The following is a 57187-nucleotide window of genomic DNA, read 5'->3' as shown; positions in this document are numbered from 1 at the left end:
ACATCCCCGTTTCCGAAAGCTTGTTTTGCTTCACGACGTGTCTCACTTAGCCCGTTGATCAGCTCTTCTTCCGAACGAGCGACCCGAATCCCTTTACCTCCACCACCGGCTGTTGCTTTGATGATGACTGGATAACCAATTTCTTGCGCCAGTGCGACCGCTTCTTCGTCCGTGACCGTTCCATCCGAACCCGGCACGACAGGCACTCCACACTCGATCATCGTCTTCTTCGCGACGTCCTTGATCCCCATCTGACGGATCGCATCCGACGTCGGACCAACGAACTTGATTCCGCACGCTTCACACATCTCAGCAAAATCAACGTTCTCGGCTAGGAAACCGTAACCCGGGTGGATCATCGTTACTTGACGGTTCGTTGCGATTGCGAGGATATTCGTAACGTTTAAGTAGGATGAAGCAGAACTCGCCTCACCGATGCAGTACGCCTCATCGGCTAAACGAACGTGTAAGGCTTCCTTATCTGCCGTCGAGTAGACAGCAACGGTCTGTATTCCAAGTTCCTTTGCCGCTCGAATGATGCGGACGGCGATTTCTCCACGGTTGGCAATCAATAATTTTTCCATGCTGTTCCCCCCCGTTTACGGACGGATCCGGAAGAGTGGTTGACCAAATTCAACGAGATCTCCATCGGCGACAAGAATCTCGACGACCGTTCCAGATACTTCCGAGTTTAAGTTGTTGAAGAGTTTCATCGCTTCAAGGACACAGACGATCTGACCTACTTCAATCTGATCCCCGACTTTGACGTATGCCGGTTTATCCGGATTCGGACGTGAATAGAACGTTCCGACCATCAAGGCATTGATCGTGACCGTATCATCCGCAGTCGCCTCTTCCTCGACTGGTGCCGCTGCTTGCTTCACAGGAGCAGGTGCCGCCACTGGAGCAGCGGGTGCTTGGTGCGAGACCGTCACCGTTTCTCCTTGTTTCTTCAACTTTAATTTATACGTATCCGTCTCGAGTGAGAGTTCATTTACACTCGACTGATCGAGCATTTCGAGTACTTGTTTCAGCTGATCGATTTTCATCTGTCATTCTTCCCCCATCTATGCTGTATTCACAATTATTATACCAGGTGCTAATGCCTACTCAAATACTTATATTAACTGGTCATACCATTGGATGCAAGTCAAGCTGGATGAAAAAAGACGTCTCTCGACCTGATAGAAGGTGAGAGACGTCTTGTCGTTTCAATATTATCCGTTGTAACGACCTGTGAAATCACCTGTACGTGTATCAACCGTTACTTTTTCGCCTGCTTCGATGAAGAGTGGTACTTGAATGATGTGACCTGTCTCCACTGTCGCATTTTTCTTGACGTTCGAAGCTGTATCACCCTTAACGCCAGGCTCTGCTTCAACGATCGTCATGACGACTGTGTTCGGTAATTCAAGACCTAGGATTTCGCCGTTGTAAACCGCGATTTGAACTTCCATGTTTTCAAGCAAGTATGGAAGAGCTGCTTCGACTTGCGCCGTCGTCAATTCCAATTGCTCATACGATTCTGTGTCCATGAAGACGTAAGTCTCACCCATTGGGTAAAGGTATTGCATCTTGTTACGCTCGATGTGTGCACGCTCGACACGCTCACCACCACGGAATGTCATCTCTTGGATGTTTCCGTTACGGATGTTACGCATTTTCGTCCGAACGAAAGCTGCCCCTTTACCTGGTTTAACATGTTGGAATTCAAGTACTTGCCAAATCATACCGTCTGAAGTTTTAATCGTTAATCCTGTTTTTAAATCGTTTACTGATACCATGAATGGTTCCTCCTAAAATGTCCCGTCACTCTAAATTAGAGAGTGATCAGTTCTTTTGGTGAAGACGAAAGAATTTCTCGACCTGTTTCCGTGATCAAGACGTCATCTTCAATCCGGCATCCGCCAACTTGCGGCACGTAGATACCTGGTTCGACCGTAACGATCATGCCCGGTTCAAGTTTCGTCTCAGAGCGGAACGACAAGCCAGGTCCTTCATGTACTTCTAGACCAATACCGTGTCCCGTCGAGTGACCGAAGTACTCACCGTAACCTGCTTCTTTGATGATATCACGTGTCAACGCGTCCGCTTCGATTCCAGTGATACCTGGTTTTAAGCCATCGACACCCGCTAGTTGCGCTTGTAAGACTGTATCGTAGATCTTCTGCAATTCGGCATTGATCGGACCGACTGCGACAGTCCGTGTGATATCTGAAACATAACCGTTCAAGAGCGCTCCGAAATCAAGCGTCACGAGCTCACCCGTCGCAATGACTTTCGAGCTGGCAACACCGTGCGGCAAGGCAGAACGATGGCCTGACGCCACGATCGTATCGAAAGAAGAAGACGTCGCTCCATGCTTGCGCATGAAGAATTCTAGTTCATTTGATACTTCAAGTTCTGTTCGTCCTGGTTGAATGTACGTCAAGATGTGTTGGAAGGTCGCGTCTGCGAGCTCCACCGCTTCCTTAATCATCTTAATCTCTGACGAATCCTTAATCAAGCGTAGGTTTTCAATGATTCCTGTCGTCGGAACAAGCTCGATTGCCGAAGCTTGATCGTACGCTTCAAAAGCACCGAGTGTCATCGCATCCTTTTCGACACCAACCGCGCGAACACGCGCTCCTGCCATCAATTCGCCCATCGTCTCTGGAATCGACCGTTCGATTTGGACGATCTCCATTCCTTTAACTTGGTCTGCCGCTTGCTCCGTGTAACGGAAATCCGTCACGAAGTACGCTTGCTCTTCTGTTACGAGACATGCACCACTTGAACCCGTGAAGCCGGAAATGTAACGAATGTTCTCTGCCTTCGTGACGAGTAATCCTGGAAGGTCCCGTTCCTTTAAAGCTGCTTGTAACGCCTCGATCCGTTGTTTCATGATTGATTTCCCCCTTGTTCTGATTGTTGTAAAGCTTGAAGTGCTTCCGTTGCCAGACGATATCCCGTCATGCCAAGTCCAGCAATGACGCCTTGACAGACGGATGCGATCATCGAATGATGACGGAAGGATTCACGTGCATGGACATTCGATAGATGGACCTCGATGACGGGTGCTTCGATCGCAGCGATCGCGTCACGTAACGCGATACTCGTATGCGTATAGGCAGCTGCATTGAAGACGATGCCGTCCGCTCCCCGTTCCTCGTGAAGAACATCAATCAGTCGTCCTTCATGGTTCGATTGTTCAAACCGAAACTGAATGTTCGGAAAATAAGCGCGAAGGTCGTGTTCTAAGTCGGCTAATGTCGCCGTTCCATATGTATCCGGTTCGCGTGTTCCGAGTAAATTCAAGTTTGGTCCGTTTAATATCAAGACACGCAAAAAAACACCTCCTCGAATTCCTTTTCATTGTATCATAACCCGATTTCCGACTCCTAAAGATTACCTCGTTTTGACGAGTCGAACATAGTTTTTTTAGCGTAAATCAAGTACACTGACGATACACCTAATTTTAATGAAGACGGGATGCGTTCTATTATGAAAACGACTAATCCGCCAGTCGGTGGTCAAGCCATCGTCGAAGGCGTCATGTTCCAAAATGCGACCCATGCAGTCTCCGCGATTCGTCGAAATGATGATTCGATCGAGACGTTTGCCCAGCAAAAACCGGTTCGACCACGAATCGCCAAAGGAAAACGAATTCCACTTTTGCGTGGTCTCTTTGCTTTGATGGAGTCCTCAGCGAATGGCGCAAGTCATATGAACTTCGCAAGTGATCGCTACGGTGTCAAACCGGGTGAAGAAGAACCGGAAGAGGCGACTGCCAGTCCTTTGACGAAATGGCTCGGCGTAGCTGTCGTCGGGATCCTATCATTCTTTTTCGGTAAATTACTCTTTACGTTACTACCTGCTTTCCTTGCATCGCTATTCGATGTATTTCCAGCCTTGTCTGGACATGTCATTCAAAACGTCATTGAAGCAACAATCAAATTAACGCTTTTGTTCAGTTATCTCTACGTGATTTCGTTGACCCCGCTTGTTAAACGACTTTTCCAATATCATGGTGCTGAGCATAAAGTCATCAATTGCGTCGAGTCAGGACGTCCACTTACGGTCGAGAACGTTCGCGTCAGCAGTCGGCTTCATTACCGGTGCGGCTCGAGTTTCTTGATCTTCACCGTCATCGTCGGATTTTTCGTCTATCTGATCGTGCCAACGGATCCGCTTTGGTTGCGTCTCGTCTGCCGAATCGCTTTATTACCGGTCGTCATCGGTCTTTCATTTGAAGTGTTACAGCTGACGAATAAAGCACAGCACATTAAAGGACTTCGCGTCATCGCCTTGCCTGGCCTATGGTTGCAGTACTTGACGACGAAGGAACCGGATGATTCACAGATCGAGGTTGCGATTTATGCGTTTGAAGCGTTGGAAAAACAGGAACATAACCTACATGAGAATGCACTGGGTTAATCGATAACAGGGGTGATATTATGATCAGACAACGCATTGGTTCTACATTTGCACTCGTCGTGTTACTGTTCGCTTTTGTCGGCTTCGGATATAAACTCGTCAACAATCCAAGTAGTCTGTTTTCACAATTGCTGTTCTTCGGGATTACCGCCGGGATTATCTTCTTACTCTTTAAGTTCCTGACTCGTAATCGAAGCGTCGGAAATGGTGCGAACGCTCAGTACCGAAAATCCGTCGCTCAATCAAAAAAAATGCATGGCTCTTCGAATTCTGTTCGCCGGACAGACTTTAAGAAAAAACCGGTCAAGTCTTCAAAAGCGCCGGCATCGAATAAAGTCAGACCGTTGCGGGATCGTTCAAAAGCGCCTCACCTGACAGTCATCGAAGGAAAAAAAAGGCAAAAAGAAAAAACGTGCTTTCTAAATTTCAGAAGTACATTAAAAAGGAGATTCGTCACGCGACGAATCTCCTTTTTTCGTGTTCAATCCGTTTCGACCCAACCGATATACGGTAAATTGCGGTATTCCTCAGCACAATCGATTCCGTACCCAACAACGAAGTAATCCGGAATCTCAAAACCGACATAGTCTGCGTCGAGTTCTACTTCACGACGTGCCGGTTTATCAAGCAATGTACACACCTTTAGAACTCCAGGTTGATGCAACTTCATGTGATCACACAAGAAATGGAGCGTCCGTCCTGTGTCGATGATATCTTCGATGACGACGACATATTTCCCTTGCACATCGAGATCGAGATCTTTCTTCAACTGGACACGCCCTGAAGAGACGGTCTTTGTTCCGTAAGAAGAGCACGCGACTGTATCAATTTGAACGCTTCCTTTGATTTCGCGCATCAAATCCGCAGCAAAGACCATCGACCCTTTCAACACGACGACAAGAACGATTTGACGTCCGGCAGCATCTGCTTCAATCTGTTGTGCTAATTCACGGACTTTTTCTTTTAGTTGTGACTCAGACACTAACTTTTCTTTAATCGTAATTTCCATGACCAGGTGCGAACACCCGTCACCCCCTTCGTCCATTTTCAGGCTCAGTATAACATAACACCTTTTAAATGCGCACTTTATCATTAAAATGTAATGGAATGTTCGTTTTTAAGGTAGGTTCTTAGAAAAAAAGTATAAAAAAACAAGCCTCAATCCTCTGGATGGGCTTGTTGATAGCGATGCAGTTCCTCTTTCAAACCAGGACGTTCTGCGAAGAACTGAATCATTCCGTTGATCTTATCCAACGCTTCGATACTAATATGATGCTCGATTCCTTCGACATCCTTATAGATCAGTTCTTCATCCACACCAACGAGACGAAGAAAATCTTCAAGTAAGGCGTGTCGTTCCACGAGACGCTTTCCGATTTTGCGTCCTTTAGGCGTCAGCATGAGACCCGGATACTTTTCATAAACGAGATACGTCTCCCGGTCGAGCTTTTGAACCATCTTTGTTACCGACGACGGGTGAACGCCTAACGACTCCGCTATATCCGATACGCGGGCATACCCCTTATCTTCAATCAGTTTATAAATTTGTTCCAAATAATCTTCCATACTCGGAGTTGGCACGACATCACCTTCCCATTTCATTCATTAGCGTTTCCAGTTCCACTCATCACTACGGTATTTCTCGGCAAGACGCTCAATCTCCTGCCACTGCTCGCTAGTGAACGTTAATGGAACGAACGACAAATCAAGCGCCTCTTCGAAGCCTTTCGTGAACGCTTCTCGTACCTCGTCAAATGCGACTGCGCGACCTGCTAGCTCATTCAAAGCGACAGCTTTTCCTGAAAAACGCGCTTTCATCCGTTCGCGCGTCGACTCATCATCATACAAGAAACAATCAAACAATTCACCTTCATCGACAGAGAGTGGGACCGAACCGTGCTGCAGGACAACGCCTTGATGGCGAACTTGTGCACTTCCGGCGACTTTCCGTTTTCCAACAGCGAGTTCATAATACGACGCTGCATCAAAACAAACGGCTGATTTCGGCTTCCGTAATTCTTCCTTTTCCTCTTCCGTCAACGGAACGGAAAATTCGACCGGAATGCCGAGGTGATGGTATCCTTTGCGAATTCCTTCCGTCAACATCCGATAACTTTCGATGACCGTGCGTGGTAAACCTTCTGTATCTTCCGGGATGACGACACTGTATGTCAACTCGTCTGCATGCAAGACAGCGCGCCCTCCTGTCATCCGACGCACGATCGGAATACCGAGCTCTGCAATCCGCTTTCGATCGATATCACGGGTTGCCCGTTGAAAATGACCAACACTTAATCCGTGTGGTTCCCATGAGTAAAAACGAAGCGTCGGTGCGATTTCACCACGCCCGACGAACTGAATCAATGCTTCATCAATTGCCATGTTCATTGCCGGCTCCATTGCCGGCGTCGTCAACACTTGCCACTCTCTGTTCACTTGAGCACCCCCAAAACGTTTCCGTCTTAGTGTATCAAACCCATTCTCGGTCGCGCAATCACGAGTCGATTGCCGAAATCGATTTCGTTGACTATAATGAAACAGAGGTTAAACGAACGAAGGGGTTGGAAGTCGAATATGGAAACTGGAACTATCATTACGATCGTATTATGGGTCGCGCTGATCGCCTACATCGCTTGGCGTTTCATGCCGGTCAAAGGCATCACGAAATTGTCGCAAGAAGAATTCCGTGCGAACTACCGTAAAGCACAAATCGTCGATGTTCGCGAGACACAGGAATTCAAAGGTGGACACATCGTCGGTGCCCGTAACATCCCGGTCAGCCAAATGAAGATGCGCTCGAAGGAATTACGAAAAGACATGCCGATTTACTTGTATTGTCAAGGTAGCATGCGTTCTTCACAGGCTGCAAAAGTCTTGAAAAAAGCTGGTTATACGAATCTGTATCAGTTAAAAGGCGGATTCAAGCAGTGGTCAGGAAAAATCAAACGGAGCTGATGCTTCGTTCATCGCAAAAAGAGGACCTCTCCTTCGTCGGAGATGTCCTCTTTTTTATGAAGTAGCTTATGCGTGTACTTCTTGTTTTGGTTCGTAGCGTAAGACCGGTTTTCGAGCAGCAAGTGTCTCGTCCATCCGTTTGACGACCGTCGTGTGTGGTGCATTCAAGACGACATCTGGTGTCTCTTCGACCTCTTTTGCAATCTGGAGCATCGCATCACAAAAGGCATCGAGTGTTTCTTTCGACTCTGTTTCCGTCGGTTCGATCATGATACACTCCTCGACGTTCAACGGGAAGTAGATCGTTGGTGGATGGTATCCAAAGTCAAGCAGACGTTTAGCGATATCAAGCGTCCGGACACCTAGTGCTTTTTGACGTTTACCCGACAAGACGAATTCGTGCTTGCAATAGACGTCGTATGGCGCGTCATACGCACCTTTGAGACGAGCCAACATATAGTTCGCATTCAAGACCGCTTCTTTCGAGACGCGAGCGAGACCTGCCCCACCCATCGTCCGAATATAGCTATAGGCACGAACGTTGATGCCGAAGTTACCGTAGAATGGTTTGACGCGACCGATTGCTTCCGGACGATCATAGTCGAGGACATAACGCTCTTCTTCTTTGCGGACGATTGGTTTCGGTAAATACGGAATCAAATCTTGTTTGACACCAACCGGACCCGACCCTGGTCCGCCGCCACCGTGCGGACCTGTGAACGTCTTATGCAAGTTCAAGTGAACGACATCAAAGCCCATGTCCCCTGGACGAGCAATGCCCATGATCGCATTCGAGTTCGCACCATCGTAGTACAGTTTTCCGCCCGCCTCGTGAACCGCTTTGGCGATCTCAACGATATCCGACTCAAACAGACCAAGCGTGTTCGGATTTGTCAACATGAGTGCCGCTGTATCGTCACCGACCTTTTTCTTTAAATCCGCTAAATCAACAAGACCACGTTCATCCGATAAGACCGTCACGGTATCAAATCCAGCGACTGATGCCGATGCCGGATTCGTTCCGTGTGCCGAGTCCGGTACGAGGACTTTCGTCCGTTTAAAGTCACCGCGTGCATGATGGTAGGCCTTAATCAGCATCAAGCCTGTCCATTCACCGTGTGCTCCCGCCGCCGGCTGGAGCGTCACTTCATCCATTCCTGTGATGACCGCGAGTTTTTCTTGCAGATCATACATCAAACCGAGTGCCCCTTGAACACTTTCGACTGGTTGAAGCGGGTGAATGTGTGCAAACCCAGGGAGGCGTGCCATATCTTCATTGATTTTCGGATTGTATTTCATCGTACATGACCCGAGTGGATAGAATCCAGAATCCACACCATGGTTACGGTTCGAGAGTGCCGTGTAGTGACGGACGAGATCCAGTTCCGATACTTCCGGTAGCGCCACGTCTTCCTTCCGTAACATCGAGGTCGGTAACAATTCTTCTACTGCCACCTCATCGACAGTCGGTAACGGTAAGCTATAGGCGATACGACCCGGTTTGGAAATTTCAAAGATCAATGTTTGCTCATTCATGTGTGAGTCCCCCTAACGCTGTCACGAATTGATCCAACTCTTCATTCGTCCGTAATTCCGTTGCACAAACAAGCATTTCATTTTGACGTGCCGCGTCATAAGCGCCTAACGGCAAACCGCCGATGATTCCGTGATCGAGCAATTGTTGACTCGCACGTGTCGCGTCGATTGGTAGCGTAACGACGAATTCATTGAAGCTCGGTCCATCGTCAACGATCGTAAAGCCAGCCTGTTTCAGCTTTTGTTTTAATGCATGTGCCGTTTGTAAGTTGCGTGTCGCGAGTTCCCGGATCCCCCGTTTTCCGAGTGCACTCATCGCAATCGAAGCAGCGAGTGCATTCAACGCTTGGTTCGAACAGATATTAGATGTCGCCTTGTCACGGCGAATGTGTTGTTCACGTGCTTGTAACGTCAGAACGAAACCGCGTTTTCCATTCTCATCGACGGTCTGTCCAACGAGACGTCCCGGAATCTTACGCATCAACGCTTTTGTCGTCGTGAAATAACCACACGTCGGTCCACCAAAGCTTTGTGGAATCCCGAACGGTTGGCAATCTCCGATCGTTATGTCAGCGCCAAGTTTACCTGGCGCTTCTAAGATACCGAGTGCCAGTGGATTCGCAGAGACGATGAAGAGCGCACCACGTGCATGTGTCGCATCAGCCAATGCTTGTAGTTCTTCGACACGACCGTAGAAGTTCGGATACTGCACGATGACACAGGCGACGTCTTCGATGGCATCGAGTTGATCGATCCGTGTGACACCTTGCTCAAGCGACAATGTCTCGACGTTTAGTCCTGGACCGTTCGCATACGTCCGGACGACATCGTGTGCTTCCGGGTGAACGCCGTCCGAAAGAACGATCGTCTTTTTCTTCGTATGGGCACACGCAAGCATAGCCGCTTCCGCTAACGCCGTGATGCCGTCATACATCGACGAGTTCGCGACATCCATCCCTGTCAACTCGCAAATCATCGATTGAAATTCAAAGATCGCTTGTAGTTCGCCTTGCGAAATCTCTGGCTGATACGGTGTATAGGCAGTGTAAAACTCTGAGCGCAGTAACATATGATTGACGACAGCAGGTGCATAGTGATCATAGATGCCAGCGCCAAGGAACGACGGATATTGTTTCGTATTCATGTTTTGGTCGGCAAGCTTCGATAGCGTCCGAATCAAGTCCGTTTCCGGAAGTGGCACACCGACTTCTTCCAATGTACCGTTATCACGGACGGATGCCGGGATATCAGCGAGTAAATCTTCGATCGATGCTGCACCGATCGTCTGTAACATCGCCTGCTCATCTTCTACTGTCATTGGTAAATAACGAAAATCCATAGAAATATCCCCCTTATTTCGTGCGACGATAAAACGGTGTCGCTGTTCGTTTCGCTGCTAAACGTTTTCCGCGTACTTCCACTTCAAATTGATCTTGTTCCGCTACTTCTGCAGGAACGAGTGCCCAAGCAATCGCTTTTCCGACTGTCGGCGGCAATGTACCTGTCGTCACGACTCCAACGACTTCCCCGTCATGCCAAACCGGTGCATCTTGACGCGCAATCCCTTTATCGAGTAATTCAAGACCGATCAAGCGCCGCGGTGCTCCTTGTTCTTTCTGTTGCAACAAGACTTCCGAACCGACGAACGGTTTGACTTGTGGTTTGACCGCAAATCCCATTCCCGCTTCGATTGGTGAAATCGTTGCTGATAATTCATGTCCATAAAGCGGAAGACATGCCTCAAAACGTAATGTGTCGCGTGCTCCGAGCCCGCATGGTACGACACCTTGCTCAAGCAGTGCTTGCCAGACAGCAGGTGCGTCACCAGCTGCCATGTAGAGTTCGAACCCATCTTCCCCTGTGTACCCACTGCGTGAGACGATCATTTCCACTCCTGCAACCGTCCCCCGTTGGAACTTGAAAAATCCGATTTCTGATAAGACAAGTGATGTCATGCCAGAAAGAATGGCTTCCGCACGTGGTCCTTGGACAGCAATTTGGCCATATTGTTCCGACTGATTCTCAAGCGTGACGTCCCCTGTTAGATAGTGACGTAAATGTTGTTCGTCTTTTTCAATGTTCGAAGCATTGACGACGAGAAGATAGTCCGTTTCTGCCAAACGATAGACGAGTAAATCATCCACTGTCCCACCGTCTTCTTGGCATAAGACATTATATTGCGCTTGCCCCACCGCAATCTTCGAAATATCGTTCGATAATGTAGCTTGTAAAAACGTCAGAGCATCCGGTCCGCTGACGAACAGTTCTCCCATGTGCGAGACATCGAACATGCCGACATTTTCCCTTACTGCAACGTGTTCTTCTTTAATCGAGGAAAACAAAACTGGCATTTCAAATCCCGCAAAATCCACCATCTTACCGGTTTGCGAAACCGTTTCGAATAACGGTGTTCTTTTCAATGTCGTTTGACTCATACAAATCCCCCTATTTACGAACGTTTTCACTCTCTCTTCTCTTTAATGTTCCATTTTCAAATCCATCTTACCAATTAAAATCATAATTATCTAGTATTATTCGGAAAAAGGAACATACGAAAAAGAGAGAAAGGACCCTGTCCCTTCTCTCCTATTGTTTCATATTCTTCCCATGAAAGCCATTTCAAAATTGTTTGATTCCGGCAGTTCGTTTGATTTCCTCCTGGAGTCGACGACCTTCCGTCACCAATTGACTCGCTCCTTGCTTCACACGATTTCCTTCTTCAGTGATTCGATTGATATTCCCTTTGATTTGATCGATTCGCTGCGTCGTATGATCGATGTTCGTCTGCAAGGTTTGCTGACGAATCGTAAAGCGCTCCATCAGTTGTTTTAACTGCCGAATATCTTGAGACAGCTTTTTTTTGTAAAGACTGAATCCGAACAACACGAGTCCTACGATGGCCAATAAAATAATACCTAATGTAATCCAAATCATAACTTCTCCTCCAATACAGTTTCAATCGCACGCGTTAATTCTTCGATTGATGCCGTCCCTTCAAGTCGGACAGTAGCCACTACAGCATATAAGGAATAGCGACGTTCAAACAATCGTCTCACTTGTTCCCGTTCTGTCACGAGTGGACGATTTTGATCAGAGGCGATCCGTTCCCAAATCAAATCAAAGGGTGTATCGATCCAGACGACTATTCCGGATTCCTGCATGTACAGTCGGTTCTCTTCTCGTTCGACGATCCCGCCACCTGTAACAACCACTTCGGCTTTGCTACTCTTCAACAATTCGCTTTCATGTGTACGAAACCCTGCTTCGCCATGCTCAGCGAAAAAAGCGGTAATCGTTTGTCCATGTTCCTGTTCGAACCGTTCATCCAGTTCGTCGATCTCGTATTGTATACCCAATCGATGTCCGACGGCTGTTTTACCAGTTCCCATAAACCCAATCAAATAAACCTTACTCATGTGTGACGACCGCCTCGATTCTTTGACCATTCTCTAATCTCGCTTCCATTTTAAAGCCTTTATCGGTCGCTGTACAGCTGACTTGTCCGATTGGATAGCGAAGGGTCTCGTCCTTCGTACAATCTGCTTTTGCCGCTCGGATGAGAGATTCAAGTTGGAGCGCTTCTTGCTCTAACTGATGACGCCGCATCTCTTCGTCAATCTGCTGACAAGAGATCAAGAGCACGACTCCCATTCCTAGCAGTAACAGTAACGTTTGAATCAAGATGAATCCTTCCTGACGCATCGGAAGGAACGTCTGCTGTCGTTCAACTGAATCGAGAGAATCTCGGCATCCCCTGTCACGGTATATTGTTTGACATCGCGGGCGTATGTCAGTTCACCTCCCTGTTCTTTCTTGAGACGTAGTTGATCTTGCACACGGACGAGACGCCACTTTTCAGCTGTCTCTCCCGGATTGACGTCCATTCCACGAATCTCGTCTCCGAGGCGCTCACACATCGTACTGCGCCACATCAGTCGTTCCACGGTATGAAAGAACAATTCTTCATTCATTCGGTTGACTTCCGGCGGACGAACGAGTGGGGTCAGTGTCAAGATTGCCAGCAGAAGAAGTGGGCTCAGCCATAGGACGAATGACAGTTCGAGAAGGGTCATTCCGGATTCCGCTCGCAAGACACATCGTTTCATTGCACCACGCTCCTTGTTTCAGGACATAGGACGCTGTTCGGTTTTCAACTTGATCCGTAGCCATCTGCTCAAGCTGTTCCGTCTCTTGTTCCCATTTCATTTGTTTCGTCCGTAAATCGAGATAAGGATCAATCGCTAACATCATGAAGATACCGATTGCAACGATAGAGAGCATCACTTCAAGCAAAGAGAAGCCCGCTTGGCGTTCGTTCTGCATGCTTCTCACCTCACTTTACGGATTGCCATTTGATAGTTCCCAAGTAAAAATTTGATTTCATACTCGGCTGTTGCCGAACGGCAAGACCAGGTCGCTGCATAGATCGAGTGATAGCTTTTGAAGTAGATAATGCGATTCGAGGGCGGAACGGTACACGTATGACCATTTTGAAATGTCCGTTGCCATAACAACCTGTCATCCGCAAGGATAAGGTATCCTGTACCGTCTCCTCGAAATCGAAACTGCATCAATGCTTGATCTTGCTTTGAGTACTGCATGAGTCGAAGCGTCTGAATATCTTGTTCCATCAGACGAACCTCTTGTTCAAGCGGAATCCAGTCCGGTCGTTTTTCAAACAGTGCCGGCAACAAAAAAACAAGTAAACAAGCAATGATTGTCAGCACCGCCGTCATCTCAAATAAGGTAAATCCTTGTTCACTTCGTAAGTTCGCCAGTCTTCGGATCATACGTATATGTCTCCTGATCACAGACGAGAGCATTCGGTTTATCAGCTGTTCCGCGATTGATCGTCTGGAGCGATTCTGGGTACTTTTTCTCTTTCGCGTAATACAAATTAACCTCCGAGCGAATGACGCGAATGTTCGCCTCACAACTGACACCTTTCGCCTGGTCCTTTCCACTTGTCATCGTTGGAATCAAAACGAGTAGTAACAACGAAATGATCAATAAGACGGCTGCCATCTCAAGTAAGGTGAATCCGTCCTGTCGTTTTAAGAATTGTTTCATCGTATCGTCTCCTCTGTTTAGAATGGAAGCTGCTGTATCGCTAGCTGAATCGGATAATACAAGATGAGAAACAACGTTCCCGTCATGATCGTCATTCCACCGTACAAAATCGGCTCGATCCATAACAACTTTTTCTCTAGTTCCTCTTCCATCGACTCATGCAAGAGTGTCGCTTGTTCAAGCAACAACGGACCAAGATCGCCACTTTCCCGCGCCAAATGGACGATCCCAATCGTCTCGGCTTCGATGATTTCATCTTCGCCAAGCGCTTCTGCAAGTGGTTCCCCTGCCTGTTGTTTAGCATGTAGACGAGCGTACAAATGTCCTTTTTTATTCGCTTGTCCTTGCTCGAGGTGACGAAAGGTCTCTTCAAGCGAGAAGCCAGCATCGATGAACGATCCTACTTCGATCGTGAATAAATAGCTGTAGTAGAGACGAATCAAACGCTGTAACGGTTTCAGTCGTAAAATACGGTTTAACGGAAAGAAGCGAAAAAAGAGGTAACCGGAGGTTAACAAAATAACGGGAATACTTGCGAGCAGATATTTCGCAGAGGGGTGAAGAAGGAGATGCAGAAATGAGGGGAGAGTCTTCGGGTCCGACATCTCAAGGAGAGACGGAAATACATAGAGGGCGTAAAAGAAGAACAGAAGGAATAGACTGGTTGCTAGAACAAGCGGATACCGGATCATCTTCCAAAACTTCGAACGCATTTCTGTTTCGAGGTCGAGCAGTTTTACGATTTGGCGAAGAACGAGCAACGGTCGCTCTGTCCTTTCTCCAACAAATAGAAGTCGTTTTAAGGTATTCGTTAACGCAAGCGGTTCAAGGGATGCTGCAAAGGAGTCTCCTTGTTCAAGACATTGTTCCATTTCTCCGACTACTTCTGAGAACGGATGACGCTCGAATCGTTTTAAAATGAGTAACGTCTCTTTCGCGGAAATGCCTTTTGATAACAAGCGATGATATCGTTTTAAGAACCGACTTTGATCGCGGCTTGTAAGTTTCTGACGGTACAGCGGACATCCTCTCCTTTTCGCTCGAGATGAATGATGCGTTGACAGACAGCCAGCTCTGACTCTTCGATACCTAAACTGTGCAATCGCAATCGTGCCTCATCAATACTTCCAGCGTGTAACGTAAACAATACGACGTGACCACTAAGTGCGGCATTCATCGTCAGACGTGCCGCCTCCCTCGTCCGCACCTCACCAAAAGCAATCCAATCCGGATCCGCTCGCAATATTTCCTCGAAACATCGCGTAGCAGTGAATCCTGCTTTTTCATTTAGTTCCAGTTGTAAGACGTTTGGTACCGTACATTCCACCGGATCTTCAATCGAGATGATTCGCTTTTCTTCCATTGCACTCATCAAGGAATATAACATCGTCGTCTTTCCTGCACCTGTCGATCCAGAAATGACGATACACCCGTGTCGTTGTTCAGCTAACCAACCGAAGTCCAATTGATCATGTAACGTGCGTAAAGCCGTTTCTTGAGAGACCGTCGAACGATAGAAGCGCCATGACATCGCATCCCCTTGTCGACTCGGTAACAACGAGACGCGCATGCCCTTTTTCCCGTGCGGATACAAACCACTTTGCGGAATCCGCTCGTTCTGTTCCTTTAAGTTCGCCTCATAGCGGACATGACTGACAAGCGTTCGATAACGCGTCAATTCCACCTCTTCTTGTTCACACAAACCGTCACCTGTTCGACAAACGATTCGGACGCAAGCTTCATTCGGTACGAAATGAACATCTGTTGCACCAAGTGATTCGAATCGTTCCATGAGTTGTGTCGTCCATTCCTTCATTTCTCTTCACCTCCTTAAGCAGACAATACACAAAAAAAAGAAGCCGACCAAACCGGCTTCTTTACGATACGTGTGCAATTGTCCGATGTTTACGCTTCGCCAATGTCTCAAGACCTGGTTTATCGTATCCGATAACAAGTTGTTTTCCATCAGTGATGATTGGACGGCGTAATAATTTCGGATTGTCACTCATGAGGCGTAATAACTCACTGAGTTTCATGTCTTCAATATCAATGCCGAGATCTTTGAAGGCTTGACTGCGTGTTGCGAGCAAACTTTCAATCCCGTCCGTCGATAATTTCAACAGTTCCATGAGTTCATCAACTGTTGGAGCATTTCTGAACAGATGACGTTCCTCTACATCAACATGTTCCTCTTTTAACCATGATTTCGTTTTACGACATGATGTACAACTTGGATATGTGAAAAAGACTAGTTCATTCGTCATTTTTGCTCCTCCTCTCAAAGTGTGGGGTTTCATTACAGTTACTATAGCATGCCATTTTGACTTTGTACACCTTTTGTACAACTATTGTACAACTTTTTTTGAAACTTCATCTTTTGTTCACAGTTATTCCTTAACAATCACTAGAACAGGATAGACGAATGATTGTTTGCTTGGTAAAATAAGTACGTATATTGACTATCTGTCGGATTTAGGGGGTTATAGGAATGGGGAGAATGTACCGCGTACTCGGTTTCTGGACTGGTATTATCGCAGTCATGGCATTTATCGGCGCATTGGGTGGCGATGCAAGCTCAAGTGAGCATACGGATTCATTTTTAGTCATGGGCTTCGTCTTCTTAGCACAAACTGTCTTTTTTGCAGCGCTTGGTTACTTGCGCTTAACTGAAAAAACGTATGTCTATATCTTTGGAGCTTACTTAACTGTATTTTTCATCGTCTTTACGTACTGGTCAAACTTCCAGATGTAATGAAAAAAACTCGCCATCCTTTCGGATGGCGAGTTTTTTTGTCAGAGGAATGGATTCGATTTCATCTCTTGACGAATCGTTGTACTCGGACCGTGCCCCGGATAGACCGTCGTATCTGCTGGTAATTCCGCGATGATTCGATCGAGCGAACGCATCAGCACGTCTTGATCCCCACCATGAAGATCCGTTCGTCCGACGCCTTGCTGGAACAAAAGATCTCCACCGAACGCGATTCGCTCTCCTTTGAAGTAGAACGTCACACTTCCTGGTGAGTGCCCTGGCGTCTCAAGAACATGCATCGAAAAGCTACCGATCGTCAACCGTCCTGGTTGCAACAGATGATCTGCTGGTTTCATCCGCATCGGTGGCATTCCGAATTTTGCTGAACCATTCCATTCCGGATTACCGAGCCACCCTGCTTCTTCTGCATGGACATAGACCGGTGCCTCCGTGAAACGTCGTAACATATCGACACCTCCGATATGGTCAAAATGCGCATGCGTCAACAAAATCGCTTTTAAGGTTGCTCCTCGACTTTCAATTTCATCGAAAAACCGCATATCTTCTGTACCTGGATCGATGACGAGACATTCCTTGTCTTTAAATAACAAATAACCATTCTCAGATGCCATACCGGAAGTGATCATTACGATTTCCATTCTATAAAACCCCTTTACAATAGACTCTTCTCCTACTATACACGAAATTGTCGAAAGTTCCTGCAACGCCCTCTCGACTTTATCCCGCGAGTCGGATAAACTAAAAAGTGAGATTTAAGTGAAATCTTCGTGAAATTCATAACGTGATTGTTTAAGGGGGAGTACGTCATGCATTTGGATCAACCAATCGGTTGGCTTTTCTTCTTCGTCGCACTCGTCGGCGTTTGGGCCGTCGTTCGTTCACTTAAGAAACGCCAAATGTTTCCACTCGTATTCGCAGGTCTGACTGTCGTCTTATTCGGCTGGTTCGGGATTGCGACATTGATTTACGGCGGTATTCCATCGTAATCAAGATACGTTAAAAAGAGAGATGCCTCGTGCATCTCTCTTTTTATTTGTCTTTCTACAAAAAACGAATCCACTCGAAAGTAGATTCGTTTTCTTTATCTTATTTTGAAGTTTGAAGGAAACGGAGCAAGTCACCATAGATGACTTTATCCGAAAGTCCTAACTCCTTCTCGGATTGTTTCGTAGATTGTTTACACATCTCCGCTAACTCTCCATCTGTTACTTCTTCACCTGTCTGACGATCATAACATGTTTCCTGCGTATAGACCGTTTTGTCTGTTATGACGGAACCATCGCGGAACAGCGCATAATCCTTATGCTGTTTCGAGAAAAGATCGGTACCGAACAATACTTCGTTCTTGAAGTCTTGTCCTAACAGATGAAGCAATGTCGGTTTAATATCGATTTGGCTCGCGACGTCTTCATGTTTGACACCTTTCGTTTGACCCGGTAAATGGATCACGAATGGTACACGTTGCAATTGTGCAACATCATACGGCGTCAACTCATCTTTGTTCATGAGTTCTGCCATCGCAGCATTATGGTTCGTCGAGATACCATAGTGGTCACCATAGACCATGAAGATCGTATCATCCCACGTACCATCTTTTTTCAGACCCTCGATGAATTTACCGAGTGCCATATCTTGATACGCTAGTGCCTGAACGTAGTGGTTCAGCGTCGTAGAACTTGTCTCAAGCGGTGGTACAAGTTCATCTTCTGGTTTTGGCATCTCAAATGGATAGTGGTTCGTCAATGTGATGAACTTCGAATAGAACGGACGTGGTAAATCTTTCAACATCGGCAATGACTGTTCAAAGAATTTATCATCGAGCAAGCCCCACTCCGTCAAATCTGCTGGATCCCCTAAGTCATAATCCGTCTCTGAGAAGAAACGATCGACGCCAAAGCTATTGTAGACGATGTCTCGGTTCCAGAACGATTTGTTGTTTGCATGGAAAACAGCTGAATAATAGCCATCTTCTTTCAACATTTCAGGAGTTGCCCGGAATTCGTTTTCTCCGTTCGTAAAGAATGCTGCACCGCGTCCAAGTGGATAGATCGAGTTTTCGAGAATGAACTCAGCATCTGCCGTTTTCCCTTGTCCTGTGTTGTGATAGAAGTTATCCCATGAATGCGATTCCTTGATCAACTTATTCAGGTTCGGTGTAATCTCTTGTCCGTTTGGTGCCTTTAATCCAACTGCAAAGGATTGTGCCGACTCAAAGGAAACGACGATGACGTTCTTTCCTTTGTACTTTCCGAACATAGCTGGGTTCGGTTCAGCATGTTTTGAATCAATGAAGCTTTGAACTTCCGACAGTTCAGAACTGTCCGCGAGTGCTTTTTGCGCAGATGTCTTCGACTGAATGAGTGCGTCATACATATGGAAGTTAAATGTTCCGATGTTTTTAACGAGCAGTTCTCGGTCAAAGGCACGTGTGAGCAATTCTGGACGTTCTGTCTCAGCGAGCGTCAAGTTTCCAAGGAAAACGACAACTGCTGCAACGAATGCGAGAATCGCGCGTCCACGTGACGCAACGTTTTTTGACATGTCCATTTTCCGTAAGAAGAACGGTAAGATGATCAAGTCACCGACGATCAATAAATCGGACCAATTCAAGAGTGACCCGAGCGATGCAGAAACAGTCTCTGCATTCGATGTTTGGAACAATACCGGCAACGTCAGATAGTCATTAAAGAAGCGGAAGAAAATGATGTCCGCATATAAAATGAGTGTCGCGACGAACAATGTACCGTAGATGAACCATTTTTGAACATTTCCCCGGAAGAAGAAGCTGAACCCGAACATGAAGAGCGCTGAACTAATTGGGTTAATTAGTAGAATGAATGCTTGCGCAGAGTTTGTTACGGGAACGTTGAAGAAAAGTGTATACGCTAAATACGTTTTTAACCAAATCAATAAGGTCGCAATCCAAAAGAGCTTGTGCTCTTTATAGGTGCTACGAACGCCTTGACCCATCTTTAGGCGCATTCGCGACCAGATGTTTGCGTCTTGCTGCATAAAAACCTGCCTCCTAATTTACATGTGCTTTCTGCTTTCAGTTCACACAACTTACATCATAATTTACATATACCCATATCACGTGAAAATTTTACGCTTAGTTTTACAAAAATGCAACTGGAATCCGGAAGATACTTAACAATCACATAATTACTGTACGTTTGTAAACAAAAAAAAGATTCGCCGAAGCGAACCTTCTACTGAAATTGAATATTATCATTTTTTGAGAAACATCTGCTTCGCAAGCCATGCACAGCCGATGACTCCGGCATCGTTTCCAAGTTCGGCAATCTTGAACGTCGTCGATCCGAAAACCCGCGGTAAAGCGAAGCGTTCGAATTGTTGACGCAGTGGTGTAAGCAATGTCTCGCCTGCTTTTGACACACCACCACCGATGACGATGATTTCCGGGTTAATACTGTTCGCTAAGTTGGAGATGGCAAGACCGAGGTGGAACGTCACTTCTTCTACGACTTCCGTTGCGATCCGGTCTCCTTTCTCATACGCTTCGAATACGTCTTTCGCCGTTACTGCCTTGATGTCGTTGAGTAACGTTTCTTTCCCTTTACGCTTCTCAAGACCAAGACGGGCGATCCCTGTTGCTGACGCAATCGTCTCAAGACATCCTTTGCGACCACATCCACATAGAACGCCACCTTCAGGCAACATCGTGATATGACCGATTTCTCCAGCCATTCCGACTGTACCATGCACGATTTGTCCGTTCGTGATCAGACCACCACCGACGCCCGTACCGAGTGTGACGGCAAGCAATTCTGTTGCCCCACTACCGGCACCTTTCCACATCTCACCGATTGCCGCTGCATTCGCATCATTTTCAAGCACGGCCGGTAATCCTGTTAAACGTTCGAACTCACCGACGAGTTCAAAATTGTGCCAACCAATATTGACTGCTTTCTCAACGACACCTGTATTAAAATCAATGAATCCCGGCGCACCGATGCCCGCTCCGACGAAATCTTCTGGTCGTTTATTGCTCTCTTGACACTTCTCAAAGAAAGATTTTGCAATATCTCTAGGAATTTGTACGCCATCATTCAAAACGACCGTCTCGATTTCCCACTTTTCTACGATGATCCCTTGCAAATCCAAAATTGCCATCTTGACTGTCGTTCCGCCGATATCAATGCCGAGTAACCATTTCATTGCTTCGTCTCCCCTATACTCATATAATGTCTGCTTCATCATTTTACCGGACATAACCCATTTGCGCAAAGGGTTGCACAATCTTAAATGTTATCGGATTGTGAACGCTTTAATTCATGTCGTAAGATTAGTTTCGCTGAATCGTACTGACGTTGTTCCAAAACGCCCGCTTCTTTTAATTCATCGAGTTCAAGCATCATCATCGCGATATCGGACGCTCGATCCCCAAGATAGATGAAAGTCCCGTATGTCTTGAGTAACTGCTGTACGTCATACAGTGTCTTCATCGACCATCGGCTCCTTTACATAGGCATGTAGCAAATCATATGTCGCTTGTAACGACGTCTCATGCGTACGTTCGTACGAATGACTCGATTCGATTCCCGGACCGAACAATCCGTGCCGGACGTCGTGGCCCGCACTTACTGCTGCCGAGGCATCCGAGCTATAGAACGGATAGATATCAACTTTATATGGAATGCTATTACGTTGTGCTAAGCGTGTTAACTGGTGGCGTAAAGCTAAGTCATACGGACCAGAACCATCTTTGGCACAAATGGAGACTGTGAATTCATCGGAGTGTTGCCCCTCTCCTAGTGCTCCCATGTCGACCGCGATGTATTCTGCGACTTCTTCCGTGAATCCAGCATTTCCACCGAATCCGACTTCTTCGTAATTTGAAATCAGGATCTGGACCGTGTGTGGTAGTTCGATTGTTTTCCATTCCTTGATCAATTCAAGCAACAAAGCAACAGATGCTTTATCATCGAGATGGCGCGACTTCACGAATCCTGTTTCCGTATAGAGGAATCGCGGATCAAACGTTACGATGTCTCCTACTTCAATCCCCGCGACGCGCGTCTCTTCTGCTGTCGTCGAACGGATATCGAGCCGTACTTCGATATTATCAGCGGATCGTTCCGTTTTGTTCGTCTCGCGCGACGTATGAACACTCGAATGGTGGAACACGATCGTACCTGAAATCGTTTGACCGTCCATCTTGTGAATGAGACAGTTCTCACCTTCGATCGCTGTCCAAGCATATCCCCCCAGTTGTGATAAACGAAGTCGTCCTGTTGGTAAAATTTCTTTCACCATCGCTCCTAGTGTGTCGACGTGTGCCGTCAGTAACCGCGTGCGCGTTGAAGCACCAGGTAGTGTCGCTAAAATCGCTCCTTTTTCAAGCTTTCGATACGTGATCCCTTCTGCTACCAATCGCTTTTCTACATATGTAATAGCTTCTTTTGTCGAACCTGTTGGACTCGGAATCGAGACAAGCTCTTCAATCGTACGTATGACTTCTTTCATGTTCATTCGCTCCCTTTCAATCGGACTACGACGTGACATCCGCTTTGTTCTCATGATAACAAATATTCATTCTTTGCCGATACTGATATCCTACGGATACCATGCGAAAAAGCTGTAGCGCTTTTTTGCTACAGCTTCTTTCCACACCATCTCAAGAACTTAGACGTACTTCTTCATCCAAATATCATCACGATATGTGCCGTCTTCTAATTTTACGGAATCTGGATCTTCGGCATATACTTCAAAACCGAGCGACTCATAAAGATTTTGTGCGGCTTCGTTCCCTGATAAAACGGCAAGAATGACTTGCTCGACGTCCGGTAACTTCTTCGCTTCCTCGATTAAGGCTTCCATCAGAGCGCGACCAGTACCCCCACGATATTCAGGTGATACGTATACTCCGGAAATCATCGCTTTATGCGATTCACGTGACAATTCATATGGTTTGACCTGACCAAACCCAAACAATGTATCACCGTCGAACATACCAAGCCAAACCTCATCGGAGTCGGGTTCTCCCTCAAGTCCTTCTTGTACTTCGCGGAGCGGGGTTTGCTGTTCATCATCAAACGAATGACCGAATGCATCTGGATGATTTTTTAATCCCTCAAGGCGTAGATTCCAGTATTGTTCTGCATCCTCTTTAGTTAGTTTTCGAAAAGTATACATGACTGTCGGTTCTCTCCTTTTTGGGTATCATGACGTACAAAAAATGACGTAAAAACGCTTCTATCTCTTACTTAACCCTTTTCTAGTAAAATAAAACCTAGATTTTTCTCTTTTTACTACCGGACGAATAGATGTAATTATTAACGTGTTTGTTCTCCACATCAAAAAAACTCAAGTGTGGACAATATGAAGCAGGTCCGACACTTGAGTTTTTTGCTACTTTATTTCGTAACACCTTCATCATGATTCGTACGATTATCCTTGTAAGACGGGTTCAAGCGTCTGACGCAATACATCAGCAGAATGATGGAATTTCTTCAACTCTTCATCCGTCAATGAGACTTCAATGATTTCACGCACACCTTGACGATTGATGATGGCAGGAACTCCAATATGGATACCGGAAATTCCATACTGACCATCGACATGCGCACCGACCGTCAACAGACAGTTCTCATTTCCGAGGATGGCACGAACGATACGAACGAGCCCAAGCCCAATCGCATAATAGGTTGCCCCTTTGCGCTCGATAATATGATAAGCAGCATCTCGGACGTTGATGTAGATTTGATCAAGATCTGCTTGAGAATAACGATCGTCTTCAGCAAGTAGTTCATCAATCGTTTTTCCATAAATGCGGCTGTTACTCCAGGCAGCGAATTCCGTATCACCATGTTCGCCAAGAATATAGGCATGGGCATTTCGGGAATCAATGTGAAAGTATTCTCCGAGCATTTGACGCAGGCGCGCTGTATCAAGCACCGTTCCTGATCCAAATACGCGGGATTTCGGAAGACCAGAATATTTCCAGGCAAGATGCGCCATGATATCAACCGGATTAGAAGCCACGACGATGATACCATCAAAACCGGAATCCATGATTTGACGAATCATTTCTTTCATGATCAACGCATTCTTTGCAACGAGATCGAGTCTTGTCTCACCTGGTTTTTGTGGAGCGCCTGCCGTGATGACGACGACTTCCGCTTCGCGGCAGTCCGCGTAGTCTCCAGCCCATATTCGCATCGGTGAAGAGCTAAATGGTGTTCCGTGGTTTAAGTCCATTGCCTCGCCCTCTGCTTTGGCTTTGTTGACATCAATGATGACAAGTTCTTCACAAAGTCCAGCTGTTGACATCTGATAGGCAAAGCTTGAACCGACTGCACCAGCTCCAATGAGGGCTACTCGTGTCACTTTCGCATGTAATTCCATATCGTTATGTCCACCCTTCCATTCGTCCTAAGAGTTTGTTAACTATCTCACAAGTAAATTGTAACATCTTTCACATTATTTGTATCATGTGAAATTAATCACATTTGTCCATTTTGTGTCATTGATATCCTAACATAAGGAATTACATGCTCACATACTTTCCAGTTACCAAAATCGAACGATGATAAACCCGATTCCGCTTGCCAAACCACTCGTTAAGACATTGACAGCATCATTCCCTAAAAATCGAATGCCTGAAACGTAAGCTGTCGGTTGACCATGGTGCTCTCGCTTTTCCGTGTATTCCCCACAAACCGTACATCGGTAAACGCGTTGCCCTACCGCTCCAAATAGTGTATCCAGTAGGCTCCCGAGTACACCGATGCTTGTTACGAGTAAGACGTGTCTTAAAGAAAGAGAAAATATCCAATGCGCTGCTACAGCGATGAACGCAGCTCCTGCGATCGTACCGATCGTTCCAATCAGCGACATCGCTCCACTCGTTCCTGCTGGTACCCGTCGTAACGTTTTGAGAGACCACGGATCACGTCTTGAGAGCGGTCCGATTTCAGATGCCCACGTATCAGCATTCGATGCTGCGATGACGAATAGAAATAACAAGAGATACGCAAAATCCATCGTCATGGCATACGCTAAGGCAGCAACGAACGCTACCCCTCCATTCGCAAGGACTTGCCATCCGTCACGCGCGCCGTCTTTCTCAACGATGGAGTCGACCGATTGTTTTCTAGATCGTCCGACCTTCGATAACAGACTCGAGCTACCAAAGAAGAGTAAAAGTACTACTAATCCTTGCCAACCGAATCCGAATGAGACACCACTACCGACGAGCAGGGTCATGATAGCACCACTTGTCGTCAATAAACGAAAAGATCGTCCGGTCCAAGCAAGCAATAGACAAAACAAAATGGTCGCGCTCAACATCGGATGACCTCTAATTCAGTGACGATCAAGTCAACGGGGATATCAAAGGCTTCCACTTCGAAATCTGGAAGAAGTTGTTCAGAAAAGGCAATCGATACTTTACATCCTGTATATGGCACGAGTGCACGATCGTAATAGCCTCCTCCCCATCCTAAACGATAGCCGTCCCGACGATAGGCGCGACCCGGAACGAGGCAAAGCTCTGCTTGATCAAGTGAGGCGCGACGTGCTGAAGCGATCGGTTCAGCAATCCCCATCTGATTTGCTTGCAGTTGATCTTCTGGTCCATGTTCATAAAAGACCATCTCGTCTCCGACTACTTTTGGTATCAAGACCGTCTTGCCCTCTTGCCACGCTTGTTCAATCAGCATTCTTGTATCACATTCATTTCGAAAAGCTAACGTGATCGCGACACAGGTCGCTTGTTGCCATTCAGGTAGTAACAAGACATGTTCGTGAATCAATCGTTCCTTTTCCGCACGGTTCTCCATCACATCTAGTCGTTCTTTGATCAGACGGCGTACTTCTTGTTTGTTCATAGTTGTCTTCCTTTCCACAAAAAAAGCCATCACACGAAGTGACGGCTTCCATCTCAATTATTTCACTTCACGGTGAAGTGTGTGCTTACGGAGACGTGGGTTGTATTTCTTCAACTCAAGACGCTCTGGGTTGTTACGCTTGTTCTTTTTAGTGATATAAGTACGGTCACCAGTTTCAGTGCAAGCTAATGTGATTTTAACGCGCATGGGATTCCCTCCTATCTAGCTCTCGATGTATCAAGTGATTTTGCTTTACATAAGGTTAAGCATACTCAAGTATCGTACCAAGAAAGGAAAGGAATTGCAACTGTTCATCCGTTCTTTTTCGGATTCGTCACGTGTTGATATGGTTTTTCAAGGTTCTCTTCAAAACGCAACGGCTTCTTTTCGACGTGATACTCTTGTTCCACCCCGTGACGTGACTCTTCTCGTTCTAGATAAACGATCGCTGATTGGCGCAACGCGTCTCCTTCAAGTCGTTTTAAAGCAACGACTAGACCGCCTGAACGATCAGGCGAACGCTCACTTTCGATATCGTAGACGTTACTGACGAGTGGTAACTCTTTGATCTTAGCGATGGCTTGGGCAGCTGATGCGGTCTCCATGTTGAAATTGTGGATGACTGCGAAATCAACGATCTTACTCAAGGCTTGCGCTTGACGTAAGAAGGCTAAGTTTAGAGCCGCCAATTGGTTATAAGTTTGAACGAGCGGTAGACCCGTCACTTGCACTCCGTAAACATGAACGCCTTCTTCAAATCGATACGCCTCCTGATGTTCCGTGACGACATAGACATTCTCACCAGCAGCAGCGAGCCGTCGAGCGAGCTCCGAAGCTGGCCGATCTGACGCATCATATTGTCGGATGAACAATAAGATGGCGTCTGTATTCCAAGATTTCTCACGCTTCACTGCCACGTAGTAATCATGTGCCGTCAAGAAGACATCTGGTTCAATATCTGAATCTTGAAGGAAAGGATATTCGCGATATCGATCATCCAACCATTCCACCGTCAGCTCCTCAGCATCCAGTCGACGCTCGGTTTCTTCAAAACGTAAGATGTGCTCACGGAAACGGTTCGCAGCGTATTGCGCTGTCGTCTGTCCATCGAGGATGAACGGCCAGTCGCTCGAGACAGCGAGGAGGTATTCTCGAATGAGTTGACGCTTCGCTTTGACAGTCAACGCATCTTGATGACGATTTCGGGCTACGACACCTGCTAGTCTCTTTTCAAGCTGATGGAGATGACGAATCATCCAGTCATTCCGTTCATTGATCCAGACTTCCGCGTAGCCTTTTCGTCCCCACGTTCCCATCGCGACATGTGCCGTGTCGATGTCTTGGAAGTGACGTTCGAGGAAGATCGCTGGTGAAATCGACTCAATTCCTTGGTCTTCTAAACGTTCCATCGCTTTACCGAGGAAGTCGGGACCTTCAAACCACCAGTGACCGAACAATTCGGCATCAAATGGTGCTGTGACAAGGAACGGTGGGAAGTCTTGTCCTTGATGCGCATCTAAATGTTCACCGAGTGCTTGTGCGAAGTCTGCTGCGTGCTCACTTGTCCGTTGCCATGCCCAATCACGGACGTAATAGTCTTTTTGATCCGTTTCTCCTGTTACACGATGCAATTTCAACCCTGTATCATAACGTAAGCCTTCCGGGTGCATGAACTCAGCGATTTGATCCCACTCTCGATCGTACGCAAGGTCACGATAAAACTCGCGGTAATCCGGATGACCCGGGTATCCGATGACAGAGCTCCAAATCTTCCCGGAAATGATTTGATCACGCGGGAAGAGTGCCACACCGTGTGGCGAATAAACAGGTGCTCCGATTCCGTGTTGCGGTGACGGATCCGCGTTTAAAATTGAATGTTCGTCGACAAATGTATAACGAATGCCCTCTTCGTACAAAATACGGTCAAGTCCTGGCGTATACGCACATTCTGGCATCCAAAGACCTGACGGACGGAATCCGTAATGACGTTCGAAACAGTTCAATCCCGTTTGAATTTCAGAACGTGCCGCTTGTTCAGACAACATGTGCGGACTGAAACCGTGTGTCGCCGTACACGTAATCAAATCGAGATACCCTTGCTCCTTGTAATGACGGAATGCCCGGTTCAAATCCTTTTCCCAGTGAAGGAACGTATTTAATAAATCTTGATAGCGGTCTTGATAGAATAGAAGCGCATCTCGTTCCTTTTGATCGAGCTCTCGCTCTAGTTCTTGATTGATCAATCGTAACGTATCCTCGATATGCTCAATATAACGCTCTTGAATCAATGGGTCGGCAAGCATCTCGATGACGGGTGGTGAAATGCTGACCGTCCATCCGAGCGGACGTGACAAACGATCGACTTCCCAAAGCAACGGGATGTAAGTTTCTGAAATCGCTTCATACATCCACCGTTCTTCTAAGCGATGTGCCTCTTCATGACGGATATATGGTAAATGTGCATGTAAGACGAGTGAAAAATATCCTTTTCGCATAGCTTCTCTTCCTTTCCCTCTCTCTAATTCCATTATCGGACGCGATCGAAATAGGAATACGGACGTAATACTTCGACCCATTCCGGTTGTTCGACCTCTCCGTATTGCCAATGTTGCACGACTTCCGCGAACCGTCCGTCCGTGACTGGTTCATCACGTGGCGTTTCGACTGGTTTTGAACGCAGTACTGGAACAAAGTCCCCGTCGATTGTTTGAATGCCCCATTCAATGATGTATGTAGTATTCGGGGTTACCGGTCGTACGAACCAAGCGTTCGTCATTTCCGGTAGTTCAAACTGATACGTTCGGTTCGCTTGTCCTTGTTCGTATTCAACAAGCGTGACATCAATGATGCGTAATTCTTTACGGAACGAATCAAACGTCGTGTGATAGTGCGTCTCAAGCAACTGTTTCGACAGTTCAGATAATTCCCAGTAGACGTATAACGCTGTCGGTGACTGAACGATGGCGTGGAGGATGTCATCCTCGTAATGCGTCGCCATTCCAAACGCGTCGCGTTCTAGCGAAGGTACCAAGTGCACAGACGGTACGACGTCTAAAACCGGTGCAGTCGACTTTTTCGTCTGCTTGACCGTTTTTGATTTTACTTTCGGCGCTGCTGCAGAAGGTTGTTCTGTTAACGATTTACGATATTTAGTCCAAGCATATTTGATTTTACCTTCAGTCGTATCCAATTGAGCTGCGATTTGTTTTGTTGTCAGCCCTTGTTCTTTCATTTTAATGATTTGCTCAAGCATTCCCAATCACCTCTCTGTCATTATTCACTTCTTTCCTATTCTACAAACGTGTTTCGAATCCCTTTACAAAAAAAGTAGGCAGAGGAAATTCCTCCTGCCTACTTGATTCATCCGTTTAAATCATAATGTTTTCCTTTTTCGAGATAGATCAGATGCTCCCCGACGTTCGTCAAGTGATCACCCATCCGCTCGATATAGCGACAAATATTCGTGAATTGCATGACTTCATCGACGACGATCGGCTGAAGCGACATATGACGCATGTACTGACGAAGTGCCTTATATGTCGTCTCATCAATGACGTTATCGAGATCAGACAAGGCTTTTGCTTTCTCGACATCTCCGTCACGATAGGCGACGATTGCAGTTTCCGTCATATCCAGTAATGTCTCGAATGCTTCCTTCAACAAAGAGATATCGATGACATACGGGAATGTTTCGACACGAAGAACCGCTTTTGAGATATTCCCCGCATAATCGGCAATCCGTTCGAGATCCGACGAAATTTTCATCGCCGTGATGATTCGTCTTAAATCTGTCGCAACGGGTTGTTGCTTCGCGATTAATAGGATCGCATCATCGTTGATTTCAAGCTCAAGATCATCGAGTTCATTATCGTTTTCGATGACACTCCGCGCGATGTCTTGATCATATTTTTCGAGTGCTTCTGCCGTCGTTGCGATCTGTTGCATCGTCTTACGAGCCAGTAAAAAAACCTTTTGATCGAGTATTGCAAGATTTTCTCCAAAAATCGTACGGTTCGCTGCCATTCGTCTCGTCTCCCCTTCTTATCCGAATCGTCCTGAAATGTAATCTTCCGTCCGCTTGTCACTCGGATTGCCAAAGATCCGGTCTGTTTGATCGAACTCGACGACTTCACCATTCAAGAAGAACGCTGTTTTATCCGAAACACGTGCCGCCTGTTGCATGTTGTGTGTCACGATGATGATCGAGTAGTCTGATTTTAACTCTTGGACGAGTTCTTCTACTTTTAATGTAGAAATCGGGTCAAGTGCCGATGTCGGCTCATCCATCAAGATGACATCTGGCTCGATTGCAAGGCAACGCGCGATACAAAGACGTTGTTGCTGACCACCAGAAAGACCATAGGCATTTTCGTTCAAGCGATCTTTGACTTCATCCCAGATCGCTGCACGGCGTAAACTGCGTTCAACGATCTCGTCGAGGATTTTTTTGTTTTTGACGCCATGGACACGGGGACCATAAGCGATGTTGTCATAAATTGATTTTGGGAATGGGTTCGGTTGCTGGAAGACCATTCCGACCGATGTCCGTAATTCTTCGACACCGTATTCTTTATCAAAGATATTACGGCCGTGATACTCGATTGCACCATTCGTCCGTACGATCGGAACGAGTTCGACCATTCGATTCAATGTTTTGATGAATGTCGATTTCCCGCAACCAGACGGTCCAATGATTGCCGTGACTTCATTTTTCTTAATATCGAGATTGACATCTTTCAGCGCATGATCGTCACCGTACCATAAGTTTAAGTCTTTGACGTTATAGACGCTCTCACGTGCTGCTACTGGTTGGTTCATACGCTCTGTCCCTTCTGTAACGACTGATTTCGCATTCAGCTTCGTATCCATCATCTGTCTTCCTCCTTAAAAGAAATCCCTTCTATCTATCTCGTTCGATTAATAGCGTTTTGAGAATCGGTTCCGAATCCAGATTGCAAGTGAATTCATCGTCAAGAGGATAACCATTAAGACGATGATGCCTGCCGCTGCAAGTCCTTGGAAGTCCGCTTGTGGACGACTTGTCCAGTTGTAGATTTGAATCGGTAATGCTGTGAACTCCGAGAAAATACTTTCTGGCGCACGAGCGATGAAAATCGCAGCTCCGACCATGATAAGTGGTGCTGTTTCACCAATTGCTCGGGATACAGCCAAGATGATCCCAGTAATGACACCCGGTAATGATGCCGGAAGAACGACTTTGAACGTCGTTTGCCATTTTGACGCACCGAGTGCAAGTGATGCATGACGCATTGCTTGTGGAACGGCACGGATTGCCTCTTGAGACGAGACGATGACGACCGGAAGACTCATCAATGCTAGTGTCAATGCTCCTGCAATCAATGTTGAACCGAAGCCCATGTTACGTACGAAGAACGTCAAACCAAGTAAACCGAAGACGATCGATGGTACACCTGCAAGGTTTGAGATGTTGACTTCGATGAATGAAGTCATCCGACTCTTTTTCGCATACTCTTCTAGATAAATCGCTGCTCCGACACCAATGATGAAAATCATTGGGATGATCAAAAGCATCAAGAAGATCGATCCCATTAAAGCTGGATAAATCCCAGCACGTTCCGAACGGCGTGATGGTGCATTTTGCAGAAACTCAAGTGATAACCATGAAGCACCGTCACGGATGACGCCGAACAGAAGAATACCTAAGACGACGAGACCAAAGAACAGTCCAGCAAGGAAAATGACTTTTGTGACGTTGTTGACGACGAGTCGCTGGCTAATCGATTTCTTCACCGCGACCGGATCAATGAATTTTTTCGAGACAGGTTGCTTTTCTGGTAAGGCCATCTTAGTACTCCTCTCTGAAGCGGCGTGTGATCCAGTTCGCAAGTAAGTTCATCACTAATGTGAAGACGAACAAGAGTGTACCAACCGCATAGATACTGTAATATTCGACAGTTCCAAATCCAGCATCACCTAAGGCGACCTGAACGATATACGCTGTCATCGTTTGGACTGGCTCGAGTGGATCGATCGCAGCTGTCGGATTCGAACCACCAGCGATTGTTACGATCATCGTCTCCCCGATTGCACGTGACATACCGAGTACGATCGATGCAATAATACCTGATAATGCAGCTGGAACAACGACTTTCAATGCAACTTCAAGACGAGTCGAACCGAGTGCAAGCGCACCATCACGAATTTTTTTCGGAACAGAGCTCATCGCATCCTCAGAAATCGAAGCAATCATTGGAATGATCATGATCCCGACGACGATCCCCGGACTGAGCGCATTGTAAATTTGAATACCTGGAATCAACTTGACAAGCAATGGTGTAACGAACGTCAATGCGAAGAATCCGAAGACGATCGTTGGAACACCTGCTAACACTTCAAGAATTGGTTTTAAGATACGGCGTGCGCGGTCTGACGCGTACTCACTTAAATAAATCGCTGATGTGAGACCGATCGGCACGGCAACTAGCATCGCAATCACGGTAATCTCAAGCGTACCGACGACAAGTGGCCAAATTCCATACTCTGGTTGTGAGTTGAGTGGATACCAGCTCGTACTGCCGAAGAATTCCTTGAACGGAACGACTTCGAAGAAGTGTTCTGTTTCAATGACTAACGTGAGAATGATGCCGATGGTCGTAACGACCGAGACAAACGCACAAAGGAATAACACGATCGGCATGACGCGTTCCATGACGTTTTTCATACTATATTTTTGCTGTCGGTTCTGTTGAATCAGCTCGCGAACCGATTTATTTTGTGGTGAACTCATCCTTCTTCACTCCCTACTCCTTCTTGACATGAGAACGGGACCCAACCGGTACAGACTTCCCCGGTTGGGCCATCCTCATGACTCGATGATTTATTTCATTGCATCTTCAATTGCTTTTGCGTTTTCATCGTAACGATCTTGCGGCATTTTGATATATCCAACTTCTTCAGCAAGATCACCAGCGTTTTCGTTCGTGAACTGAACGAAATCAGCGACTTGTTTTTTGTCTTTCATCGATTTGTTATTGATGTACGTGTAGATTTCACGTGACAGTGGATAAGAAAAATCTTTGATCGTTTCTGGTGTTGGATCAACTGCATCTTTGCCTTCAGCAGAAAGTGGTACTTCCTTCAACTTATCTTTATTCTCTGCGTAGTACGCATATCCGAAGTATCCGATTGCGCCTTTCGTTCCTTCAACACCTTTGACGAGAACGTTATCGTCTTCTGATAATTGAACATCTTTACGCATATCTTTTTTCTCAAGTACTTCCTCAGAGAAGAAGTCGAATGTTCCTGAGTCTTTACCTGGGCTGAAGAATTTCAATGGTTCAGCCGGATAAGAAGAATCGACATCTTTCCAAGTCTTGATGTTCGGATCGAGCCAGATTTTCTCGAGTTGCTCCATTGAGAGTTCTTTTACCCATGTATTTTCTTTGCTGACTGCGACAGTCAAACCGTCATATGCGAGTGCCATTTTTGTGAATTCAATGTTGTTCTTTTTCGCTTCAGCTTCTTCTTCTTCTTTAATTTCACGCGACGCGTTTGAAAGATCTGTTTCCCCAACGACGAAGCGTTTGAATCCGCCACCTGTACCAGAGACACCGACTGTGACATCTACGTCAGGTTGTTCCATCGAATATTCTTCACCGACAGCTTCCATGATCGGGAAGACAGTAGAAGAACCGTCGATTGCGATTTTTCCTTTTAAATCAGATGAACTAGCAGAACCGCCTTTATCGTTACCACATGCTGCCCCCACTACTGCGATTGATGCTACCGTTGTGATGAGTGCTGTTTTTTTCATCCAAGACATGATTAATTTTCCTCCTCGAAAGTATGTCGCTGACGATGCTACGACTTTTTATCCGTTTTCCTTACAAGACTTATACTACGGATGAACTATTAAAACGAAATGAATCCAACGTAAAAGAATTGTAAAGGCGTGTTTTTTAGTGTTTACAATTCGAAATCCATTAGAAAAAAAGGTCAATGCAAACAAAAAAACGAGAGTGATTGCTCACTCTCGTTTTCCATCTAGTTAATTTGGCTTAGTTTGCCACGGGATATCTTTGACATTAAAGTACGCTTTGACAAGATCGTGACCAATTTTCGAGTTGACGGTTTCTTGTTCCATATAAGGAAGGAACACGGCCCACGCCATCTCTGGATTATCATACGGCGCCCAGCCAACGAGGTTCGAGTTCAATGAACGAACCGGTTGACCGCTTCCGTCACGTAAGGCGATTCCATCGTCACCATAGACACTGACCTGCGCTGTACCTGTTTTAGCAGCTGCATCAATACCAGTTTGTGCGATGATTTTTGCTGTACCACGCTCTCCCTTGACAACACGATGCAATCCTTCTCGAACATGATCAATGTTATCTTGACTGACTTCAATCCGATTCAGGTAATTCGTCTTGAAGCTATAATCAACTTGTTTTGTCCCTTTTTCAATCGAATTCGACGCGAGCACTTCTTTTAAGAAGTGCGGCTGAACACGATAACCACCGTTGGCAAGCGTTGAAATATACTGTGCGACTTGTAGCGGTGTAAAGGCATCATACTGTCCGATGACTCGGTCCATGAGTAGCGTGACACGGTCAGGTGTCCCTTGAACACCTTTTGCTTCGTACGGTAAATCAACACCCGTTGTCACTCCAAGCCCGAACTGACTATAGTAATTCTGCATGATCGCAGCTGCTCCGTCTACACTTGCTCCGGCAATACCGTTACTTGGATACTTCGCCATCCGCATCGCAATGTTGAACATATAAACGTTTGATGAACGCTCAAGTGCCGTCAAATCCGTGATTGCTCCCATGTTGACGTACGATGCTTTTTTTGTACCCCCGATTGTAATCGGCGCATCATTGATGACTTCGTTTTGACGGATGACACCCTCTTCGAGTCCCATCGCAACTGTTGCACCTTTGATCGTCGAACCAATCTGAAGGGATGTCAACACGTTATTGATTGCGACATCTGAGAACTTACCGGTTGATGGATCCAACTTTTGACCAGACATCGCAAGAATCTCACCAGTCTGTGGGTTCATGACGACGGCGTAACCTTCTTTTAGATAACGACTACCCATGCCACGCCCCATTTTAATCGCTTGTTGCATGATTTGGTCGACTTGTTTGTTGTACTCTGCATCCACGGTCAGAACGAGATCTTTACCGGACTCGCCTTCTTCGCGTTTTGGATCACCGACCGGCTCTCCATTGAACGTCTCATACACATCGTACGCGGGTTTCCCGCGCAGAAGATCCTCATACTGTTGTTCAAGGAATGATGTTCCGACACGGTCATTCAAGCTGTAACCTTTTGCTTTGAACTCCGCTTGTTGTTCTGCTGGAATCTTCGAGTACTTCCCAAAGATGTTTCGAAGTGTTCCTTCATATGGATAAGAACGCTCATAGAACGGTTCCACCGATACACCTTTTAAATCTTCTAGATTTTCATCGATGATCGCCATCTCTTTTGCAGAAGCACCGAGTTTGACGAGTTGTGGATCAAGCGCATATCCGACTTCCATGTTGTGTTTGATCGCAATGACTTCCATCGTTTGATCGTCATAATCGATATCGTCTTTCGTAATCGCATCTAATCGGATTTGATCCTGTTCTGCGATTGATAGTTTACTTTGTGCTTCTGCTGAAGGATATTTCTGTTTGACGGCTTCTTGATAACGACGATCAGACTCTTTCGTGTTTGTCGCGATCCAGAAGTCCTTAATATCACGTTCTGTGACTTTCCAATCTTTTTTAGGCAAATCAATGATTGCCGCAAGGCGCTGTGCAATCTCAATGCGTTCATCGACTTTCGTCGTTTGTGCTCGACGGTAGACGATGGAGTATTTAGAAATCGTATCAACCAAAAGACGACCATCCCGGTCATAAATCTTTCCGCGTGGCACTTCATATTTTGATGCGATCATTTCTGTTTTTTGAACTTCCCGCGAAATTTTCTCACCATTGACGATTTGCACGACTCCTAAACGGAAAATCAAAATCGCAAACAATAAAAAAACGACGAAGAACATTAAATTCAGACGAAGCGGCAGATGATTACGCCGTCTTCCTCGTACGGTGATTCGTTTAGCCATGGCGTACTCCCCTATCGTTCAAAAGTCATCTTGTTTCATTATATAGAAGGAAACTTTCCATAACAACCTATCCCATCATTTTCCGCATTAAAAAAAGCGTATCGTTCACAATTGAACGATACGCTCATTTTCACGTTACTTCGCGTCAGCGTAAAGCTTCGCTACGTGATCCCAATCAACGACGTTGAAGAACGCATTGATGTAATCAGGACGACGGTTTTGATAGTTGAGATAGTATGCATGTTCCCAAACATCAAGACCGAGGATTGGTGTTTTGCCTTCCATGACTGGTGTATCTTGGTTTGGTGTCGAAACGACCGCCAATTTCCCACCATCAACGATTAACCAAGCCCAACCTGAACCAAAACGAGTTGTTGCTGCTTTCGCGAACGCATCTTTGAATGCATCAAATGATCCGAATGATTCATCGATTGCTGTCGCGAGTTCCCCTGTTGGAGCAGCTCCATCGTTCTTCTTCAGCAGTTTCCAGAAGAATGAGTGGTTCCAGTGACCGCCACCGTTGTTACGGACTGCAGTTTGAATGTTTGCTGGGAGAGCATCCAAGTTTTGAAGAAGTTCTTCAAGTGACTTTCCTTCATGTTCTGTACCCTCAAGCGCCGCATTCACGTTCGTGACATACGTGTTGTGGTGTTTCGTGTGGTGAATCTCCATCGTACGAGCATCGATATGTGGCTCAAGCGCATCATAAGCGTAGCCGAGTTCTGGTAATTCAAATTTTGACATGTTCATGTCCCCCTTTGTGCTATTTTCGAAAACTTCAATACCCTTTAAGACTAGCAAAAGAACCTGTGTTGACGCAAGTCAAGACCCTCGGATTTACTCGACTTCTCGTGGAGCAAAAACAGAGACACCTCCACCTGGAACTGGGAAGACACCGAATCCTTCATCGTCGATCACAACTGGGTGATCTTGGTGGTTCGTATAATCGAACCACTCTTGTCCCGCGCGCTCTTCACCAACGAACATGCGCTTCTCGCACATGTCAGCATTCGACAATAAGACAGCACAGCCAGAGTTCTCGATTTCTTCTACGCCTCGACGAACCCAACCGACGCAATGCGGATCATCGAGATAATCTTCTTGGTCACCATATGCTTTGTGATAACGTGCATACAGTAAAGCATCAATCATTTCTTTTTTACCCTCTACAGGATGAGGTCCTTGCACTCCATAATAGTCACCGTAGAAGACACATGGATAACCGTCTTTACGAAGTAAGATCGATGCATACGCATGCTGTTTGAACCAGTCATCTACCCATGATTCGAGTGATTCACCTGGTTGTGAATCATGATTATCGACGAACGTGACAGCATTCGTCGGGTGTGATTCGACGAGCGTATCTGTAAACAACGTTGTTAAATCAAACTCTTGTCCCTGGTTCGAAGCTTCATGGAATTTATAATGAAGGGGAACGTCGAACAAATCGATCGTGTAATCAACGCTATCAAGGAAATGACGGCAATCATCGAGATCTGATTTCCAGAACTCCCCGACCATATAGAAATCGCCATCATTTTTCTCGATCATCGATTTTGCAAATTCATGAACGAATTCATAATTGATATGTTTGATTGCGTCGAGTCGGAATCCTTGGCAGTCAATCGTCTCTTGGAACCAATGCCCCCAGCGGATCATCTCTTCACGTACTTCCGGATGGTTATAATCGATGTTCGCGAACATCAAATAATCATAGTTTCCGAATTCGTCATCGACTTGATCGTTCCAGTCTTTATTTTTACCGGATATCTTGAAGACACCGGTTTTTTCTTCACGAGCATCGAAATCCGTTCCATTAAAGAATTCATGTGTCCAGACAAAATCCGAATATTTTCCGTTTCGACCAGGGAACGTAAATTTCGTCCATGCTTCGATTTCGAATTCTTCTGAAATTTCTTTCGAACGGTCTTCTGGATGGACCTCAACGACATTGATTGTCTCAAGTTCATCGGCTGCTGCTTTATGGTTCATGACAACATCCGCATAAATGGCGATGTCATTCTCACGAGCGACTTGAATCGCTTCGACGAGTTCATCCTTTGTACCGTATTTCGTACGGACCGTTCCTTTTTGATCAAATTCGCCTAAATCATATACGTCATAAATTCCATATCCTGTATCTTCATCTGATTGACCTTTTGACGCCGGTGGAATCCACACGGACGTGATGCCGGCAGCACGTAATTCAGGCGCCCGCTCTTTCAAGCGTTGCCAGTGCTTCCCATCATTCTCTACATGCCACTCAAAAAACTGCATCATCGTATGGTTACGTTCCATCTCTCTTCGCTCTCCCTTAGTTACTATAGTATGAATATTATTACAATATCTTTACTATTCCCCGGAGGAACAAAAATAAACGCACCTCGTTTTTCAACGAGGTGCGTTCTACTGAATGGACCCTGCAGGGCTCGAACCTGCGACCGGACGGTTATGAGCCGTCAGCTCTAACCAGCTGAGCTAAGGGTCCTTAAGTAATAGTAGCGGCGGAGGGAGTCGAACCCACGACCTCACGGGTATGAACCGTACGCTCTAGCCAGCTGAGCTACACCGCCATGATGTATGTTGCTTTACTCTTACTAGATTACGAGATGTGGCGAAACTTGTCAATATGCTATTTCAAAAAAATAAACAGCTGATTTCATTTTTTGAAATCAGCTGACATAGACAAATCGTATTTCGCTTAGTTCGTTAATGCCGTCCGCTGTTCAAGGACGAGATCCGTGATGTTTACAGCATGATCGCCAATTCGTTCGAGGTTCGACAAGAGATCGACGAAGATCATCCCTGCTTGGCCCGTACATTCGCCAGCGTTAACACGAAGGACATGGTGTTTACGGAATGAACGTTCGAGTGCATCAAGTTTACCTTCGAGTTCTAGAACTTTGCGAGCTCGTGTAACATCGTCCTCTTCGACGGCGCGAACGGCACAGTCGACGATTTCTTGCGTCAAGGCATACATATCATCAAGCTCTTGTTTCGCTGATGATGTGAACTGAATCCGGTTGACGATTTGGAAATCGACCAATTCGACGATGTTTTCGACGTGGTCACCAATTCGTTCAAAGTCATTGACGGCATGCATCAGTAACGAGTGTTCATTTGATTCACGCTCTGATAAATCATGTGCCGCTACTTTAACGAGATAACTTGTGACTTCTGTATTTAAATGATTAATCGCATATTCGATCTGTTCTGATTCTGATACATCCTTTTTATCATGCGATTGCGTGTAACGGTGTGCTTTTGCAAGCGCATCTTTTGAGAATTCACCCATTCGTAACACTTCAAGCTTCGCTTGGTTTAATGCGAGTGCCGAAGATTGGTTCAAGATATTTTGATCGAGATGACGCGGTTTTGAATCAATCGTCGTATCCGTACCCGGTACGATTTTTTGTACAAGCCATGCGATTTGCGCAATGAACCAACATTGAATCAACGTATTGACGACGTTGAATGTTCCGTGTGCAAAGGCGATTTGCATTTTCGGACCTAATTCAAGCGTGCCTGTGATCCATGTGATGAAGCTTGAGAAGATTGGTAATGCAATCAGGAACAATACTGTTCCGATGATATTGAAGATGACGTGTGCTGCTGCTGTTCGTTTAGCTGCAATCGACGCACCAAGTGCTGCGAGTACTGCTGTGATCGTCGTTCCGATGTTATCACCGAACAAGACCGGAAGAGCTGCTTTGATATCGATCATGCCACCAGCGTACAACTCTTGTAAGATACCGATCGTTGCTGACGACGACTGAACAAGAACAGTAAAGATTGTTCCGACGAAGACACCCAGCAATGGGTTATCCGACATCGATACCGTCAACTCACGGAACCAGACGCTTGATTCAAGCGGAGCCATTCCGTCGCCCATCAAAGTGAGACCATAGAACAATGCACCAAAGCCAAAGAAAATCTGTCCGATGTATTGAACCCGTTCTTTATTGAAGAAGAAGATCAAGAAAGCACCAATTGCGATTGCTGGAAGCGCAGCTTCCTTGACGTTAAAGCCGATGATGAAAGCCGTAATCGTTGTTCCGATGTTAGCCCCCATGACGACTCCGATCGCCTGTCGTAAATTCATCAGACCTGCACTAACGAGTCCGACAACGATGACGGTCGTCCCTGACGACGACTGTATCAAAATCGTGACGACGATACCTGCTAGGATACCTAACAATGGATTTGTCGTATATTTATCAAGGATATAACGTAATCGGTCTCCTGCTGTTTTTTGGAGCCCATCTCCCATATACTTAATACCGAATAGGAAAATCCCGAGTCCACCGATGAAGGTGAAAATCATTTCCTGCAAATCATAGTTCATCTTGCCAGCTCCTTTATTTCATGTGGATTGATGTGTTTGTAAAGTTTATTTTCTCAACTTCCCCATTATGTAAAGGTCCGGTGAACTTGTAAATAGTTTTTGCGACATCCGTTTGTTAAGGTTTTATTAATCTGTACCATTACACATAAACCCTTTATTACCAATCAAAATTAAACAATTAAAACCTGTTTTAAAACAGTAGAAAGAGTGATTCACTTGTCATTTTTACGTCAACTGATTAATTACTTACAAACTTCCTTAATTCCAAATCGTCTGTTTTTACGTCTTCGTTTGGCAGATGTTTCCCTTTATTTTTGTGGATTAGCTTGGATTTCGCTTTGGACGACGATCATTGATTCCTTCTTTTTACAAAAAAGCATCCCGATCGTTGCTTGGTTCATCCTTCATTTCATCTTTATCGCAATTGCTGTATTACTTTACGTGTTGTTCATGGCGTATCTAACGAAGGGATTCGTTCGATTGTTACTTCCCCGTCCGTGGGCATATCGCCAAACGTTTCCTTATACGGTTGCAACGAATCTCTGGTCCTTCCCACTTGGTATGCTTCTATACCAACTCGATTATCCTCGCTTCGGAATCGGGGTGCTCGTAATTGGACACTTCGTCTACACATTAGTGCCATTATGGATTGCCCGTTCCTCAAAGCCACGCGCTTCACGTAAACCCCAATGAGTATTAAAATCAGGCGTCCGACGGATTGACGGACGCCCTTCTTTCATTAAACAATTGTAAATGTTCAATTTTCGTTCTTGTTTCTCGATTTTTAGGGAATAGTTCGATATGATAGAAAAGGTAAACATAAACAATATGGCGGTATGCCACAAAAGGAGATTTTCGATATGCCGAAAATGGTCCATCGCTCTAAGACTCGTCCCGTTCGTGTAGGGGACCTTGTCATTGGTGGAAATAATGAAGTCATCATCCAAAGTATGACGACAACTAAAACACACGACGTCGAAGCGACAGTCGCTGAAATTCTACGTCTTGAAGAAGCTGGTTGCCAAATCGTCCGCGTCGCTTGTCCGGAAGAACGTGATGCGCTCGCACTTGCAGAAATCAAAAGCCGAATCAACATTCCGCTTGTCGTAGACATCCACTTCAACTATAAACTTGCGCTTATGGCAATCGAAGCTGGCGTCGATAAAATCCGGATCAACCCGGGTAACATCGGTCGTCGCGAAAAGGTCGAAGCCGTCGTGACAGCAGCAAAAGCGAAAAACATCCCAATTCGTATTGGGGTAAACGCTGGTTCACTTGAAAAGCATATTCTTGAAAAATATGGCTATCCAACTGCTCGTGGTATGGTCGAAAGTGCTTTGCACCATATTAAGATCCTCGAAGACCTTGACTTCCATGACATCATCGTCTCGCTTAAAGCATCAGACGTACAGTTGGCGCTTGAAGCGTATCAACTCGCTTCTGAATCGTTCGACTACCCACTTCACGTCGGGATTACGGAATCCGGTCCACTTCGTTCTGGTTCATTAAAATCAGCAGCTGGACTTGGCGCGATTTTGTCACGCGGAATCGGAAACACAGTTCGTGTATCTCTCTCAGCGGACCCTGTCGAAGAAGTAAAGGTTGCAAAAGAAGTCTTGAAGTCATTCGGTCTCGCGGCGAACGCGGCGACATTGATCTCATGTCCTACATGTGGTCGGATCGAAATCGATTTGATGTCGATTGCCGCAGAAATCGAAGACTATATCGAAAACATCCAAGCGAACATCAAAGTCGCGGTTCTCGGATGTGCGGTCAACGGCCCTGGTGAAGCACGTGAAGCTGATATCGGTATCGCTGGTGCACGCAACGAAGGATTGTTGTTCCGTCACGGAGAAATCATCCGTAAAGTACCGGAAGCAACGATGGTCGAAGAATTGAAGAAAGAGATTGATGCGATCGTTCTCGAAAAACAGGCTGAAAAAGAAGCCGAAAAAGCGAACCACGCATAAGTTAAAGACTCCTCCCTCGCGAGGAGTCTTTTTTCGTATCTCGATTTCGACTATGTTATACTAAGTGAAGAAAAATTTTTAGAACGTGGGTGACTGTAAATGAAAATTGGAATCGACATCGATGGAACGATCACACATCCATCCTCTTGCTTCACTTACATGAATAAATATCTCGGAACGTCGATCGACTTCGACCAGGCGTCCGAGTATGAATTGCATACGTATACCAATATGAATCAAATCGAATTTTGGGACTACATGGTGAACTCTGGTCATGAGACCGGGATCTATCGTGAATCTATTCCTCAAGAACACGTCCGCCACCACTTATGGAATTTGCGGAAGCAATATGATCTCCATTACGTGACAGCACGATCGGAGCTCGTTCGTCCCGTAACAGAAGAGTGGATCAAACAACACGAACTTCCTCTTGATTCCTTGATCATGACGGGATCACACGACAAAGTACAAGTCGTCCGTGATTTATCACTCGATTTATTCATGGAAGACCGATTAGAGAATGCTGTGCAGATCGCAGAAGACACATCTATTCCTGTCATCTTGTTCGACGCACCTTATAACCGTAAAGCCGTACCGAATAATGTCATTCGTGTCGCTTCATGGAATGAGGCCGTTCAAGAGATTCAAAAATTTGCACCGATTCGTTAAAACAGCCGATTAGGCTGTTTTTTCCATTTTTATGTCATTACATGACTTGATATCGTACAATGACTATAGGATTGAAACTTTGATATAGGAAGGGCTTCATGATGCTTGCAACAGTGAATATCTTTTTTATGAATATTTGTATTATTTTTTTCGTTTCTACGTTCACCTTTTACTTACTTCGTGATCGTTTGCCAATTCAACCTGACTCTAAAATGTCTACTCGTCTCTATTTCGGACTGTCCAATGGTATAACTGGCATTCTACTTATGCATCATGCAATCGACTTGAATGGAGCATTGATTGATTTACGGTTATTACCTCTCGCTTTGTCTGCCTTGTTCGGTGGTAATATCAGTATTGCCGTAACAGGGCTGATGCTCTTGATTTATCGATTCGTGATTGATAGTGGAGATTCACTAAGCGCTCTGTTTAGTTCTGTCATCACACTACTTGGATTTCTAGTACTTTCTTTTATTTGTCGTCGATTCATCAAACGGCAAGGTTACTTCTTTTCTGCCATCGTCACGGTCGGTTCCCTACTCGTACTCTCGCGATTGATTATGAGTAACTCTCCAGCGGATGCCTGGGGAACGATTTATATTCCATATTTCATTTTAACGATTGGTGGAGCCTTTTTGTTTTATCGTTTGTCTTCACTTCTTCAGCAGCATTTTGTTCTTTATTCTTATCAATCCTACCTTGCTTCGACCGATCAATTGACGCGCCTCGCGAATCGCCATGTCATTTTAGAAAAAGTCACGGCGCTCGAAAAAAGTAAAGATTCTTGGGGCGTTATCTTGTTTGATTTGGATCACTTTAAGAATATAAACGATACACACGGTTATGCTGTCGGAGACGCTGTCTTGCGCCACTTTTCGATCTTATTGAACGAGCATTGTCCGGCACCGGTTACGGTCGGTCGATATGGTGGTGAAGAATTCATCGTCATCGTTCCAGACATTGAACTGCATCATCCTGTCGTCCTAGCTGAAACAATCGTAACAGCCGTTCAGCAAACAACATTCGTCATGCAAGATCATGCCGTATTCATTACGGTGTCTGCAGGTATTGCTTACGCTCATCAACAACCAACTGAAACAGTATTTAAGCAAGCGGATAGCGCTTTATACGAAGCCAAAGCGCAAGGACGAAATCAGTATCGCCTGTATCGATCGGAATGAATACTAAAAAGCCACTTCTCCTCCGAGCGATTCGGACTGAAGTGGCTTTTGTTGGTCAACGGACCGTTCCTTCATTTGTTTTTTGCAGGAGACATATGATTTCTTCAAGTGGTACCGGTTTAGCAAAGAAATAACCTTGGAATAGATGAATGCCGATTTCCTTGGCAATACGTACTTCTTCTCCTGTCTCTACGCCCTCAACGATACATTCGACATGCATCGATTGACTCAATTGGAAAATTGACTCGAGGATGGATTGTCGTTTCTCCGATTCGCCGATTTGTTCGATGAATTGCTTCGGAATCTTTAATTGACGTAATGGCAATAAGCGTTCTAGGACGTGATATGAGGCATGTCCGGTTCCGAAATCATCAAGCGAAACCGGGAAATCGAGCGTTTTGATACGCTTAAGCGCTCGATGAATCGACTGACTCTCAAAATCAAGCGACTGACTTTCTGTGATCTCGATCTTAATTTGTTGCGGCTTTAATGCATACTTGAGTAGTGTTCGTTCAATGAATGGCATGAATGCCTCACTCGTCAACTGGCGTGGTGATACGTTGACCGACAGCGTAAACTCATCCGGAACCAGACCAATTAATGCTTTACGCGTCTTACACCCTTCCTCAAAGATCCACTCTCCTAAACGAATGATCAAGTCACTTTTTTCAGCAATCGGAATGAACACGGATGGTCGATCAGCTCCCTGCAATGGGGTCTTCCATCGAACCAATGCCTCAAGACCAATGAATTGCTCTGATTGGACATCATACTGCAATTGATAGACGAGATGAAAATCCGTTTCAATATTAGCCTGCGCTAGCGATTGTGCTGCTTTGACTCGCAATTCTTGATCCTTACGCCAGGCTTGGTCAATGCACATCACACGTTCATTTTGTTGCGCGGCTTCTTGTAACGCAGTCAATAACTGCTGTACCCGACGCTTCCGATTGTCCGTTGCCCCTTCTCCATTATCGATGACGATGGATATGTTGACGTAGACATGATGCCCCTCGATTTCGTATGGTACGGAGATTGCTTGACTCAATTCTTCCATCGCTTCCTTACATGCCACCTCGTCCGGCTTTTCCATGACGATCAATAATGTTCCTGCTTCAATCCGAGCAAACGCTTGGTAAGGAGGTAGTTGTCTCTTGAGTCGCTCGATACAGGCACGTAGTACTTGTGACTGAATATCTTCTCCGAAATACCGCGCCAACTCATAGTAGTTTTCTAAATGAATTCCGACGAAAATGAGCTGTTGTTCGGGTCTTGGAAAATCAATTTCGTTTAACCCTTGGCGATTCAAGACACCTGTTTCCTCATCACGTCGCGCTGTATCGTGTAATTGTATCGCAAGGTCATTTAACCGATTTAAATTACGGATATGCAAGTGATTGATGACAAGCGCAATCGATACGCTAATCACAATCATGCCAATCCGTCCATAATGGTCCGTCGGATCAATTTCTACCGTCACGGTATCGGCATTCCACATGACATACAAACTAGTTGCGACAGCAACCATGATGGCGTACCACATCATGATGCGTTGATACGAGATTAAAGCGATCATCAAAAACAAAAAGCAACTTGCCCAAACGGTAACTGCCGCGTAAGGTAAAAAGCTAATCGATGTAATCGGAACGACGAGCAACATCAAGGACAATAAGTGCGTTTGCAAAACGATTCCCATCTTGCGACGGCTAATATAAAAAATAAATAGACCCATGACGATTAAAAATGAAATGATGACAGAACGACTCAAATACGCATTCTTAATTGTCTCTTCTGTCGTCGTATAAATGATCAAAGCTCCAACGAACATCATGAATAAGGCAAAATTCCCGATCCACCATTGTTGTTTCCGAACGATATCCTCCATGCTTTTCCCCCTCCTTTCTGTCAGATTTTCCGTATAAAGGTTTCGACATCGCTTGATGATACTCCTGTTAAATGGAATGTGTCAATTCCTTCCTAAAAAGAAAAGTCTTCCCTCATACGTATCGTGGAAGACTTTCTTTCAAATTGATGTTTTTATAGTTCGACTCTACCTAACTCCTCGATGACATCCGTTGCTAGCAAGCTACTCGGATGTAAGCGTCGTTCAACTTGCCGAGAAGCACGTGCATACCACTCTGCTCCTTGCGCTAATGTTCTTTCGATGTCGCCTGTTGGATGTTGTGCAAGAAGGCTGGTTAATATGCCAAACAGAGTATCCCCACTTCCTCCTTTGGCGAGACCACTTGATGCACCAGAGATGACGAATCCGCCTCCATCCGGTTTCGCGATTAAGATGACATGGGACTTCAAGACGACAGTCACTTGATGCAAGATGGCATAGTCAGTTGCCTGACCAAAAAGATCATCTTGAATACTTGCGACACTCTGGTTCGTCATCCGGGCGAATTCACCGATATGCGGTGTGACGATGATTGGTGCGGTTCGTTCTGGATAACTTTCTTTTACTAGAGCTGCAGCATCTAATACAACCGGCACATCACTCTCAAGTAGATGGTCCACCCATGTTTCGACTGCCTCTTGCGATAATCCAGGACCGATTCCAACTGCTGAGATGGAGGGGAGCATCTCCTGAATTGCTGGTAACGTCTGATCAATGACCATCGCTTCCGGCGCTTGGACGATGATTCCATGTTTCGCAAGTGCCGTCGTCGCAACTTGTAGTTTACCGACTCCTGTTCGTAAGGCTGCCCGTGTCGCGAGTTGGATGGAGCCCGGCATCGTCTCACTTCCACCAATCAATAGCGCCGTCCCGTACGTTCCTTTATGCCCGTATGGTTCCCGCTTGAATAAGGCGGTCACATCCTTAGGTGATACGCGCCATTCACCAAAAGTCGGTAATCCGATATCAATTGTTTCTGATTCGCCATAAAACGGGGCTGTTCGTGTTAAAAAGACAGATCGTTTCATTGCATGCAATTGGAATGTCACGTCTGCGCGAATCGCTGTCTCTTTAAATTCCGTTGCATGATCTGTCGGTACTCCGCTCGGAACATCTACTGCATAGATACGTGCCCCTTGTCGCTTTTGTTCCGATACGAATTCACACTGCGCTTCGAACACTTGATTCATCCGCTTTGGATCAAATCCCGTTCCATATAAGGCATCTAGAATGACATCATATTGACCACACGGTTGTTCGGTCACGAGTCCAAACGCTTCTGCATAATGGACATGAACGATAGATGTATCCGAACGATTCTCTCCAAATGGTGCATGTAGTGTGACATCAAATCCGTCGCGTATCAATTCGCGTCCAATGACATACCCATCCCCACCGTTATTGCCTGTCCCACATAAAATCAAGATTCGCTCCGTCTTCCTATGACGCTCTTTGATACGTGTTGCGATGTGACTTCCAGCTCGTTCCATCAGCACTTCAAGTGGCAGTCCGGATGTCCGTGCCCACTCATCGATTTGTCGCGCTTCTTGTGTATCATAAATCATCTTCTCATCACCTCCGTTCGACTATTCCCGTTTTGAACAGGACTAGTCTTTTAAAACGCAAAAAGAGGACGCCCGACCGGGCATCCTCTTTCATTTAAGATGTCATGCGTTGACAATTCGCACAGCTTCCATAAATTTCGAACTTATGATCCTCGACTTCAAAGCCAGTCTCTTGGACCGGAGAAACCCATTCCATCGGACAGACATTCAATGTTTCCGTCTTGCCGCAGATTCGGCATATCAAATGATGATGATGGTGTCCTGAAGCACAAGCTGCTCGGTATTTCATCTCACCGTCTAATTCCGTCACTTCTAATAAGTCGATTTCCGAAAAGTCATTCAAGTTTCGATAGATTGTATCATAACTTAACGAAGGATGAGACGTTCGAAGAGCTTCTGCTACTTCCCGCGCACTGACATAACGATTCACTTCAAACAGATACGATAGCAAATCGAGACGCTTCGGTGTCATTTTAAACCCGGAAGCCTTCATGCGTTCACGCGCTTGTTCGATGTTCGTCTTCATGTGTTTTCCCTCCTATCCAAAAACGTTCCAACAGCATCACGATGATCAGCTCAAGTACCGCAAGCAAGACGATCATTCCGCCGGGTGCCAAATCGAACTGATAGGCCAGGATGAGCCCAAGTACTGTCGCAACTTCACCAAATATGATGGCTAAAAAGATCGTCGCCTTAAAACTTTTCGCAATTCGAAGTGCTGCCGCAACCGGTAACGTGATTAAGCTTGAGACAAGCAAAATCCCAACGATTCGCATACTGATCGCAATGACAAGCGCAACGACGATCATAAAGAGAATATGCACTAAGCGAAGGCGAATCCCGGAAACGCGCGCCTGCTCCTCGTCAAAGGAGAGGAACAACAATTCCTTATAAAAAGCAAAGACGAAGATGACGACGACGACCGTCACGATAAGAATCGTGTACACATCCGTCAAGGCGACAGCCGAGACCGTTCCAAACAAGAAGGAAACGAGATCCATTGAAAAGCCGTTCGCGAGACTGATGAATGTTGCTCCAAGCCCCATCCCTGTCGCCATGATGATTGGGATTGCGAGTTCTTGGAAATGCTTGTATTTCGCACGCAACCAATCGATCGTCAGTGCCGCGATGACCGCCGTCACGATTCCTAAATATAGTGGATTCAAGTCCGCTAATTGTGCGACCATTCCAGAAATCAAGAGACTGAGCGCAATTCCGGCAAGGGTGACGTGTGATAGTGCATCTGCGATTAGACTCATCCGCCGGACGACGACGAACGAACCGATCAATGGTGCCGTGAATCCGATCAGAATGGCAGCCACTAAAGCGTACTGTAAAAACTTTAACGTCATGAACGCTTCAATCATTGGACACTCTTCCCTTCATGAACGAGAACACGTCCCGGAACCGGATAGAGGGAGCGGATCGTCTGTTCATCTAGTTCCCAGTATTCCTTGATGCCACAGTTACACCCTAAACGTCCATCGACCAGATGAATCACATCCGTGACAAGTTTACTGACGAAGTGAATATCATGCGTGACAAGAACGAATGTCCGGCGCTTATCTCGACGAAGTTCTTCTAAGATCTCATAAAATTCTTTCACGTATCGCTGATCGACACCAACGGTTGGTTCATCCAAGATCATTAAATCAGGATCGTTGACGAGCGCACGTGCGATGAAAACACGTTGTTGTTGACCACCGGATAGGTCGCCGACTTTTGAATCGCGTCGCTCCCACATTCCGACCGTTTCGAGGGCCGTTCGTACTTTGTCTCGATCGTCGCGAGATAAGCGACGAAAGAGTCCTTTTTTGGCGTACAGTCCCATCTCAACGACTTCTGCGACAGTCACCGGAAAACCGGAGTTGAACGCTGCCGCTTTTTGCGAAACATAGCTAATCCGCCACCATTCATTGAATTGTGATTGGGATTGTCCAAATAAACGAATCGTTCCTTTCGGTTGCAATAACCCTAATATACATTTGATCAGCGTCGATTTTCCGGATCCATTTTCCCCGACAATGGCTAAAAATTGTCCTTGCTCGACCTGAAACGAGACTTGATTCAACACCCGACGATCTGGGTAATCATAGCTGACTTGATCAATCTCGATGATTGGTGTTTCCATTTATTTTCACTCCTTCCGTTTTCGTAAAACGGAATAATTACGCCTTAATCAACTGTCTTATTATAGCGCCCGCCAATTATTGGTGCAACTCTAGCAACTTCCTATCCTCCTTAGAAAACATTCAAGGTACAATAAAGAAAGAAGCTAGCTGTTTCCGGCTTGTTCAGAGAGGGAATTCTTTTAGTGCACGCATCGCAGAGAGGAGTCGGAGTCATTTGAAACAAGAACTTGCAGTCATCGATATCGGTTCCAACTCGATTCGTTATGTTATCTTCCATCCGATCGCTTCTGGTCGCTATATCGAGAAGATTAATATTAAAGTCGTCGCCCGATTATCTGCTCACATCAACGAGGATGGAGCACTCGATGATGAAGGCATCGCCTTACTCGAAGAAACTTTACATCGTTTTTATGAAGTTGGTGTCACCCATGAAGTCGAAGAAACGATCTGTGTCGCGACAGCAGCCATCCGTAATGCAACGAACCGAGATGCCATCGTTGAATCCGTTACAGAAAACACGCCTTTTTCCATTCAGGTTCTGACAGATGAACAAGAAGCATACTATGGCTATTTTGCCATCATCAATTCGACCTTCCTGACTGATGGCTTTTCTGTCGATATCGGTGGTGGTTCCATGGAAGTCACCTTGATTGAAAATCGCGAAATGGTGGCGTATCACAGCTTTCCATTTGGTGCCGTCACCTTGACACGGCAATTCGTTTCGGACGAGACACTAAGTGCCAGCGATAAGAAGAAATTGGTGAAATTCCTACGGGAACAATTCGAATCGGTTCCATGGCTGAGTGATAAAAAGCTTCCTTTAATCGGTGTCGGTGGTTCAGCCCGAAATTTCGTTCGGATCCATCAGTCGAATCAGGACTATCCCCTTCGAAGTGTTCACCAATATCAAATCAAAGCGAAAGAACTCGCGAAGATGGTCGACGATCTCGAAGGAAGGTCGGCGAAACAACTATCGAAAATCGAAGGACTCTCAAAAGATCGAATTGATATCTTCCTGCCGGCATTGATTGCGATTCAAGAGTTAGCCCATCACATCGAAGCGGAAGAATTCGTAATGAGTAATCTCGGTCTTCGCGAAGGTCTTGTTTACGAGTTCGATGTGCAGGACGAAGCATACCGTCGGATTGAAAACGTACGTGAGCAAAGTCTCTATCAGCTCGAAAGCGACTATAAGGTCAATCGAGATCGTGCGTCATATATTGGAACACTCGCCAAATCGATGTACCGGCAGCTCGTCACGCTCGACTTGATTTCAGAACGCGCGTCTGAGCTACGACTGCTCGATTCAGCAAGTCGCTTATTTTATTGTGGACAATACATTAATCCACATACACGATCGGACCAGACGTTCTACCTGTTGACGAATACCGAATTGAATGGCATGACGCACAAGGATCGCGTTGCTCTCTCGCTCGTCAGTTCCTATTCTTCTGCCAAACGGATGAACCAGCTTGCGAAACCTTTCAAGGACTGGTTTACGGAAAAATCGCTGGATCGCTTCGACCTACTTGGATCTCTCCTCAAATTAAGTCATGCGCTCGACGTGACGGAGCGAAAAGCTGTCGATCATTTGGAACTGTTCCTTGAAAAGGATCAACTCCAATTCGTCCTCGATACAGGGGATCATGATTATGGATTCGAAGTCGAAAAAGCGGAAAAACAAAAGAAACATCTGGAACGAATCATTGATTGTACGATTACCTTCGAAACGAAAGGAGATCTTCCTTCATGAAGCTCGACATACCTGAACATTTCAATAATCGTGAGCTCAGCTGGCTCCAGTTCAACAAACGTGTGCTGGATGAAGCGTTTGACACACGCAATCCGCTAATGGAACGTTTTAAGTTTCTCGGTATCTTTAGTTCCAATCTAGACGAGTTCTATATGGTACGAGTCGGTGGTTTAAAGGATGAAGTACTCGCCGGGTTCAATAAACCAGAAAATAAACAACAGATGACACCCAAACAACAGTTACGTGCGATCGCAGCGAAAACAAAAGAGTTAGTCGATCGGCAATACGAAGCATTTCAAGCAATCAATCAGACGTTATCCGATGAAGGCATTACATTCTTGAAATACGACGCTCTGACTTCGGAACAAACGACCTATGTAAAATCCTTTTTCCGTGAACAAGTCTTCCCGGTACTCACGCCCGTTGCCGTCGATGCCTATCGTCCGTTCCCGATGCTCTCGTCAAAGTCACTCAACATTGCGACGGTGCTTGAGGCAGAAGACGGGACAAAACGAAATTTGGCGCTCGTACAAGTACCTGCTGTCTTGCCACGATTCGTCGATTTACCGGTAGAAGATGACGAGACGACGGCTGTCATCTTACTCGAAGACGTCATCATCGCCTTCATCGATAGTCTATTCAAAGGTTATCGTGTGTTGTCTGCCATGCCGTTTCGAATTACGCGTAATGCCGACCTTCCGTTTCATGAGGAAGGTACCCATGATTTATTAAAGCTGATTGAGAAAGAATTAAAAAAACGGCGTTGGGGAGTCGCCATTCGACTCGAAGTTCAAAAAGCTGCCATCAATACCGAACTGCTCAACATGTTACGCGATGTACTGGATTTACAGGAACGCGACATCTTTGCCGTGGATGGTCCGATTGATTTGACGTTCTCCTTTGCCTTCTACAGTCAAATCGGTATTGAATATGATCATTTGATTTATCAGACGATCATGCCGGTCGACCCACCAGCACTCGATAGTTCAAAAAATCTGTTTAATCAATTGCTGGAACGCGACTATCTCTTGCATCATCCGTATCATACGTTTGATCCTATCGTCCGGTTCATCGTTCAAGCGGCGAATGATCCGAACGTCCTTGCCATCAAACAAACGCTTTATCGCGTATCTGGTGATTCTCCGATCATCAAAGCCTTGAAAACGGCCGCCGAAAACGGGAAACAGGTCACCGTCCTCGTTGAACTTAAGGCTCGATTTGACGAGGCGAAGAACATTGAATGGGCGAAGCAACTAGAAAAGGTCGGCGCCCATGTCATTTACGGATATAGTGATTTAAAGACCCACTCGAAGATCACGCTCGTCGTCCGACTCCACGAAGGCAAGATTCAGCGTTTCGTCCATCTTGGTACTGGCAATTATAATGATTCGACCGCGAAGTTATATACGGATGTCGGATTGCTGACGGCTCGGGAAGAAATCGCCGAAGATGCGACGAACTTCTTCAATTGGTTATCCGGGTACGGGGAACAGCCGGAATGGAACGTCATCCAAACTTCACCAAATGCAATGCTTGAGAAGTTCCTGTCATTGATTGATGAAGAGATTCATCATCATAAAAAACACGGAAACGGTCGAATCGTTGCCAAGATGAATAGTTTAACGGAAAAAGACATCATTTTACGGCTCTACAAGGCATCGCGTGCCGGTGTCCAAGTCGAACTCATCGTTCGGGGCGTCTGTTGTCTGCGTCCTGGCATTCCAGATGTTTCGGAGAACATTCGCGTCATCTCGATCGTCGATCGTTACTTGGAGCATTCACGCATCTTCTACTTCCATCACAACGGACAGGATTTGATGTATGGGTCAAGCGCTGACTGGATGACGCGTAACATGCGAAAACGGATTGAAATCTTGTTCCCGATCATGGACGAAGAACATAAAGAGTATTTAAAGGATTGTCTCGCCCTCGCCCTTGCTGATAATGTGAAGTCGCGTGAACAGGCAGCCGATGGATCCTATCATTACGTCAAAGACGGAAAACAGAGCTGTGAATCCCAGTTACTGATTCAAGACTATACGAGCGGCAAACTAAAACAAAAACCTATTTTTACAGCTCCATTGACTCAAAAGTGGATCACAATCGAAAAAAAGGATGACAAAGTCATTCTTGATCAAAACGCTACTTGACGTTTAATATGTACTTTACTTCAAATGCTAATTTACAGCAGAAAGGACGAAATGTATGCTTCAACAAATTTTGTTATCCCTTCTCGCAGGCGTCATCTGCGGTGTCGTATTCACCGCACTGAAACTGCCGATTCCTGCCCCACCCGTTTTCCCAGCTATCGTCGGGATCTTTGGTGTCTTCCTTGGGATGAAAATCTATCTATTTTTAGTAGAACGCTTTTTCTAATTCAAACAAAAATCGTTCTCTTTCTGCGCCAGGCAGTCAGAGAACGATTTTTTTGATTCTGTTTAAGGTTTTAATGATTAAATGATCATTCGTGCGAGCTCCGCTTGAATAGGGAAAGCTTTTACTCACTCTCTTCCGTTGCCGCAGCCGTATCTACCGCATGCAACATCTGTTGATGTAACCATCGGTGACAGGTCGGGCAAACCGTCTGATATCCTTCTGGTGTCAAATGCCATTCGAGTAACGACTGCCTAGACTCCTCACAATGAACACATTGACGCGCGACTTGTTCCAGATGATTTCACTCCTTAAAGCGCTCGATTCGACGTTGTTTAGACTGTTCGAGTGTCAGTACATCCGTTTCGAAATACCCATACTGCCATGAATCGAGCAGACGTGTGCGAACCACGCCTTCGACTGGTTCGGTTTTAAGACCAAGTTGATCGAGTGGTCGTCCAAGTAAGGGATGACGTAAATCCACACTGATGAGGTCAAGGCACACATAGGACCCTTCTGAGTCGTCAGCAGCCGTCAACCAAAACGGATCTTCTGGACGTGTCGTATACTCCGTAAACAAAGCTTCTGCATACGCAATGATACCATTGGTCGTCGCAAGAAAAACTTCTTCTCCCTCTGCCAGTTCTCCCGGCAAATAAAACGGTTCCTTTGTTTCATAATAGTGGACAACAGCTTGTCGGATCGCGAAGCTTGCCTCATCGACGACGAATAGATGACACATCACAGACACCCCTTTATGAGTTATTCGACCGGTGCACCTAGAATCGGTAAACGCCAGTCCGCGTCAAATGCACCAGAACGTAACATATCAATTTCTTCTTTATACGGCGCGACTTTTTTCTTTGGATCGAGTCCAATGTATGGTGTCTCTAGAATTTTTGGCAAATGGGCAAGTGCAGGATGATGCACGACACGGTGTAACGTATCAAATCCAATTTCACCAAAGCCGATGTTTTCATGACGGTCCTTCCGTGCGCCGCGGACGTTCTTCGAGTCGTTTACGTGAATGACCCCAAGACGATCGAGTCCGACGATCCGGTCGAATTGTTCGAGGACACCATCTAGGTCGTGCACGATATCGTATCCCGCATCATGCACGTGACATGTATCGAGACAGACAGACAAACGATCATGATGTGTGACGCCTTCGATGATTTGAGCAAGCTCCTCGAAGGTTTTTCCGATTTCCGATCCTTTTCCCGCCATCGTCTCAAGCGCGATCTTGACCCGTTCTTCGCCTGTCAGTACCTCGTTGAGTCCTTGAATGATGCGTTTGATTCCAACATCCTCTCCAGCCCCGACGTGCGCACCTGGATGTAATACGATATGCTGTGCCTTTTCTAATGCCTCTGCTCGTTTGATCTCAGCTGCTAAAAACGAAACGGCGAGTTCGAATGTCTCGGGTTTTGTCGTATTCCCCAAGTTGATAATATACGGTGCATGCACAACGATTTCCTCTATTCCATTAGCACTCATATGTTGCAATGCTTCTTGAATCCGTAACTCTTCCATCGGCTTACGTCGTGTATTTTGAGGTGCTCCTGTATAGACCATCATCGTCGTTGCACCGTAAGATGCCGCTTCCTCACTTGCACCTAACAGCATTTTTTTCCCCGAAACGGAGACGTGTGAACCTATTTTCATGTTCTTTTCCACCTTTCTCTTTTTACAGTGTACCAAATCTTGAAAACGACAAGACACCCGAAAAATGTTTTTTCATTTCACGGGTGTCTTCGACAATGTTATTTTGATTTGCGTGCGTTTTCTTTACGTTGCGCGCGACCGACACCACGTTGTTCTTTGATGCGTTCACGTTTTGCTGTTTCTTTCAGCTTGTATTGATGTTTCTTCTTATAACCTGGTTTAACACGTTTTTTCGCTTTTGCTGCTTCACCCGAAAGGCGACTATGCGCTGTCTTCGAGACGGCAGTCTTCATGTGCGGCTTCGCACGGCGACGTTCTTTGACTTCGACGATTTGACTACCTTTGACATCGACGTTCGTGAATTGAATGCCACGGTCCTCTAAGCGATTGATCATACCGTTCTCGTGATCTTCAAACAATGTGTACGCCAATCCATCTTGATCGACACGACCTGTCCGACCTACACGGTGGACGTAGAAGTCTAAATCTTTTGGAATACCATGGTTGATGACGTGCGAGACACCTGAAATATCAATTCCGCGTGCAGCAAGATCCGTCACGATGACGTATTGATACTTCGCATCGTTGATTTCTTTGATGGCTTGCTTACGACGACGAGCCGGAAGGTCTCCGTGAAGAGAACCAACGTTCAATCCTGCTTCTAAGAACAAAGCTTCGACTTCGATTGCTTCTGCTTTTGTATTCGTAAAGATCAAACAGATATACGGATTCAGCGCTTTCGCGACTTTCAACGTCAATTGCGAGCGCTCACGGTGCTTGACCGGAATCGTATGGTGAACGATTTTCTTCGCTGTCTGTTGTTTTGGATCCACATGCGCATAACGCGGGTTATTCATATATTTTTTCAAGAACGGTTGCAATTTCTCAGGAATCGTTGCTGAGAAGACCATCATCTGAAGCTGTTCTGGAAGAGCTTGCGCAATCCGGTCAACTTCTGGCAAGAAGCCCATGTCGAGCATTTGATCCGCTTCATCGATGATATAATGCTTCACGAAATGTGGCTTCAATGCTTGTTCCTTGAATAAATCTAGAATACGTCCCGGTGTTCCGATGACGATTTGGGGTGAGACTTTTACACGACCGATTTGACGTTCGCGATCCATTCCACCTGTAATGAGACTCGTCTTGATGAAGTCTGGTTCCTTCACGAGTAACGATTTCAGTTCTTCATGAATTTGCCAAGCAAGTTCGCGCGTTGGAGCAACGATGATTGCTTGTAATTCTTGAAGCTTTGGATCGACGTTTTGAACGATCGGAAGAAGGAACGATAACGTTTTTCCTGTGCCGGTTTGTGATTGACCGATGATATCGCGTCCCTTTACTGCAGCTGGGATGATCCGCGACTGAATGTCGGTCGGTTTTGTGATGCGGGCGTCATCGAGTGCTTCGATGACGAACGGGTGTAATTGATAATGGCTGAATCCATTCATGAATTGACACCGTCCTTTCCTTATTTGCTGAGGCTTCTGCCTCTCGATTAGTTCAACATGGTTATGGGTCTACTACCGTCATACAGATAGGAGTACGTATAAAAACGAGTTGGAATCTTTTTGTTTTTCGTATGAAGCTTCAATGCACTGAAGGCGACTTTCATCATCTCATCAGCACTCTGGACGACCGTCGCATCCATCGATTTCATGTCAACAGCTTCTAATATAGCACGATTCCCGTCTATGCCGACAATTATTTTTCCTTTGATGCCTGCTTTTTTCAATGCTTCGAGGACACCTAGCGCGATATCGTCATTGTGACAATAGACGGCATCAAACGGAATTCCCGACTCAATCACCTGCGTCATGACCTGTTCTGAAGTGACGGGATCGTAATCTCCATTCACGGATTCGACGATTTGAAGTTCCGCCTCACGCTCAAGACCAGTCAAAAATCCCCGGTGTCGTTCATTCGT

General features: G+C 45.9%; 63 protein-coding genes and 2 tRNA genes (2 of these 65 only partly in view). 12 read left to right on the top strand and 53 right to left on the bottom strand.

Translation table 11 applies throughout. The features are described 5' to 3' along the window. The 5 genes from accC to aroQ all read right to left on the bottom strand — a co-directional run. Positions 1 to 584 carry the 5' portion of an acetyl-CoA carboxylase biotin carboxylase subunit gene (accC, locus tag P401_RS0102610; protein ID WP_029341093.1) on the bottom strand. Its footprint begins 778 nt before the window's first position, so 584 of the gene's 1362 nt are visible here — the first part of the coding sequence; it begins with the start codon at positions 582 to 584; the stop codon falls past the left edge of the window. A gap of 15 nt (positions 585 to 599) precedes the next feature. Next, positions 600 to 1049, bottom strand: a complete 450-nt coding sequence (accB, locus tag P401_RS0102605; protein ID WP_029341092.1) for an acetyl-CoA carboxylase biotin carboxyl carrier protein — start codon at positions 1047 to 1049, stop codon at positions 600 to 602. A 168-nt stretch (positions 1050 to 1217) separates the two neighbouring features. After that, positions 1218 to 1784, bottom strand: a complete 567-nt coding sequence (gene efp, locus P401_RS0102600; RefSeq protein ID WP_023467577.1) for an elongation factor P — start codon at positions 1782 to 1784, stop codon at positions 1218 to 1220. Positions 1785 to 1819: 35 nt separating this feature from the next. Further along, a complete protein-coding gene (locus P401_RS0102595) occupies positions 1820 to 2884 on the bottom strand; it encodes a M24 family metallopeptidase (RefSeq protein ID WP_029341091.1) in 1065 nt (354 codons plus the stop codon). Beyond that, a complete protein-coding gene (aroQ, locus tag P401_RS0102590) occupies positions 2881 to 3327 on the bottom strand; it encodes a type II 3-dehydroquinate dehydratase (RefSeq protein ID WP_029341090.1) in 447 nt (148 codons plus the stop codon). The genes P401_RS0102595 and aroQ overlap by 4 nt, the downstream gene beginning before the upstream one ends. Positions 3328 to 3483: 156 nt before the next feature. Here aroQ and P401_RS0102585 point away from each other — a divergent pair, with 156 nt between their 5' ends. Together P401_RS0102585 and P401_RS18220 are read left to right on the top strand one after the other, a co-directional pair. Further along, positions 3484 to 4416, top strand: a complete 933-nt coding sequence (locus P401_RS0102585) for a DUF1385 domain-containing protein (RefSeq protein WP_029341089.1) — start codon at positions 3484 to 3486, stop codon at positions 4414 to 4416. Positions 4417 to 4436: 20 nt separating this feature from the next. Next, the gene (locus P401_RS18220; protein WP_236627060.1) at positions 4437 to 4979 is read left to right on the top strand and encodes an SA1362 family protein; all 543 of its coding nucleotides are present in this window, start codon (positions 4437 to 4439) and stop codon (positions 4977 to 4979) included. Here P401_RS18220 and hpt read toward each other — a convergent pair. From hpt to P401_RS0102570, 3 genes are all read right to left on the bottom strand, one after another. Beyond that, complete coding sequence (hpt, locus tag P401_RS0102580; protein ID WP_029341088.1) at positions 4898 to 5425, bottom strand: hypoxanthine phosphoribosyltransferase; 528 nt, start codon at positions 5423 to 5425, stop codon at positions 4898 to 4900. The genes P401_RS18220 and hpt overlap by 82 nt on opposite strands. 149 nt (positions 5426 to 5574) lie before the next feature. Then, entirely contained in the window at positions 5575 to 5997 is a 423-nt protein-coding gene (gene mntR, locus P401_RS0102575) for a transcriptional regulator MntR (protein ID WP_029341087.1), read from the bottom strand. A gap of 24 nt (positions 5998 to 6021) precedes the next feature. Continuing rightward, complete coding sequence (locus P401_RS0102570) at positions 6022 to 6852, bottom strand: lipoate--protein ligase family protein (protein WP_029341086.1); 831 nt, start codon at positions 6850 to 6852, stop codon at positions 6022 to 6024. A gap of 138 nt (positions 6853 to 6990) precedes the next feature. Here P401_RS0102570 and P401_RS0102565 point away from each other — a divergent pair, with 138 nt between their 5' ends. Further along, positions 6991 to 7371: a rhodanese-like domain-containing protein gene (locus P401_RS0102565; protein ID WP_023467569.1), complete on the top strand. Its 381-nt coding sequence runs from the start codon at positions 6991 to 6993 to the stop codon at positions 7369 to 7371. A gap of 66 nt (positions 7372 to 7437) precedes the next feature. Here P401_RS0102565 and gcvPB read toward each other — a convergent pair whose 3' ends face one another. The 13 genes from gcvPB to P401_RS0102500 form a co-directional block, all read right to left on the bottom strand. Further along, the gene (gene gcvPB / locus P401_RS0102560; protein ID WP_029341085.1) at positions 7438 to 8907 is read right to left on the bottom strand and encodes an aminomethyl-transferring glycine dehydrogenase subunit GcvPB; all 1470 of its coding nucleotides are present in this window, start codon (positions 8905 to 8907) and stop codon (positions 7438 to 7440) included. Further along, positions 8900 to 10246, bottom strand: coding sequence for an aminomethyl-transferring glycine dehydrogenase subunit GcvPA (gene gcvPA, locus P401_RS0102555; protein WP_029341084.1), 1347 nt, complete (start codon positions 10244 to 10246; stop codon positions 8900 to 8902). Before gcvPA ends, gcvPB begins: the two co-directional genes overlap by 8 nt. 13 nt (positions 10247 to 10259) lie before the next feature. Further along, the gene (gcvT, locus tag P401_RS0102550; RefSeq protein ID WP_029341083.1) at positions 10260 to 11342 is read right to left on the bottom strand and encodes a glycine cleavage system aminomethyltransferase GcvT; all 1083 of its coding nucleotides are present in this window, start codon (positions 11340 to 11342) and stop codon (positions 10260 to 10262) included. Between the two features lie 184 nt (positions 11343 to 11526). After that, on the bottom strand, positions 11527 to 11841 hold the full coding sequence (locus tag P401_RS0102545; RefSeq protein WP_029341082.1) for a hypothetical protein: 315 nt from the start codon (positions 11839 to 11841) through the stop codon (positions 11527 to 11529). After that, on the bottom strand, positions 11838 to 12323 hold the full coding sequence (locus tag P401_RS0102540; RefSeq protein WP_029341081.1) for a shikimate kinase: 486 nt from the start codon (positions 12321 to 12323) through the stop codon (positions 11838 to 11840). The genes P401_RS0102545 and P401_RS0102540 overlap by 4 nt, the downstream gene beginning before the upstream one ends. Further along, positions 12316 to 12609 carry a hypothetical protein gene (locus P401_RS0102535; protein WP_029341080.1) on the bottom strand — a complete coding sequence of 98 codons (294 nt, stop codon included), beginning with the start codon at positions 12607 to 12609 and terminating at the stop codon, positions 12316 to 12318. Before P401_RS0102535 ends, P401_RS0102540 begins: the two co-directional genes overlap by 8 nt. Then, positions 12585 to 12878 (bottom strand): hypothetical protein, encoded by a 294-nt coding sequence (locus P401_RS0102530; RefSeq protein ID WP_029341079.1) that lies wholly within the window; start codon positions 12876 to 12878, stop codon positions 12585 to 12587. The genes P401_RS0102535 and P401_RS0102530 overlap by 25 nt, the downstream gene beginning before the upstream one ends. Further along, positions 12871 to 13230, bottom strand: coding sequence for a type II secretion system protein (locus tag P401_RS0102525; RefSeq protein ID WP_051656225.1), 360 nt, complete (start codon positions 13228 to 13230; stop codon positions 12871 to 12873). The genes P401_RS0102530 and P401_RS0102525 overlap by 8 nt, the downstream gene beginning before the upstream one ends. A 5-nt stretch (positions 13231 to 13235) precedes the next feature. Next, positions 13236 to 13697, bottom strand: coding sequence for a prepilin-type N-terminal cleavage/methylation domain-containing protein (locus P401_RS0102520; RefSeq protein WP_029341077.1), 462 nt, complete (start codon positions 13695 to 13697; stop codon positions 13236 to 13238). Further along, positions 13666 to 13977, bottom strand: coding sequence for a competence type IV pilus major pilin ComGC (locus P401_RS0102515; RefSeq protein ID WP_023467559.1), 312 nt, complete (start codon positions 13975 to 13977; stop codon positions 13666 to 13668). The genes P401_RS0102520 and P401_RS0102515 overlap by 32 nt, the downstream gene beginning before the upstream one ends. A 17-nt stretch (positions 13978 to 13994) precedes the next feature. Next, entirely contained in the window at positions 13995 to 14936 is a 942-nt protein-coding gene (locus P401_RS0102510) for a type II secretion system F family protein (protein WP_051656224.1), read from the bottom strand. Positions 14937 to 14950: 14 nt separating this feature from the next. Beyond that, positions 14951 to 15793, bottom strand: coding sequence for an ATPase, T2SS/T4P/T4SS family (locus tag P401_RS0102505; protein ID WP_029341075.1), 843 nt, complete (start codon positions 15791 to 15793; stop codon positions 14951 to 14953). A 61-nt stretch (positions 15794 to 15854) separates the two neighbouring features. Continuing rightward, positions 15855 to 16241: a Spx/MgsR family RNA polymerase-binding regulatory protein gene (locus tag P401_RS0102500; RefSeq protein WP_023467556.1), complete on the bottom strand. Its 387-nt coding sequence runs from the start codon at positions 16239 to 16241 to the stop codon at positions 15855 to 15857. A gap of 224 nt (positions 16242 to 16465) precedes the next feature. On the opposite strand from P401_RS0102500, the gene P401_RS0102495 reads away from it, so the two are divergent. Further along, positions 16466 to 16729, top strand: coding sequence for a DUF2626 family protein (locus P401_RS0102495; protein WP_023467555.1), 264 nt, complete (start codon positions 16466 to 16468; stop codon positions 16727 to 16729). A 41-nt stretch (positions 16730 to 16770) separates the two neighbouring features. Here P401_RS0102495 and P401_RS0102490 read toward each other — a convergent pair whose 3' ends face one another. Continuing rightward, the gene (locus P401_RS0102490; RefSeq protein ID WP_029341074.1) at positions 16771 to 17388 is read right to left on the bottom strand and encodes an MBL fold metallo-hydrolase; all 618 of its coding nucleotides are present in this window, start codon (positions 17386 to 17388) and stop codon (positions 16771 to 16773) included. Positions 17389 to 17556: 168 nt separating this feature from the next. Here P401_RS0102490 and P401_RS0102485 point away from each other — a divergent pair, with 168 nt between their 5' ends. Beyond that, positions 17557 to 17736: a DUF2759 domain-containing protein gene (locus tag P401_RS0102485; RefSeq protein WP_023467553.1), complete on the top strand. Its 180-nt coding sequence runs from the start codon at positions 17557 to 17559 to the stop codon at positions 17734 to 17736. 100 nt (positions 17737 to 17836) lie between these two features. Here the strand turns inward: P401_RS0102485 and P401_RS0102480 are convergent, their stop codons facing one another. From P401_RS0102480 to P401_RS0102375, 22 genes are all read right to left on the bottom strand, one after another. Continuing rightward, entirely contained in the window at positions 17837 to 19762 is a 1926-nt protein-coding gene (locus P401_RS0102480) for an LTA synthase family protein (protein WP_034785924.1), read from the bottom strand. A 216-nt stretch (positions 19763 to 19978) separates the two neighbouring features. After that, positions 19979 to 20929 carry an ROK family glucokinase gene (locus P401_RS0102475; RefSeq protein ID WP_029341072.1) on the bottom strand — a complete coding sequence of 317 codons (951 nt, stop codon included), beginning with the start codon at positions 20927 to 20929 and terminating at the stop codon, positions 19979 to 19981. 83 nt (positions 20930 to 21012) lie between these two features. Continuing rightward, on the bottom strand, positions 21013 to 21216 hold the full coding sequence (locus P401_RS0102470) for a YqgQ family protein (protein ID WP_029341071.1): 204 nt from the start codon (positions 21214 to 21216) through the stop codon (positions 21013 to 21015). Further along, entirely contained in the window at positions 21200 to 22237 is a 1038-nt protein-coding gene (locus tag P401_RS0102465) for a M42 family metallopeptidase (RefSeq protein WP_029341070.1), read from the bottom strand. The genes P401_RS0102470 and P401_RS0102465 overlap by 17 nt, the downstream gene beginning before the upstream one ends. 159 nt (positions 22238 to 22396) lie before the next feature. Continuing rightward, a complete protein-coding gene (locus P401_RS0102460; RefSeq protein WP_023467548.1) occupies positions 22397 to 22906 on the bottom strand; it encodes a GNAT family N-acetyltransferase in 510 nt (169 codons plus the stop codon). A gap of 255 nt (positions 22907 to 23161) precedes the next feature. Further along, positions 23162 to 24118, bottom strand: coding sequence for an L-lactate dehydrogenase (locus tag P401_RS0102455; RefSeq protein WP_029341069.1), 957 nt, complete (start codon positions 24116 to 24118; stop codon positions 23162 to 23164). A gap of 165 nt (positions 24119 to 24283) precedes the next feature. Next, positions 24284 to 25063 (bottom strand): DUF92 domain-containing protein, encoded by a 780-nt coding sequence (locus P401_RS0102450; RefSeq protein ID WP_029341068.1) that lies wholly within the window; start codon positions 25061 to 25063, stop codon positions 24284 to 24286. Beyond that, positions 25057 to 25602, bottom strand: coding sequence for a 5-formyltetrahydrofolate cyclo-ligase (locus P401_RS0102445; protein WP_029341067.1), 546 nt, complete (start codon positions 25600 to 25602; stop codon positions 25057 to 25059). The genes P401_RS0102450 and P401_RS0102445 overlap by 7 nt, the downstream gene beginning before the upstream one ends. 57 nt (positions 25603 to 25659) lie before the next feature. After that, positions 25660 to 25809, bottom strand: a complete 150-nt coding sequence (rpmG, locus tag P401_RS0102440) for a 50S ribosomal protein L33 (protein WP_012369771.1) — start codon at positions 25807 to 25809, stop codon at positions 25660 to 25662. Positions 25810 to 25913: 104 nt separating this feature from the next. Next, on the bottom strand, positions 25914 to 28097 hold the full coding sequence (locus P401_RS0102435) for a 1,4-alpha-glucan branching protein domain-containing protein (RefSeq protein WP_029341066.1): 2184 nt from the start codon (positions 28095 to 28097) through the stop codon (positions 25914 to 25916). A 32-nt stretch (positions 28098 to 28129) separates the two neighbouring features. Then, complete coding sequence (locus P401_RS0102430) at positions 28130 to 28855, bottom strand: DUF4912 domain-containing protein (protein WP_029341065.1); 726 nt, start codon at positions 28853 to 28855, stop codon at positions 28130 to 28132. Positions 28856 to 28962: 107 nt separating this feature from the next. After that, positions 28963 to 29625, bottom strand: coding sequence for a phosphate signaling complex protein PhoU (phoU, locus tag P401_RS0102425; RefSeq protein ID WP_023467542.1), 663 nt, complete (start codon positions 29623 to 29625; stop codon positions 28963 to 28965). A gap of 18 nt (positions 29626 to 29643) precedes the next feature. Continuing rightward, positions 29644 to 30420 carry a phosphate ABC transporter ATP-binding protein PstB gene (gene pstB / locus P401_RS0102420; protein ID WP_053454494.1) on the bottom strand — a complete coding sequence of 259 codons (777 nt, stop codon included), beginning with the start codon at positions 30418 to 30420 and terminating at the stop codon, positions 29644 to 29646. Positions 30421 to 30519: 99 nt separating this feature from the next. Continuing rightward, positions 30520 to 31428, bottom strand: coding sequence for a phosphate ABC transporter permease PstA (gene pstA, locus P401_RS0102415; protein WP_029341063.1), 909 nt, complete (start codon positions 31426 to 31428; stop codon positions 30520 to 30522). A 1-nt stretch (position 31429) separates the two neighbouring features. Further along, the gene (pstC, locus tag P401_RS0102410) at positions 31430 to 32371 is read right to left on the bottom strand and encodes a phosphate ABC transporter permease subunit PstC (protein ID WP_029341062.1); all 942 of its coding nucleotides are present in this window, start codon (positions 32369 to 32371) and stop codon (positions 31430 to 31432) included. 90 nt (positions 32372 to 32461) lie between these two features. After that, positions 32462 to 33406 carry a PstS family phosphate ABC transporter substrate-binding protein gene (locus tag P401_RS0102405; RefSeq protein ID WP_029341061.1) on the bottom strand — a complete coding sequence of 315 codons (945 nt, stop codon included), beginning with the start codon at positions 33404 to 33406 and terminating at the stop codon, positions 32462 to 32464. Positions 33407 to 33631: 225 nt separating this feature from the next. Beyond that, entirely contained in the window at positions 33632 to 35704 is a 2073-nt protein-coding gene (locus P401_RS0102400) for a peptidoglycan D,D-transpeptidase FtsI family protein (protein ID WP_029341060.1), read from the bottom strand. A gap of 135 nt (positions 35705 to 35839) precedes the next feature. Continuing rightward, a complete protein-coding gene (locus tag P401_RS0102395) occupies positions 35840 to 36448 on the bottom strand; it encodes a superoxide dismutase (RefSeq protein WP_029341059.1) in 609 nt (202 codons plus the stop codon). 93 nt (positions 36449 to 36541) lie between these two features. Continuing rightward, positions 36542 to 38002 carry an alpha-amylase gene (locus P401_RS0102390; protein WP_029341058.1) on the bottom strand — a complete coding sequence of 487 codons (1461 nt, stop codon included), beginning with the start codon at positions 38000 to 38002 and terminating at the stop codon, positions 36542 to 36544. Between the two features lie 116 nt (positions 38003 to 38118). Beyond that, positions 38119 to 38192: transfer RNA gene (locus tag P401_RS0102385), tRNA-Ile, on the bottom strand. 11 nt (positions 38193 to 38203) lie between these two features. Beyond that, a tRNA-Met gene (locus P401_RS0102380) sits at positions 38204 to 38277 on the bottom strand. 128 nt (positions 38278 to 38405) lie between these two features. Beyond that, positions 38406 to 40049 (bottom strand): Na/Pi cotransporter family protein, encoded by a 1644-nt coding sequence (locus P401_RS0102375; protein ID WP_029341057.1) that lies wholly within the window; start codon positions 40047 to 40049, stop codon positions 38406 to 38408. A gap of 207 nt (positions 40050 to 40256) precedes the next feature. Between P401_RS0102375 and P401_RS0102370 the strand changes: the two genes are divergently transcribed. The 4 genes from P401_RS0102370 to P401_RS0102355 all read left to right on the top strand — a co-directional run bounded on the left by P401_RS0102370 (position 40257) and on the right by P401_RS0102355 (position 43869). Continuing rightward, positions 40257 to 40742 (top strand): hypothetical protein, encoded by a 486-nt coding sequence (locus P401_RS0102370; RefSeq protein ID WP_034785923.1) that lies wholly within the window; start codon positions 40257 to 40259, stop codon positions 40740 to 40742. Positions 40743 to 40909: 167 nt separating this feature from the next. Further along, the gene (gene ispG, locus P401_RS0102365; RefSeq protein WP_023467533.1) at positions 40910 to 42019 is read left to right on the top strand and encodes a flavodoxin-dependent (E)-4-hydroxy-3-methylbut-2-enyl-diphosphate synthase; all 1110 of its coding nucleotides are present in this window, start codon (positions 40910 to 40912) and stop codon (positions 42017 to 42019) included. Between the two features lie 99 nt (positions 42020 to 42118). Further along, positions 42119 to 42688 (top strand): 5' nucleotidase, NT5C type, encoded by a 570-nt coding sequence (locus tag P401_RS0102360; RefSeq protein WP_029341055.1) that lies wholly within the window; start codon positions 42119 to 42121, stop codon positions 42686 to 42688. Between the two features lie 98 nt (positions 42689 to 42786). Further along, a complete protein-coding gene (locus P401_RS0102355) occupies positions 42787 to 43869 on the top strand; it encodes a GGDEF domain-containing protein (protein ID WP_029341054.1) in 1083 nt (360 codons plus the stop codon). A 55-nt stretch (positions 43870 to 43924) separates the two neighbouring features. Here P401_RS0102355 and P401_RS0102350 read toward each other — a convergent pair whose 3' ends face one another. The 5 genes from P401_RS0102350 to P401_RS0102330 form a co-directional block, all read right to left on the bottom strand. After that, on the bottom strand, positions 43925 to 45754 hold the full coding sequence (locus P401_RS0102350) for a GGDEF domain-containing phosphodiesterase (protein WP_029341053.1): 1830 nt from the start codon (positions 45752 to 45754) through the stop codon (positions 43925 to 43927). 152 nt (positions 45755 to 45906) lie between these two features. Beyond that, positions 45907 to 47337: a bifunctional ADP-dependent NAD(P)H-hydrate dehydratase/NAD(P)H-hydrate epimerase gene (locus P401_RS0102345; RefSeq protein ID WP_029341052.1), complete on the bottom strand. Its 1431-nt coding sequence runs from the start codon at positions 47335 to 47337 to the stop codon at positions 45907 to 45909. Positions 47338 to 47431: 94 nt separating this feature from the next. Further along, positions 47432 to 47863, bottom strand: coding sequence for a Fur family transcriptional regulator (locus P401_RS0102340; RefSeq protein ID WP_029341051.1), 432 nt, complete (start codon positions 47861 to 47863; stop codon positions 47432 to 47434). After that, on the bottom strand, positions 47835 to 48704 hold the full coding sequence (locus tag P401_RS0102335; RefSeq protein ID WP_029341050.1) for a metal ABC transporter permease: 870 nt from the start codon (positions 48702 to 48704) through the stop codon (positions 47835 to 47837). Before P401_RS0102335 ends, P401_RS0102340 begins: the two co-directional genes overlap by 29 nt. Then, positions 48701 to 49468 (bottom strand): metal ABC transporter ATP-binding protein, encoded by a 768-nt coding sequence (locus P401_RS0102330; protein ID WP_023467526.1) that lies wholly within the window; start codon positions 49466 to 49468, stop codon positions 48701 to 48703. The genes P401_RS0102335 and P401_RS0102330 overlap by 4 nt, the downstream gene beginning before the upstream one ends. Before the next feature lie 215 nt (positions 49469 to 49683). Between P401_RS0102330 and P401_RS0102325 the strand changes: the two genes are divergently transcribed. Genes P401_RS0102325 through P401_RS17455 form a run of 3 tightly spaced genes read left to right on the top strand, consistent with a single transcriptional unit; the run spans position 49684 to position 53598 of the window. Continuing rightward, positions 49684 to 51222, top strand: coding sequence for a Ppx/GppA family phosphatase (locus tag P401_RS0102325; protein ID WP_029341049.1), 1539 nt, complete (start codon positions 49684 to 49686; stop codon positions 51220 to 51222). Continuing rightward, on the top strand, positions 51219 to 53372 hold the full coding sequence (locus P401_RS0102320; protein ID WP_029341048.1) for an RNA degradosome polyphosphate kinase: 2154 nt from the start codon (positions 51219 to 51221) through the stop codon (positions 53370 to 53372). The genes P401_RS0102325 and P401_RS0102320 overlap by 4 nt, the downstream gene beginning before the upstream one ends. A 55-nt stretch (positions 53373 to 53427) precedes the next feature. Then, the gene (locus tag P401_RS17455) at positions 53428 to 53598 is read left to right on the top strand and encodes a XapX domain-containing protein (protein ID WP_034785920.1); all 171 of its coding nucleotides are present in this window, start codon (positions 53428 to 53430) and stop codon (positions 53596 to 53598) included. 301 nt (positions 53599 to 53899) lie between these two features. Here the strand turns inward: P401_RS17455 and P401_RS17450 are convergent, their stop codons facing one another. The 4 genes from P401_RS17450 to P401_RS0102295 all read right to left on the bottom strand — a co-directional run. Beyond that, positions 53900 to 54337 (bottom strand): hypothetical protein, encoded by a 438-nt coding sequence (locus P401_RS17450; RefSeq protein ID WP_236627059.1) that lies wholly within the window; start codon positions 54335 to 54337, stop codon positions 53900 to 53902. A 20-nt stretch (positions 54338 to 54357) separates the two neighbouring features. Next, complete coding sequence (locus P401_RS0102305; RefSeq protein WP_029341047.1) at positions 54358 to 55260, bottom strand: deoxyribonuclease IV; 903 nt, start codon at positions 55258 to 55260, stop codon at positions 54358 to 54360. A gap of 98 nt (positions 55261 to 55358) precedes the next feature. After that, on the bottom strand, positions 55359 to 56711 hold the full coding sequence (locus P401_RS0102300; RefSeq protein WP_029341046.1) for a DEAD/DEAH box helicase: 1353 nt from the start codon (positions 56709 to 56711) through the stop codon (positions 55359 to 55361). Between the two features lie 47 nt (positions 56712 to 56758). Further along, on the bottom strand, positions 56759 to 57187 hold the 3' portion of the coding sequence (locus P401_RS0102295; protein ID WP_029341045.1) for a sugar ABC transporter substrate-binding protein. The gene runs 525 nt beyond the window's last position; the window shows 429 of its 954 coding nt (coding positions 526–954); its start codon lies beyond the right edge, outside the window — the gene reads right to left on this strand; its stop codon occupies positions 56759 to 56761.

The sequence above is a fragment of the Exiguobacterium acetylicum DSM 20416 genome (assembly GCF_000702605.1).
Taxonomy (GTDB): domain Bacteria; phylum Bacillota; class Bacilli; order Exiguobacteriales; family Exiguobacteriaceae; genus Exiguobacterium_A; species Exiguobacterium_A acetylicum.
Note: the sequence above shows the minus strand (reverse complement) of the source record. Positions and strands in the feature narration are given on the sequence as shown.

Excerpts from the sequence above, each read along its gene's own strand:
- P401_RS0102300 (WP_029341046.1), bottom strand. The coding sequence starts at position 56,711 with ATGAATGGATTCAGCCATTATCAATTACACCCGTTCGTCATCGAAGCA.
- P401_RS0102355 (WP_029341054.1), top strand. The coding sequence starts at position 42,787 with ATGATGCTTGCAACAGTGAATATCTTTTTTATGAATATTTGTATTATT.
- P401_RS17455 (WP_034785920.1), top strand. The coding sequence starts at position 53,428 with ATGCTTCAACAAATTTTGTTATCCCTTCTCGCAGGCGTCATCTGCGGT.
- ispG (WP_023467533.1), top strand. The coding sequence starts at position 40,910 with ATGCCGAAAATGGTCCATCGCTCTAAGACTCGTCCCGTTCGTGTAGGG.
- gcvPB (WP_029341085.1), bottom strand. The coding sequence starts at position 8,907 with ATGAATGAGCAAACATTGATCTTTGAAATTTCCAAACCGGGTCGTATC.
- P401_RS0102530 (WP_029341079.1), bottom strand. The coding sequence starts at position 12,878 with ATGAATGAAGAATTGTTCTTTCATACCGTGGAACGACTGATGTGGCGC.
- P401_RS0102495 (WP_023467555.1), top strand. The coding sequence starts at position 16,466 with ATGGGGAGAATGTACCGCGTACTCGGTTTCTGGACTGGTATTATCGCA.
- P401_RS0102465 (WP_029341070.1), bottom strand. The coding sequence starts at position 22,237 with ATGAAAGAAGTCATACGTACGATTGAAGAGCTTGTCTCGATTCCGAGT.
- P401_RS0102595 (WP_029341091.1), bottom strand. The coding sequence starts at position 2,884 with ATGAAACAACGGATCGAGGCGTTACAAGCAGCTTTAAAGGAACGGGAC.
- P401_RS0102540 (WP_029341081.1), bottom strand. The coding sequence starts at position 12,323 with ATGAGTAAGGTTTATTTGATTGGGTTTATGGGAACTGGTAAAACAGCC.
- P401_RS0102405 (WP_029341061.1), bottom strand. The coding sequence starts at position 33,406 with ATGTCTTGGATGAAAAAAACAGCACTCATCACAACGGTAGCATCAATC.
- P401_RS0102470 (WP_029341071.1), bottom strand. The coding sequence starts at position 21,216 with ATGAAGACACTGTATGACGTACAGCAGTTACTCAAGACATACGGGACT.
- hpt (WP_029341088.1), bottom strand. The coding sequence starts at position 5,425 with ATGGAAATTACGATTAAAGAAAAGTTAGTGTCTGAGTCACAACTAAAA.
- P401_RS0102490 (WP_029341074.1), bottom strand. The coding sequence starts at position 17,388 with ATGGAAATCGTAATGATCACTTCCGGTATGGCATCTGAGAATGGTTAT.
- P401_RS18220 (WP_236627060.1), top strand. The coding sequence starts at position 4,437 with ATGATCAGACAACGCATTGGTTCTACATTTGCACTCGTCGTGTTACTG.
- P401_RS0102485 (WP_023467553.1), top strand. The coding sequence starts at position 17,557 with ATGCATTTGGATCAACCAATCGGTTGGCTTTTCTTCTTCGTCGCACTC.
- P401_RS0102515 (WP_023467559.1), bottom strand. The coding sequence starts at position 13,977 with ATGAAACAATTCTTAAAACGACAGGACGGATTCACCTTACTTGAGATG.
- P401_RS0102455 (WP_029341069.1), bottom strand. The coding sequence starts at position 24,118 with ATGGAATTACATGCGAAAGTGACACGAGTAGCCCTCATTGGAGCTGGT.
- efp (WP_023467577.1), bottom strand. The coding sequence starts at position 1,784 with ATGGTATCAGTAAACGATTTAAAAACAGGATTAACGATTAAAACTTCA.
- P401_RS0102305 (WP_029341047.1), bottom strand. The coding sequence starts at position 55,260 with ATGAAAATAGGTTCACACGTCTCCGTTTCGGGGAAAAAAATGCTGTTA.
- rpmG (WP_012369771.1), bottom strand. The coding sequence starts at position 25,809 with ATGCGCGTTAAAATCACATTAGCTTGCACTGAAACTGGTGACCGTACT.
- P401_RS0102565 (WP_023467569.1), top strand. The coding sequence starts at position 6,991 with ATGGAAACTGGAACTATCATTACGATCGTATTATGGGTCGCGCTGATC.
- P401_RS0102360 (WP_029341055.1), top strand. The coding sequence starts at position 42,119 with ATGAAAATTGGAATCGACATCGATGGAACGATCACACATCCATCCTCT.
- P401_RS0102400 (WP_029341060.1), bottom strand. The coding sequence starts at position 35,704 with ATGGCTAAACGAATCACCGTACGAGGAAGACGGCGTAATCATCTGCCG.
- P401_RS0102585 (WP_029341089.1), top strand. The coding sequence starts at position 3,484 with ATGAAAACGACTAATCCGCCAGTCGGTGGTCAAGCCATCGTCGAAGGC.
- P401_RS0102505 (WP_029341075.1), bottom strand. The coding sequence starts at position 15,793 with ATGAAGGAATGGACGACACAACTCATGGAACGATTCGAATCACTTGGT.
- P401_RS0102335 (WP_029341050.1), bottom strand. The coding sequence starts at position 48,704 with ATGATTGAAGCGTTCATGACGTTAAAGTTTTTACAGTACGCTTTAGTG.
- P401_RS0102545 (WP_029341082.1), bottom strand. The coding sequence starts at position 11,841 with ATGATTTGGATTACATTAGGTATTATTTTATTGGCCATCGTAGGACTC.
- P401_RS0102390 (WP_029341058.1), bottom strand. The coding sequence starts at position 38,002 with ATGGAACGTAACCATACGATGATGCAGTTTTTTGAGTGGCATGTAGAG.
- P401_RS0102435 (WP_029341066.1), bottom strand. The coding sequence starts at position 28,097 with ATGCGAAAAGGATATTTTTCACTCGTCTTACATGCACATTTACCATAT.
- P401_RS17450 (WP_236627059.1), bottom strand. The coding sequence starts at position 54,337 with ATGTGTCATCTATTCGTCGTCGATGAGGCAAGCTTCGCGATCCGACAA.
- accB (WP_029341092.1), bottom strand. The coding sequence starts at position 1,049 with ATGAAAATCGATCAGCTGAAACAAGTACTCGAAATGCTCGATCAGTCG.
- P401_RS0102350 (WP_029341053.1), bottom strand. The coding sequence starts at position 45,754 with ATGGAGGATATCGTTCGGAAACAACAATGGTGGATCGGGAATTTTGCC.
- phoU (WP_023467542.1), bottom strand. The coding sequence starts at position 29,625 with ATGGCAGCGAACCGTACGATTTTTGGAGAAAATCTTGCAATACTCGAT.
- P401_RS0102450 (WP_029341068.1), bottom strand. The coding sequence starts at position 25,063 with ATGTTGAGCGCGACCATTTTGTTTTGTCTATTGCTTGCTTGGACCGGA.
- P401_RS0102340 (WP_029341051.1), bottom strand. The coding sequence starts at position 47,863 with ATGAAGACGAACATCGAACAAGCGCGTGAACGCATGAAGGCTTCCGGG.
- P401_RS0102535 (WP_029341080.1), bottom strand. The coding sequence starts at position 12,609 with ATGCGTCAGGAAGGATTCATCTTGATTCAAACGTTACTGTTACTGCTA.
- pstB (WP_053454494.1), bottom strand. The coding sequence starts at position 30,420 with ATGAACCAACCAGTAGCAGCACGTGAGAGCGTCTATAACGTCAAAGAC.
- P401_RS0102320 (WP_029341048.1), top strand. The coding sequence starts at position 51,219 with ATGAAGCTCGACATACCTGAACATTTCAATAATCGTGAGCTCAGCTGG.
- P401_RS0102480 (WP_034785924.1), bottom strand. The coding sequence starts at position 19,762 with ATGCAGCAAGACGCAAACATCTGGTCGCGAATGCGCCTAAAGATGGGT.
- gcvT (WP_029341083.1), bottom strand. The coding sequence starts at position 11,342 with ATGAGTCAAACGACATTGAAAAGAACACCGTTATTCGAAACGGTTTCG.
- gcvPA (WP_029341084.1), bottom strand. The coding sequence starts at position 10,246 with ATGGATTTTCGTTATTTACCAATGACAGTAGAAGATGAGCAGGCGATG.
- P401_RS0102345 (WP_029341052.1), bottom strand. The coding sequence starts at position 47,337 with ATGATTTATGATACACAAGAAGCGCGACAAATCGATGAGTGGGCACGG.
- pstA (WP_029341063.1), bottom strand. The coding sequence starts at position 31,428 with ATGGCCTTACCAGAAAAGCAACCTGTCTCGAAAAAATTCATTGATCCG.
- P401_RS0102525 (WP_051656225.1), bottom strand. The coding sequence starts at position 13,230 with ATGCAGAACGAACGCCAAGCGGGCTTCTCTTTGCTTGAAGTGATGCTC.
- P401_RS0102430 (WP_029341065.1), bottom strand. The coding sequence starts at position 28,855 with ATGCTTGAGCAAATCATTAAAATGAAAGAACAAGGGCTGACAACAAAA.
- P401_RS0102445 (WP_029341067.1), bottom strand. The coding sequence starts at position 25,602 with ATGAACAAACAAGAAGTACGCCGTCTGATCAAAGAACGACTAGATGTG.
- pstC (WP_029341062.1), bottom strand. The coding sequence starts at position 32,371 with ATGAGTTCACCACAAAATAAATCGGTTCGCGAGCTGATTCAACAGAAC.
- P401_RS0102375 (WP_029341057.1), bottom strand. The coding sequence starts at position 40,049 with ATGAACTATGATTTGCAGGAAATGATTTTCACCTTCATCGGTGGACTC.
- P401_RS0102520 (WP_029341077.1), bottom strand. The coding sequence starts at position 13,697 with ATGATCCGAAGACTGGCGAACTTACGAAGTGAACAAGGATTTACCTTA.
- P401_RS0102475 (WP_029341072.1), bottom strand. The coding sequence starts at position 20,929 with ATGAAATGGTTACTCGGCATTGATATCGGCGGAACGACAGTCAAGATG.
- P401_RS0102460 (WP_023467548.1), bottom strand. The coding sequence starts at position 22,906 with ATGTATACTTTTCGAAAACTAACTAAAGAGGATGCAGAACAATACTGG.
- P401_RS0102330 (WP_023467526.1), bottom strand. The coding sequence starts at position 49,468 with ATGGAAACACCAATCATCGAGATTGATCAAGTCAGCTATGATTACCCA.
- P401_RS0102395 (WP_029341059.1), bottom strand. The coding sequence starts at position 36,448 with ATGTCAAAATTTGAATTACCAGAACTCGGCTACGCTTATGATGCGCTT.
- P401_RS0102500 (WP_023467556.1), bottom strand. The coding sequence starts at position 16,241 with ATGACGAATGAACTAGTCTTTTTCACATATCCAAGTTGTACATCATGT.